The following is a 57,671-nucleotide window of genomic DNA, read 5'->3' as shown; positions in this document are numbered from 1 at the left end:
TTTTCTTTTTCTAGGTGAAAATTTATTATGCCATCTCATTATTACACCACCATATTTGATAATAATTGCTTCATATTAATATATGAATAAAACAGCATATCCAATGTTTTATTTATTTAAGATTGACTTAGAACTATTTTTAAATATATTCGTCAAATACCTAAATAGAAGCCTTATTTGATAAGATTTCATCAATATGGTATAATTGGTCTGTTAAAATCTCTTACCGTTCTTTTTAATCTACTGAGGAGGTATAAAATGAGTACCGAGGAAACTAAACCGAATTCAAATAAACCATCAAAAAAGAAAAAAAAGAAATCTTTAAATAAAGTTTTAAAGATGATTGTTATCCTTTTATTATTGATTGTATTCACTGGTGCCAGTGTTGCATTAGGTATCGCTTATAGCTGGATTAGCAGCGCTGAACCCTTGGATACACAAGAGGTTTTTAATCTTGATCAAACAACTTACATCGTTGATGAAAATGACAATGTTATTGATAAACTCCATGCTAATGAAAATAGGAGCATAGTATCTTTAGATCAAATTCCGAAAAATTTACAAAATGCTTTTATCGCTATTGAGGATAAAAGGTTTTATAAACACAACGGAATTGACCCTCAGCGTATAGTAGGCTCCCTTATTGAGGATATAAAGCAGAGAAGACTAGCACATGGAGCCAGTACCATTACACAGCAATTAATCAAAAATGTATACCTTACTAAAGATAAGAAGTGGAAACGTAAAGTAGTAGAAATGTATTATGCTCTGCAGTTGGAAAGACAATTTACTAAAGAACAAATTTTAGAAGCCTACCTAAACACCATTGGGTTAGGAGGCAATAATATTTCAGGTGTTCAGGAAGCTGCTTTATATTATTTCGGCAAAGATGTGAGTGAATTAACACTAGCTGAATCGGCTGTTATCGCAGGTATTACAAATCTTCCTTCTGCGTATTCGCCTTACTTGAATTACGAAAGGTCTATGCAAAGAAAGAACTTGATATTAAGTGAAATGTTAAAGCAGAACATGATTTCTCAAGCTGAGTATGATGAAGCTATTGCTCAGGAGATAAAACTGGCAAAGGTTGAAAAAGAAGTTGAAACCACATACTTTGCAGATATGGTTATAAAAGATGTTATATCTGCACTTCAAGAGAAACTGGGTTATGATAAAAATGAGGCCGAAAGAAAATTATTTAATGGTGGATTAAAAATAGTTGCAACCATTGATACTCAAATGCAAAATATTTTAGAAGAAGCTTTTAGTAACCCTGAATTATTTCCAAAATCAACTGAAGATGAGACTGGGGCATTACAACCAGAAGCTGCTATGGTTATAATTGATAATAGCACTGGACATATAAAAGCAGTTATGGGTGGAAGAAGTTCAAAGGTAAGAAGAGGACTGAACAGAGCTACTCAGTCACCTAGGCAACCTGGTTCAGCTATAAAGCCTCTGGCTGTTTATGCACCTGCACTGGATAATGGATATACTGCCGGTACAGTAATTGATGACTCCCCGGTAACATTCGGAAATTACTCGCCTAATAATTATAGCAGAAACTTCAATGGTTTGGTTACAGTTAGGGAAGCAATACAAAGTTCATTGAATGTAGTAGCAGTTAGAATTGTTCAAGATGTTGGGATTCAACGCTCTGCAGAATATCTCCAGAATTTTGGAATTTCTACTGTTGTAACTTCAGGAAGTAGAAATGATATGAACCTTCCTGCTTTAGCTTTAGGTGGAATGACAAAAGGTATAAAACCTGTTGAATTGGCTGCCGCATACACTACATTCCCTAATAAAGGTATATACACACAGCCTGTATCCTTTACTAAAGTACTCGACAGGCATGGAAATGTAATACTTGATAATACTCCAGAAAAACGCAGAGTTATTAGTGAACAAGTAGCTTATATGATGGTAGATATCATGAAGGGTGTTATAAGAGGCGGTACTGGGGGTAATGCCGCTTTATCAAATATGCCTGTGGCAGGTAAAACAGGGACCACTTCTGATTTGAAGGATGCCTGGTTTGCTGGATATACTCCTTACTATACTGCTGCTGTATGGATTGGTCATGATGAACCAAAACCTATGAGCTTCACGGGCGGATCATATCCCGCAAGACTCTGGAAAGCAGTTATGCAAGAGATACACAAGGATTTAAAGAGAAAAGAATTTGAAAAACCTGATGGTTTGGTAGCTGTATCCATATGTACAGAGTCTGGTAAAAGGCCTTCTGAATTGTGTGCTCTTGATCAAAGAGGGGGAACAATTCGTTCAGAACTATTTGTAAAAGGTACTGAACCTCCTGTTGATAGCATATGCGATGTACATGTTATCAAAGATGTTTGCAAGGAATCAAACAAACTGGCATCAGAATATTGCCCGATAGAAAGCATAGAGTCAAAAGTGTTTACACAGAGAAGCGAGCCATTAGATCCAACAAAAAAACTGCCTGCAGATTATATCTATGAAGCTCCAACTGAAATATGCGATATGCATCAAAATTACCTACCCGATGAAGGCGATTATTTTGATGAAGATATAATAGATGATGAACGCTTAGATGAAGAGATTGATAATCATGAAAATAACAGTAATAATAAAGACAAAAATGATATAACTAATCTTTTCAACTATTAACTAAAAACAATAGGAAAGGCTCCATTGGTTGTTAAAGGCTTCCAATGAAGCCTTTTTTATCTTATAAATCAATCATGCTTCTGCATAATATTTCTGTTTATCTTGTCTTCTATATCAGACCTTATTTCATTTTCACCCTCTTGCTCCATATTCAAAAAATTTTTATTGATTCTGTAATAGTCTTTCTGTTTCATAATACTCACCTCTAACAATTTCTAGCTTTATTCTACTGAATAAACTAGCTTAGCTTTTTCAGGTATATGATCTAAAGGTTTGCTTCTTGAACTCATCCATGAAAAAAATGAAATTAAAGCAATTATCAATATTATTATTAAATATCTGAGTTTAAGCATATACTACACCTCAAACCACTTATAAACTTAGTATTGATAATTTACCTGTAATAATTCAAAAAAAAGAAAAATCTCATAAAAACATATTTGAGATTCTTCTTGCCAACTATGTTAATCTTTTTCTCAGTTTATCAAGAATTTTCTTTTCTATTCTAGATACTTGTACTTGTGAAATACCTAATGTGTCTGCAACTTGGCATTGGGTCTTTTCATTGAAATACCTTAGTATAATAATCTGGCGCTCTCTTGGTTCTAATGTTGCAAGCATCTCTCTTAATGCTATCTTATCAACCAAACCACTATCCTCTAGATTATCATTTTGAATCTTGTCAATAAGTAAAACCGGAGAACCATCATCTTGATGGATAACATCATATAAGGATTGGATAGAATTCAAAGAATCCATAGCCATAATTAAATCTTCAGTCGGAATATCAAGCTCAGCAGCTAATTCCGATATAGTTGGTTCTCTCCCATAGTTTTTTTCTATATTCTCTTTGCAAGCATTAGCTTTTATTGCAATCTCCTTTAAACTTCTGCTTACTTTTATTATTCCGTCATCTCTTAAAAATCTCTTAATCTCACCTATAATCATTGGTATAGCATATGTAGAAAATCTAACATTATATGAAGTATCAAATTTCTTTATAGCCTTTAGTAGACCTATACTTCCTATCTGCACTAAATCTTCATATTCACAACCCCTGTTAAGAAATCTTTTTACGACACTGCGAACTAGACCTAAATTCTGAGACACAATGTAGTTCTCTGCTTCTGTATCTCCACTCTGGGCTTTCTTAATATAATCAACTATTTCTTCTTGAGAAAGCTCTAACCAGTCCATAGAATACCTCTTAATCTCTTTTAAAAGATTTTTTCATTATTACGGTTGTTCCCTTGCCCAGCTCAGAAATAATACTTACATGATCCATAAAAGTTTCCATAACAGTAAAACCCATGCCCGACCTCTCCAGTTCAGGTCTGCTCGTATATAGAGGTTGTCTTGCTTTTTCAATATCTTCTATACCTTTACCTTTATCCGTGATTTCAACCTCTACCGTATTATCTATTATTCTACAAACAATAGTAACATAGCCCTGTTCATATTCATAACCATGGATGATAGCATTTGTTACAGCTTCTGAAACAGCAGTTTTTATTTCTGATATTTCCTCAATAGTAGGATCTAACTGAGCTGCAAAGGCAGCTACTACTGATCTTGCAAAACTTTCGTTTTGTGATTTACTAAGAAACTCCAGTTTCATTTCATTGTCAATTTTCATTAACTTACGCTCCTTTACAGTTTTTCTATAGCCGTTTTTTTATTGTCAAAACTCGGTATAATCCTCTTTAAGCCACATATTTCATATATCCTTTTAATTTGCGGCTTCATAGATACGATTCCTACTTTGCCTCCATTTGAAGCAATGAATTTGTATCTACCTATTATAACTCCAATTCCAGAACTGTCCATGAAGTTCAACCTACTCATATCAAAGATTATATTCTTAGGATTTTTAGCTAAAATCTCATCATCAATAGAATCCCTGACATAACTTGAACTATGGTGATCTAGTTCACCATTGAGTTTTATGATAAGAGTATTATTACACGTCTCAAAGCTAACTTGCATCCCTTTCCCTCCATTACCATAGTAGTATTATTATTCTTTATTAACTTATTTTTTCCTTCATCGAAAAATGTAATGTTTTGTTCAAATTGGCAGATTTGCTAATTTTTTTACTATCATATAACAGTAAAGGCATTTAACAAAATTATGAAACTTTTTATATCTTTTATCGTATAAATACATTGAACATAAGATGTATTATTTTTTAACTAAGGTGTTATACTTGTTTTAAATGAGGAGTGATATTTTTGAATATTCTTATATTTTCAGTATCTATAGGTAATGGACATGATCAGGTTGCCCATACTATAAGAAATGAGTTTTTATCAGCAGATCCTGAAAATAATGTAAAGATTATTAACACTATAAGCTTGATAAGCCCTTTATTGGATAAGGTGATTCTTGATAGCTACTTGAATATCTTGAAATTCTATCCAAAAGCTTGGGGGAAAATATATGAGAAGACAAACAAACTGGATCCCATAATCGATATAAATGAAATAACCAATAAACTGCTAGCTACAGTTTGGTTAAGAAAACCCATGGTTAGCTTTGAACCAGATATTGTTTTCTGCACTCATAGCTTTCCTGCTTCAATTGTTTCTAACCTTAAAGAAAAAGGCAGGATCAATTGTCCACTGATTTCTATAATTACAGATTTTAATATACATTCATCTTACATAAATGATTATACGAATTACTATGTAATTCCACATGAAAATCTTATTTATGTAATGGAGAACTTTGGAGTTGATAAAAAAAAGGTTCTACCCTACGGTATACCTATAAGGAAAGAATTTTCTCTTAATATAGATAGAAAAAGTATTATAGAGAATCTTAAACTTGAGGATAAAAGAACTATTCTGGTAATGGGAGGAGGTTTAGGCTTAGGGTCTATAAATAGAATAGTTAAGGAATTAGATAGAAAATTTAAGGATATCCAAATAATTGCTGTTGCGGGGCGTAACAAGAAGCTAGAGCATAAGCTAAAAAATCTAAGTACAAAGAACAGTCTCATTGTTTATGGCTTTATTAACAACATTCATGAATTAATAGAAATATCTGATATTGTAATTACTAAACCTGGAGGAGTTACTATAGCAGAAGTATTATCAAGAGAAAAACCCTTTATAATCTTTTCACCAATTCCAGGTCAGGAATCGGACAATGCTGAATTTTTATTAAATAATGGAGTTGCTGCAACTACATCTGATATTGAAAAAATACCACTGTTGATTAATCAAATATTAAACAATGAGATTAGAATAGAGAGTATGAAAAAGTTATCAGCCTATTTAAAGAAGCCTTTTTCTGCAAAAAAGATTGTTGATTTTACATCTAAAACTTTTGGCTAAAAGTGTATATAATTTTTTATTGCATTTTGAATATATTTCCCCTATAATGTTTATTGAATTTAATAGGTCTAATGAAATCGCTCTGCAAAAGCCTCTACTTATTGCATCGAAGTTAGGCTTTTTTTTTATTAAAATAGCTTGGAAGGAAGTGTAAAAAAAGTTGTATCAACTAGATCAAACAAAAACACCTTTATTTGATGCACTTATGGAATATGTAAACAACAAAACAATCCCTTTTCATGTCCCTGGTCATAAGAAAGGCCAAGGTATGTGGAATGATTTCAAGAATTTTGTTGGAATAAATGTATTATCAATGGATGTGACTGTATTTAAACAGGTAGATAGCCTTCATAAACCTACAGGCGCAATAAAAGCTGCCCAAGAGCTTGCTGCAGATGCCTATAATGCAGATTATACATTCTTTTCGATTCATGGCACTTCAGGTGCTATACAAGCTATGATTATGAGCGTTGTTGGACCGGGAGATAAGATTATAATACCAAGAAATGTCCATAAGTCCGTAACAGCAGGTATAATCTTAAGTGGTGCAGCCCCAGTGTACATGCAACCAGAAATTGATAATGCTGTAGGTGTTGCTTTAAATGTTACACCAGAAACAGTAGAAAACACCTTGGAATCGAACCCAGATGCAAAGGCTGTTTTAATTGTAAATCCCACATATTATGGTGTCTCTACAGATATAGAAAAAATTGTTAGAATCGTTCATAGTTATGGAATTCCATTGATTGTAGATGAAGCTCATGGACCCCATCTGCATTTTAACAGTAAACTTCCAATTTCTGCAGTAGATGCAGGAGCGGATATCTGTTCTCAAAGTACCCATAAAATTATAGGATCCATGACTCAAAGTTCATTGCTGCATGTAAGAAAAGGCTTTGTAGATGTTAATAGGGTAAAAACTGTAATGAGCTTGTTGCAGACAACCAGTCCTTCCTATATTTTATTAGCTTCCTTAGATGCTGCTAGAAAACAAATGGTGATGGAAGGAGAAAAACTTTTAGATCAAACCATTGAATTAGCTAGTTACGCTAGAGAGAGCATTAATAAGATTGAAGGTTACTACTGCTTTGGTGATGAGGTATTAAATAAAAAAGGCGCATATGCCTTTGATCCTACAAAAATAACTATAACATGCAAAGATTTAGGCTTAAGCGGCTATGAGTTAGAAAGAATTTTGGCTGAGAAATACTTTATCCAACCTGAAATGTCAGATTTATATAATGTGTTATGTGTATTTTCCCTTGGAGATACTAAAGAAACAATCGATAAACTTATTTATGCATTAAAGGAAATAAGTGATGTTCAGTGCTGTTCCTTGAGAAGAAAAATTGAAATACTAGATGTTCCAAATATACCAGAACAGATGTTAACACCAAGGGATGCTTTCAATAGCATGACAGTTTCAATACCTTTATCCGATAGTATGGGACAGATAAGTGCTGAATTTCTGATGGCTTATCCTCCAGGCATACCAATATTGTGCCCTGGCGAAATGATCACCAAAGAAATTATTGATTATGTAAAAGCATTGAAAGAAGCTAATCTTTATGTGCAAGGAACAGAAGATCCTGAAGTAAACAATATTAAAGTAGTAAGTGATTTAAGTATTTTCTGATAAAAAAGAGTAGAGAAAACCTCTACTCTTTTTTTATCTCTTTTTTAATTTTATCCCATACTTTTTCCCATATTTCTTCATGTACAGATTTGCGTTCACGTTCTCCATTTACAACGATGTATTTGAACTTATCTGCCAAATGAAGATATGATTTTTTCACTCTTTCCAAATAACTATAATCTCTCTCATATACATCTCTTCTTTCTTCCTGCTTTCTACTGCTTGAAGTTTCAGTGCTTATATCAATTAATACAACTATATCAGGCTGAGGAAGCTTGTTCTCCAAGCCAACCATCCAATCAAGGTCAAGTCCATTAGCCAGTCCGTAGGCAAGACCTGAAGGGATATATCTATCTATTACTAAAAAATCTTTTTCCTTCAGCATAGACTCAATATATTCTGCTTTTTCATAGCGATTGGCCGTATATAGCAGCTGCCTTACAGCGGTACTGTAACTTCTTTTTCCTTCTAAAAAAAGTTGTATCTCTCTCCCCAAAGGAGTTTCGGTATCATGAAAATGCATGTACTCTGTTTCATAGCCTAATTCTTTCAATCTATTAACAAATAGTCTTGATTGAGTCCCTTTTCCTGATTGGTCCATTCCTTCGAAAACTATTAAGATCCCCTTTTTACTCAATTTAACCTCCATAATTTCTACACTTCTAATCTTTCAATTATATTAAAAATCAAATCTTTTACTCTATTATTGTTTTCACTGAATACTTTTAATACTTCTTCCTCAGTAACAGGCTTAATATCTTCATTTCCTTCTAATCCTACATCGTAATCAGTTATCAAGGCAATATTTACATATGGAATCCCTAATTCCTTTGCCAATATGCATTCTGGATATTGAGTCATGTTTATTACATCCCAACCCATTTTACTGAACCATCTACTTTCTGCCTTAGTCGAAAATCTAGGTCCTTGAATTACAACCACCGTTCCTCTTTTATGTACTTTAATACCCATTTTCTCGCAAGTTTCAATGGCAACTGCTCTCAGTTTCGGGTCATAGGGGTCTACACCTACTATATGCTTTGTTTCAGGACCATCGTAATAGGTATCACCTCTTCCCCAGGTTCTATCTACAAAATCATCACATATTACAAAATCCCCTGGTTCAATCTCAGCCTTCAAACTACCTGAAGCAGTAGGGGCAATTATATATTTTACACCAAGCAACTTCATTGCATAAAGATTTGCTTTATAAGGTATTTTATGTGGGGGAAAAGAATGTTTCTTTCCGTGCCTTGGTAAAAAAGCTACTTTCTTATTAGCTATAGTTCCTAAAGATATTTTATCACTAGGTTTCCCATAGGGTGTTTCTATATCAATTTCTTCTACATCGGAAAAAAGAGAGTATAAGCCAGAACCTCCAAACACGCCTACATCTGCTTTGTAATTCATATAATCCCTCCAAAAACTTTATTTACATAAATATTACTATAATGAAAAAATAAGAGCAACAATAATAAACTAGCTGCCCAAAAACTTTGGCCCTAAGTATCTTTTTATAAGTTCCTCATCACTTTCATTTGAAAGCTCAATAGGCTCCCTATCCAGATCCTCAAATACAACTCTTATGGTTGCATCTCCTTTTATAAACTGTTCAGCAGCTGTTTTTTCGTCTACTTCCCTTATCTTTTTTGCTTTTCTGGATTTAGCGCTTTTTTCAAATTCCCTTGCAAAATAGCTGCCGGAAACTCTAATAACTTTGATATATTTCATACTTTACACCTCAATAAATAAAATAACATCATATCATTTAAGGCTTATTATCTTGTTTTTTATTAAAACATCTAAGTTCAGTTTCTTGAGACCATTTTTAAATTCAACAATAATAGTATATTCATCTGATTTATTATAAATTTCTTTTATTATCCCTTCTCCAAAATACTTATGATTTATCATATCTCCACATCTAAAGGAATCTCTATAGTCTTTAAGCCAACCATCAATTTCTCCAATAAATCTCGATGGAGAAACCTTTTTAGAAAACCTTTGTTTGGGTACAAAAATATGTAAAACTGCTTTTGCTCTTGTCATAGCCACATAAAACAGCCTTCTTTCATCTTCTAGATCTGCTGATGTTATGTTTTCTTCTTTTAAATATGGTATGATTCCATCTACCGCCCCAGATATAAAAACTTGCTCAAACTCTAAACCTTTTGCCTTATGCATTGTCATAAGCGATACAGCATTATTATTGCTCTTGTCTTTATACCTATTCCCAACTGACTCAAGTATATTATTAACATGTTGAATATAATCCGAAATATTTGCAAACTTCTCTGCTGAGCTGCTTATTTCTTCCATTAAATCCTTGAATAATCTAAAATCTATTGATTTAGCATGAGCATATTCTCTAACATATTCTTCATAACCTATAAAGCTTCGTATATATTTTGCTGCCTTGCTGGTTTGCATATCCTTAATTCTCAGCAAGCTATCCTTCAACTGATAGAGACCTCTCACTTGAAGCTCATTCAGCAATCCTGATTTAATTATATTTTCAATCAAATCTCCATCTTTATTTAAGGATTCTTCGATAACATGCCTGGCGATATAACGATTCGGCTTATTAATTATCCTTAGCAAGCTATTGTTTGTATCAATTCCTAATGAGGCTTTAAAATAGCTTAATATATCCTTTAATAACCAATGATTATAAATAGATGCTAAACCATCATAAGATACATAAGGTATATTGGCTATTGTAAAAGCATCTACAAATGCTCTGGATTGAAGATTAGTCCTATATATTACAGCGAAATCCGAATATTTTGCCCCTTGCTTAACCATATTTTTAATTTTTTCGCTGATTACTTTAGCTTCCTCTTCAAAGTCTTCAACCCTTACAACATATGGATTAATACCCATGCTTTTTGTGGTTACAAAATTTTTTTCATATCTATTTTTATTATTGCCTATTAAAGACATAGCTGAGTTAATTATTGCTCTGTGGCTTCTATAATTATATCTAAGTATTATCTTTGGCACAGCTTTATATGTTCTGGAAAATTGAAACATTATGTCAGCATCTGCTCCTCTAAAACTATATATGGATTGGTCATCATCTCCTACGATAAAAATATTGTTTCTAGGATATGCTATCATCCTCATAATCTCATACTGTATTTTGTTGATATCCTGAAATTCATCAATGAGTATGTGTTTGTACTTTTCCCTTATAGAATCTAATATTTTTTCATTATTGAGTAGCAGCTTATAACAGTGAGAAAGCATATCATCATAGTCATACTTTCGGTTAATATTTTTGTATTTCTCATATTCTCTTCTTATATCCTTAAAAATATTATTATCAACTGAAGATGATTTAAAATCCTCAATATCTATAAGGGTATTCTGAATGTATGACATCTCACTAATTATTGATTCAATGGTTTGCTCATCTTCATAAAAGTTATGCCCTAAGCCTTTTATAATAGATTTTACTACAAAATGTTTTTCCTTCTCATCTATCAGATCTTCAAGCCTATAATCATTATAGGCTCTGAGTATTTTAAAAAAAATAGAATGGAATGTCCCAAAGGTTACACCCTTACATTCATTTTGGTAATTAGATAACATAAAAAATCTATTTTCCATTTCCTTTGCAGCTGCTTTCGTAAAAGTAACTACCAATATTTCATGGGGCTTTACCCGATATTCTTTTATGAGATACAAGACTCTATGAGTAATAATTGTAGTCTTACCAGTTCCTGGTCCTGCTATTACCAAGCAAGGTCCATTAAAGTGTCTTACTGCTTCTAATTGTTCCTTATTCAATCTTTGTAATTTTGATTTCATATGCAACACCTTAAAAAAGGGGAGAAATTAATCCCCCCAGCTTTTTACTTAATACATTTTCTTACAGTGCTAAAAAGCATTTGTTATAGCTCCATACCTTTATTGAAGGCTTTGATGTTTATATCTATCATTTTTGCAGGTATTATTTCCTTTAATACTTCTATCCAATCTACCTCTGTTAGTTCGAAAGCTTTAACCAATGCACCAAGCAATACTATATTCTGAGTTTTTATGTTTCCTAACTCTGTTGCTACTTTGGCAGCATCTATCTCTATAGTTTTAAAACTATTTTTTAAAGCCTCCATAATTCCTTGGGGATATTCAGCTTTTCCAATTGCAATGGGTAAAGATGGAATTTCATAGTTATTAACCACAACTATTCCATCAGGTTTAAGATATTCTATCCATCTTACTGCTTCCATTTTTTCAAAAGCAACTAGTATATCAGCCATACCTTTACCTATTAGGGGTGAATAGACTTTATCACCGTATCTTACTTGAGTAGTAACGCTTCCCCCTCTTTGAGCCATTCCGTGAACTTCTGACATCTTAACATCATATCCAGCCTTCATCAACCCTGCAGTTAAAACTTTGCTCACTAAAATTGTTCCTTGTCCTCCGACTCCTACCAGAAGAATATTCTTTACGGTTTTCATCCTATTCACCAACCCTTCCAATGGCATCAAATTTGCACACTTGAAGACATACATCGCAACCTACACACATTGATTGCTCAATATAGGCCTTTCCATCTTTGAAGAAGATCGCAGGGCAGCCTACCTTCAAGCACATCTTGCATTCTTTACATTTATCTCTATCAACAATGCACTTTGTCTTTGGCGCAGGAAGCCCCTTTATCAGCACACAGGGTCTCTTAGTAACAATTGCATAGGACTCAGTTGCTTCTTCTGCTTCTTTCACAGTATCCTCCATAGCTTTTAAATCACAGGGATCTACAACCTTGACTGTCTTATAGCCTATGGCCTTTAGAACTCCCACAACATCTATCTCAGTTGTAGGTTCTCCCATTAGTGTCTTTCCTGTGCCAGGATTCTCTTGGTGTCCAGTCATTCCTGTAATTCTGTTATCCAATACTACAGGAACCATGTTACCTTTATTGTACACAATGTCTATAGCACCGGTGATACCTGAGTGGAAGAAGGTGGAATCTCCTACTACACCAAATACTTTACCTGGTCTTCCTGATACTTCAAAAGCTTTTGAAATTCCCATTCCTGCACTGAAGCCTGCACCCATGCAAATACATGTGTCAAGTGCTTCAAGGGGTTGACTGGCTCCTAAGGTATAACATCCAATATCTCCTGTAACAACCCTATTTTTCTTTTTTGATATGGTATAGAAGAACCCTCTATGTGGGCAGCCTGGACACAATACAGGAGGTCTTGGAACAGGATTTACATCCAATTTCTTTGTTTCATATACTTTATCTAGCAATGCGTTTGCAATTATTTCTGGATTTAGCTCATATAGTCTTGGTATGAGTTCCTTACCCGTACATTTTATTCCTGCTGCCTTTATCTGCTCTTCCATATATGGTTCTAACTCTTCTATTACATAAAGTTCTTCCACATTTTGAGAAAATTCCTTAATCAAATTCATAGGAAGAGGATAAGTAAAGCCAATTTTTAGGTAAGAAGCATCTTCGCCAAATATTTCTTTTGCATATTGATAAGCTACACCAGAACTGATGATACCGATTTTCTTATTGTTGTATTCAATTTTATTAAGTGGTGATTTATTCGAATACTCTTCTAATGCTTCCAGCCTTTTTTCAACTCTTGCATGAGCAAGCTTTGCATTAGCTGGAGCTGCCACATATTTTGGAATATTCTTTACATAAGGCTTAAAGGATACTTCCTCTCTTTCGCCTAATTCAACGATGCTTTTACTATGGCATATTCTAGTAGTAACCCTAAACAACACGGGGGTGTCATACTCTTCACTTACTCTATAGGCTTCCTTCATAAAATCTTTGCATTCCTGGCTGTCAGAGGGTTCAATCATCGCCATTTTTGCAAATTTAGCGTAATATCTATTGTCTTGTTCATTTTGAGAACTATGCATGCTCGGGTCGTCAGCTGTAACTAAAACAAAACCCCCATTTACTCCAAGATATGCATATGTGAAAATTGGATCTGCAGCAACATTGACACCTACATGCTTCATTGCTGCTAAACTTCTAGCTCCACCTATAGAAGCTCCTATTGCAACCTCTGTTGCAACCTTTTCATTTGGTGCCCATTCAGAATAAATATAATCCTTATATTCTATTATATTTTCTAAGATTTCTGTGCTTGGAGTTCCAGGATATGCAGCTGCTACTGTAACTCCCGCTTCGTAGGCACCTCTGGCAATTGCTTCATTGCCTGACATTAAACGCCTCACATAATCTCCCCCTTTTATTATTTATAGTTTGCAATAATACTTCCTAAAGCAATAGATAACAATTTGGTTTCAGATGTATCTGCTCTTGATACCAAAACAATAGGAACTTTAGCTCCCATTATAATTCCCGCTGATTTTGAATCTGCAAAGTATGTCAGTGATTTACCAAGAGCATTTCCTACTTCATAATAAGGAACTAGCAATATATCTGCCTTTCCACCGCCTTCTCCTTTATAGCCTTTGTGTTCACATGCCTGTTTGCTTATAGCCAAATCTAGTGCTACAGGTCCTTCAACAATAGTGTTCATTGCCTCCCATTTATCTTTCATGTTAGCAAGAGCCTCGGCATCAACGGTAGCAGGTATTTTGGGATTTACAGTTTCTGCCCCAGCTAAAACAGCGGCATATATCCTGTCTAAGCCCATAGCTTTACATACAGTAATTGCATTTTCAAGAATTTTAACCTTCTGTTCCAGACTAGGTGCTACATTAATTCCTCCATCGGTCAAAAACAGAAGCTTGTCATAGGAAGGTGCTTGATAAACCATAACGTGGCTTATAAGACTATCGGTTCTCAATCCAGTTTCTTTGTCCAAGACAGCTCTCATAATATCAGCAGTCTGCAATAATCCCTTCATAAGAAAATCTGCTTCTCCTACTCTAACAAGAGATACAGCAGTTTTTGCAGATTGTACTGTATCAGGTTCATTAACAATCTTAAAATCATACGGAGCATCAATATCTTTCAGTATATCCTTAATTGCTGCCTCGTCACCAACAAGTATCGGCTCTACTAGATTTAGTTTAGCAGCAGAAGCAACAGCTTCAATTACATCCTTATCCTGGGCGGCGGCTACAGCAAGCCGCATAGTCTTGTTATTCTTTACAACTGACAGCATTTCATCAAAGTTCTTTATCACATTTTCACCCCCTATCGTAAATGTTTAATAACCTAAGGATTCACCTATTATTACTATCTCAATATCTATTTTTGTTGGTTTCTTTTCTATTATCGTTGTGACATTGCACATCCTTTGTGGGCTGTCACAATCGTTACATTTGCCTGTTATTGCACAAGGTGTCTTCAAATTTAGTCTTCTTGCGTTTTTGTAAGTGTTTTCCTTAATCCTTTTCATGGCACCATCAATATCATCAACTAGCTTGTTTATGCCACATACTACATACACCTTTTTAGGTCCAAACACCATAGCAGTAACTCTATTTCCAGTTCCATCAATGTTGACTAGCTGTCCCTTCTCTGTCAATGCATTAGTGCTTGTCAAGTATACATCAGCTTTTGAAGCATTTTCCCTGGCTCTATCCATACCTTCCGGAGTAGACTCAAGCCAATGAAAGTGTACCTCATTACCTCTCTCTACTAGTGCTTTTGGGAGACCTAGTTCTGTAATCGTCATACTTCCCCCAATACCCACTTTATCCGTCACTTTTATCTCTTCCAGCAGTGTATTGGCAGCTGTCTTTGAGTCTTGGAAATACCTAGCTTTAAAATGGTTTTTTTCAAGAGCTTTGATTGTATTCTCAATTCTCTTATCCATGAAAACACTCCTCTCTTCCCTACATATTCTCATTTTATCATAAGATTATATGCTGTCCAAGCATGAAAAAAACCTCTTTAAATGAAGTAATTAACATCACAAAAGAGGTTTTTATTATAGTTATTCATCTATAGCGGTTTCTTCAGTTATTGCATATATTTGTTCCTTGAGTTTTTCTTTATCAATTACAAAGAAGGATAGACCTTCCATAGTTTTCGACTTGCCTGGAACAGTATGAAAATGTATATTTTCAGAAGATACATTCTTGGCTTTATTAGCAAAATACATCATCTCATTAGGAGACATATTTGTTTTTACATATTCTTTTATTGGTCCTTGAAGTTTGATAAAATTAGCAACTATATTACCTTTCATAATCTTTTCTATACCCAATTTGACAATCTGCTGCTGCATTTTAATTCTGCCCAAGTCTCCGTCTTTATAACCTCCACCTTTGTTATTCTTTCTCCACCGTAAAAGCTTTATTATATCTTCACCGCTTTTTACTACTTGTCCTTTCTCAAAATGGATATGAAGATCATCGGCAGGATCGTCATAATTCATATTATTTGGTACCTCGACTTCTATACCACCAATTCCATCTACTACGGCTTTTACTGCCTCATAATCAAACTGAACATAATAGTTAATGTCCAAGGAGGTGATATCCTCCACAGCCTTAACAACTCCGTCTGCACCATCGCTTCCGTATGCTGCATTAATTTTCTTTTGTGCTGCATGTTTAAATCCTTTTCTTGGATAATAAGTATCCCTAGGGATTGAAAATATATCAACCTTATCTTTTTCCATGTCATAGCTAGCCAGCATAATAGTGTCTGATAAGTTCTTTGCAACTCCCACAACCAGTACATTAACTCTTTTTTCAGGTATTTCGAATCCTGCAAAACCGGAACTTAGGCTTATGCTGTTTAAAAACATATACAAAATACCATATAGAACCCCTATGCTTAATATAAAACTAGTAATAAATATTTTAAAAAATTTCTTTTTTTTATTCAAAATCTTACCCCCTGATGTTTAGAAAGCTCTCTATATAAGAACATACCCTTATATCATGACATAGTCTTTTTTACCATCTTTATCTTCTATACTATAGAGCCCTGCATAATTTAAGTTTTTTTCATTAATTAGTTTTTCAATATTCTCTAAGTAACTGTGACTGAATTTAACAGCAAGACCACAGCTTGCAGCTATACTTCTAGGTACAGGCATTATTGTAATTTTTATACCATTTTCCTTTGCATACTTTTCAAAAGATAATGCATGATGGGTAGAATTAAATGTCGCAATATATTCTTTTTCATCCAATTTCATCACCTCTTGCCGAATATATATTATACTCTTATTTGATATCATAAGCAAACTATAGTTTTTGTTCTTAAATTGACTAAATTAAGCGATAGTTGTATTATTTGAGTAATGATAAGTTAGTATATTGGAGGTCACATAAATGGATTTTAAGCAGATAGAAGCTTTTGTATATGTGGTTCGTCATAAGAGTTTCTCCAAGGCAGCGGATGCTATTTATTTAACCCAGCCCACAGTAAGTGCTCATATAAGCTCTTTAGAAAAAGAAATCGGTACCAAACTCATTGACAGATCTTCGAAAGAGATTGTACCCACAAAAGCTGGAAAAATTTTTTTTGAATATGCTTTAACTCTTATGAATACAAGAGATGAAGCTATATTCTCCTTAAGTGATTTCACAAAAGGCTTGTCTGGAAGAATTGATATAGCAGGATCTACTGTACCTAGTCAATATATAATGCCTCAGCTAATACTGGAGTATCAAAAAATATATAAAAATATTTTTTTTAATCTGATACAACTAGATACAAACCAAGTTATAGAGGAATTATTGGACAACAGTTATGAAATAGGAATCGTAGGTTCTAGAATCAATACTGACAAATTAAGTTTTGAAAGATTGCTAGAAGACAAAATTGTCCTGATAACCCCTAATAATGAAAAATATAATAAGATACATAGTAATTCTGTTTCATTAGAAGAGTTGAAAAATGAAAGCTTTATTTTCAGGGAAATAGGCTCGGGAACAAGAAAAGAGTTTGAGAAAAGATTATTAAAAGCAGGAAAGGATCCTAAATCCATAAATGTTGTGGCACAAATGAACAGTACTGAAGCTATAAAGCAGGCAGTAAGTTCAGGCCTTGGAGTTTCCATAGTATCCTATATCAGTGCAAAGGATTATATCAGGTTTGGGATGATTAAAGCATTCGAAATAAAGGAATTTGATATAAACAGAGAATTCTACATAGTTTATCATAAAAATAGGCCTATTTCTCCTCTCGTCAATATGTTTAAAGAGTTTGCCATAGAGTACTATAATAAAAATTCATCTTCCTCTGTATAGACCTTAATGCCGTTTTCTGTTAATAGCCTGGCAAAAACACCGACACCAGGTATAAGTTTGCCAGTAAAGGTGCCATCATAAATAAGTCCATAACCACAGGAGGGGCTTTTAGATTTCAATATAGCATACTTACAGTTATTTAAAAGTGCTATCCTAAAAGCTTCTTGTGCTCCTTTTTTAAAATACATAGTTACATCTTCGCCAATGGAATTCTTTATTATATCTATTCCCTGCTCTAATTCTGCAGGAAGCCTGGGGGTACTAAGCCCCCCAAGCTGTTCAGGGCATACGGCTATAAGGTTATGATGCTTAAGCAATTTTACTACTTTCTCATTGTAACTATTACCACCATTATATTTGCTATTTATACCAAGAAGACACGCACTTACAATAATATTCATTTTATCTCAACGATGGTAGCTCCAAGTCCACCTTCGTTATACCCTCCTGTTCTAAAAGATTTTACATGAGCATGGTTTTTTAGAAACTCTTTAATTCCAGACCTTAAGACACCGGTACCCTTTCCATGAATAATAGTAACCGTTGGGATTCCGGCAAGATAAACATCGTCAAGATATTTATCTATATCCATGAGAGTTTCATCTAATGTTTTGCCCCTAAGATCTATTTGATGAGGTACATGAGCAGCTTTTGCTCTTCCTATTTTTGAATATCTTTCAGTTATTACTTCCGTCTTTTCATCTTTCATAAGTTGAAGATCCTTTATATTTACATTTATTTTCATGATACCAGCCTGTACCACTAGATTTCCATTTTCATCAGGTAAAGTTATTACATTCCCTTTCTGATTCAATGTCAGAATTTTTACAGTATCACCTAATTTTAATTTTTCAGGGGGCTTTATGTTAATTTTAGACATTGCTCTAATCCCTAATGACTTTTCTGTCTCATCTTCAATAGATTTTAAACTCTTTCTTGCTATTTCTATAGCTTTTGCCTTTTCTTCGCTTTCTTTATCCATGGCATCTCTAAGCTGCTTTATTATATCGTTTATTTCTTCTTTATGCTTTTCTACCAATGCTCTTGCAGTTCTATTGGCTTCTTCAATGATTCTATCTTTTTGAGCAATAATCTTTTCTAGCCTTCTGTCGGCCTCTTCTTTTGTTTTTTGAATTTCATTTCTTAATCTTTGAGCAATGTATTTTTCTTCGTCTGCTTTTTTTCTGCTTTCCTCCAGGGAAGAAATAACATCTTCAAACTTGATCTTATCCTTAGTTATGAACTCTTTTGCTTTTTCAATAATAGAATCGTCCAACCCCAGCTTCTTTGATATCTCAAAAGCATTAGATTTTCCAGGTACCCCTATTGACAATCTATAGGTAGGCTGCAGTGTCTCAACATCAAACTCAACACTTGCATTACAAACTCCAGCTGTTGTCAATGCATAAATCTTTAGTTCACTATAGTGAGTTGTTGCAACAGTCCTCACATCCTTATCATGCAGTAAGTCCAAAATCGCCATAGCTAAAGCAGCACCTTCTGTTGGATCTGTACCTGCACCTAGCTCATCTAATAATACTAAAGAGTTTTTAGATACATTATTCAAAATCGATACTATATTCTTCATATGTGATGAAAATGTGCTAAGGCTTTGCTCTATACTTTGTTCATCCCCTATGTCTGCGTAAATCTGATCAAATATGGGTACTTCACTGTAATCTCCGGCAGGTATATGCAAACCAGATTGAGCCATCAAGTTCAAAAGGCCTGTGGTTTTCAATGTGACAGTTTTTCCTCCTGTGTTTGGCCCTGTAATTACTAAGGTATTAAAATCCTCCCCAACCCTAATATCTATAGGAACAACAACCTTTGGATCAAGTAAAGGATGTCTTGCCTTTTTAATATTTATCCTACCCTCAGTATTTATAACAGGCTCTGAACATCTATAGGCTAGAGAGAATTTAGCTTTAGCAAAAATAAAATCTAAAGTAGATAGTATCTCCACATTTGTTTTTATACCATCGTGGTTTTCTGCTATCAATGCTGATAGTTGTATCAATATCCTTTCAATTTCTTCCTTTTCCTTAAGCTTCAATTGCCTTAAATCATTGTTCATTTCTACCACTGCCATGGGTTCAATAAAAAGTGTGGCACCGCTTGAGGATTGGTCATGGACTATACCAGGTATATTGGACCTATATTCTTGCTTAACCGGTAATACATACCTATCTCCTCTCATGGTAACTATTTGTTCTTGCAAATATTTCTGATATGTGGCAGAGGTAACCATATTGTTAAGTTTGTCTTTTATCTGTCCATGCTTATCTCTTATTTTTCGCCTTATTGTACTTAATTCAGGACTGGCATTGTCAGATATCTCGTCTTCATTCAATATTGCTTTATTAATACTGTTTTCTATATGCCTATATTCATTGAGCAGATTAACTAAATCATCTATTATAGGGTATTCTTTTTCACTGCGCTCTTCTCTCATGAAGTTCTTTATTTTCCTAGCAGATGCTAGGGCATAGGAAGTTAACAGCAGTTCCTCTATTGTGAGCATAGATCCTATTTCAGCTTTTTTTAATGCTGTTCTAATATCATGTAGACCTTCCAGGGGAAATGCGCCTCTTTTCAGTATAATATCCGCTGCTTCTGTAGTTTCCTGCAGCCACTCCTTTACTTCATAAACATTATTGCTGGGCTTTAATGCCAAAGCTATCTCACGACCAAGGTTTGACACTGTTTCATCTGCTACTATCTTAACTATTTTATTATATTCCAAAACTCTTAATGTTTTATCATTCATTCTATCACCCCGTCAACTGCTTCTAGCTCTCATTGTATGAAGGTAACCAGAAACAAAATTCTGTACCCTCTCCTTTTACACTATTTACTGTAATATCACAGCCATGTGCATTTATTATGCTTTTTATTATGGACAATCCTAGACCAATCCCTTCAGAACTTTTATCCTTAGATTTACCTGCGGTATAGAATCTATCCCAAATAAAAGGCAAATCTTCTTCAGAAATACCTTCCCCATTGTCTCTTACACAAACATATATCCTATCGTTTAATCTGTAGGAACTTACTAATATATTGCTGTGATTATATGAGTGTTTTACTGCATTGGCTAAAAGATTTATTAATATTTGCTTGATTCTGTTCTCATCCGCTAAACATAATAACAGATCATCATCTATTTTGCTATATTTTATTGAGATATCTTTTTTTACGGCTAAAGGCAAGATTTTGTCTATAGTGCGCTTTATAACCGCGTCCACGCTGAAAGAAGAAAGCTTTAGCTGTATTGACCCCGCCTCTATTTGAGAAAGGTGCAATATCTCATCCACCATCTTTTCTAGTCTTTCAGATTCCTCCAAAATAATATTGAGGTATTTCTCTCGATCACTTTCTGAATCAACCAGTCCATCAATCAGGATTTCTGTATAACCCTTCAGATAACTGAGAGGAGTTCTGAGTTCATGGGATACATTGGCTATAAACTCTCTTCTAATTTGCTCTACTCTGGATAGTTGTTTAGCTAAGTTATTTATGGTCTCTCCTAATGTAATAATCTCATTGCTGGATTTCAAATGTATCTTAGTATCATAGTTGCCTTTTGCAATCTCTTTTGCTGCATTATTTATTTTAATCAAAGGTTCTGTAAAACTATGAGATAGAAAGAGAGCTATTATAGAAGCAATTATTACAGCCCCTAAGAATATATATAGAAACTGTATTCTAATAGCTTGAGTTGTAATTTCCAAAGGTTCTAAGGGCGTAACGATATATACAGCTCCAATAACTTCCTGGAGCTCTTTGCCTTCAATATAGTGTTCATATAACTGCTTCTGCTTTGCGTCCCACAGCGATATTTTAGTTCTATTTATTGGCACACCTATAATAAGACAGTCCAAATTTCTCAACATCTTGTTTTCATCTTGAATTAACTCACCATTTAATATGCTGCCTAAATATTTAAGACCAAAAAACCATCCTTGTTTATATTCTAAACTACCTGTTATATATGTTATCCTTCCACTGCTATCGGTAACTACAATGACATCGTTCACATTTCTTATAGCGTCTATATATGGAACATTAAAACTATATTCATTTCTGCCCAAAGCTCTAGCAATATCGCGGGCATCCTCCACTACCTCTTTTACTTTTTCATCATAGTAAAAGGAGGAAAGAAAGCTTGTCTGGAATACCATACTCATAAAAAGTATGCATAGAATTGTTAATATTATTGCACTCCACAGTTTAACTCTAATACTGTTGTACTTCATCTCTTTACCTCAAATTTATATCCTACTCCCCAAATTGTAGTAATGCAGCTACTTTTACTCCCTAATTTTTCTCTGATTCTTTTAATATGGGTATCAACGGTTCTCGGGTCTCCATATTGATCATATCCCCATACTTTCAATAGCAATTGCTCTCGGGTAAAAACAATATTCTGGTTAGTAGATAAGAAAAGCAAGAGCTCATATTCTTTATTGGTAAAGGATATTGATTTGCCATCAACCTTAACTTCTCTTGATAATGTATTTATGGTTATATCACCCAAATCAATTATACTTGTTGTTTCAACACTTCTATTCTCTGCCCTTCTCAATAGTGCTTTTACTCGTGCCACAAGTTCTCTCGGGCTAAAAGGTTTAACAATATAATCATCCGCCCCAAGTTCAAATCCAAAGAGCTTATCGAATTCTTCTCCCCTTGCTGTTAGAAGTATGATAGGTATATCAGAACCTTTTCTTATCTCCCGACATACTGTCCAACCGTCGATTTCTGGCAACATAATATCTAGTATTACTATATCAAAATGAAAATTCTTTATTATGTTAAGTGCTTGCTTACCATCAACAGCTTCGTAGGTTTCAAAATTCTCTTTTTTGAAAGCTATTCTTATTAGCTCCCTCATCTTGGCTTCATCTTCAACGAGCAAAATCTTTTTTATTTTATCCAAGTACAGCTACCCCCTTTAATCCACACCTCTGAAGTAGTGACCTTTAGTATGTCCAGCATTTTTTATTCTTTTAATAATGTCTATATATTTCCCCTGGTCTAAATTATTATAGTTTTTATACAGTTCTACGATTTCTTTAACGGTTTTCTCGCTTTCTCTGTAAAAATCTAACCTTATTCTTTTCACACCTGTATCAACTATTTTATCCATTTCTTCTGCGACAAATAGAACATCGCTGTTAAGCAATTGGGTTTTATACTCATTGCAGAATATAGGAAATACAGCCCCCTTGGCATCCTTCAATCCATATCTTCTCTGATTCTTGCATCCTTTGCAACCCAATTCAGATGATATTGGACAATACTCCATAGTCATCAAGGGTAACTGACCATAAGCAACCAATTCCATAGAAGACCCATATGTATGGGCAATAGTTTTCAATTGCTTAAGATTCAGTTCTATAGAAGGGCATATTATCTGTGTTCCTAGCTTTAAATATACATCCATGCTTCTCATATTAAAAACATTTAGGTTATAGTTACCTACTATCTTTAGGTCAGGCTTTATATCAGCTAAACTCAACTGACTTATATTTGAAATTACTATACCATCAAGCTCGTTTTCCTCTATTACTCTAGCATATTTATTTTTTTCAATATCCTTTATGATATTGGGAAGAAAAAAATAAATATCTATATTGTTATTATGGCATAATTCTACAGCTTCATGGATTTTATCAGTAGTACCATAATATATATAATCAATACCTGCTTCTAGAGCAGGGCTTACATTATCGTAGGACATAACTGTGGCTCCAAAACAGAGTTTATTATCGTCACTTTGTTTTTTCGGTTTAAAATCTAACATAAAATCTGTTTTGCTTAAACTAGTGAATACTCTTTTATTCCTTGAGGACAATATCTCATCCATTTCCTTTAATGCTTCTCTTCTTATTTCGTTAAGAGCGCTCATGGAAACAAAAATATTATCATCCATATACACATTAATATTATTTAAAATATAGGGGGTATCTCCGGTCTTTTTTAACTGTGAAACAACTCTTTCCTCTGTTACAGCTATTTTTTCTGCTTCTTCAACTGTATACGCACTTTCAAGTTCTAAATTATGACCTTCATAATCCCATAGCTTAATAAAAATCCTTTTCCCCTTACGAATGAATATTTCTGCTTCTAAATAAATCTTTCGTCTGTTTTCATAAAAATACTCTCTATGGGCCTTTTCATGGAGAGCTTTATCATAAGTCTTATATACTGTTAAGCCTGGCACCAATTTATGGTTTATGTTAACGATTACCACATCATTACTATATTTTTCATAGGATGAAATATAAGTACCTATGCTAGTACCATCTGCAAGTATTATTTCTATGCCATCCCCTTTATCGAGGACTCCTCTTTCAACAGATATCGCAGTATTTTTTCCCTTTTGCCATAGCACTTTACCTATGAGCACTCCTCTGTTGTTAGGCTTATCTTTATTAACAAATTCATGCTTTTTTTCGTTGAATAAAAAGCCACGGGTGAAGCCTCTGTTAAATGCACTTTCCAACTCAGTCTTAACATCTTCGCTTATGTGTAGGTATTTATCTTCTTCTGCCTGATTTAGCATATCTTTATAGTGTTTTACAACTATTGCTACATATTCCGGCTTTTTCATTCTTCCTTCAATTTTCAACGACTTTACACCAGATTTGACTATTTGATCTAAGTTTTCAATAGTATTCAAATCCTTTGGGCTCAACATATAACCCCTTTTTCTTGAATCGTTTGGTTTGCCACTTTCTAAGTTAACTAGATCATATGCTTTCCTGCAAGGCTGAGCACATCTGCCTCTGTTGCCGCTTCTCCCTCCTATAAAGCTGCTCATGAGGCACTGTCCTGAATAACATACACATAACGCACCGTGAACAAATATTTCTATCTCTGCATCTGTATCTTCAATTAGTCTGCTCACTTCTTCAATATTCATTTCTCTGGCAAGTACAAACCTATCTACCCCTAGTCGTCCCAAAATGACTACTCCATCTTTATTATGTATTGTCATTTGGGTACTGCAGTGAACGGGTAAGTCTGGAAAATACCTTTTTATCCAATATAATAAACCTATATCTTGTACGATTATTCCATCAACATCATTGTTATATAGGAATTTTACATACTCTAATGCATCTATTAACTCTTCATCGGTTAATAAAATGTTAATTGTCACATATACCTTTACATTTCTTATATGACAATATTTAACTGCTTTAACAATGCTGTCTTCATCAAAATTATCTGCGGAAGCTCTTGCGCTATATTTAGTACCTCCAATATAAACAGCATCTGCTCCACTCTCAACTGCTGCCATCAGAGATTCAAAGTTGCCTGCCGGGGCAAGTAGCTCTGTTTTCATGCATAACACATCCCAATAACTATCATTTGATATTAGTATTATTTTTACTTTTATTACTTTTATTATGTCTTAAAGCTTTAAGTTCATCTAATTCTTTTTTGGTCTTTAATAATTCTATCTGATTTTCAAAAACCTTATTCTGCATCTCCTTTAGAGCAGTTCTTGAAACATCTAACTCAATCTTTAAATCTTTATTCTCCTTCAGTAAAGATTTATTCTCCTTACTCATTACCCCTAGTTCAATCTGCGCTTTAGTAAGAGCATCCTGGGTAATGGTATATTTTTCTTTTAGTGCTTCCATCTCCTTTTTCAGCTTTTCCAATTCTTCTATTGGTGCAGCAATTTCCTCTTTCAGCTTATTATTTTCATCAAGCAGCATACTGGCCTCTTCTTGTGATTTATAAAGAAAATCAGCCATGTTTAAAGCAGTAAGAACCCCTATCATAGTAGTGCTGTATTTGTTATTCTTACTTCCAATCTCCCTCATGGTTTCATCCACTTTTTCGGCAATATATTTTATATAATCTTCAGATCTTTCTCCAACAATTGTATACTCGCTGCCGTAGATATTCACTACAACTTTTTTCTTGGTATTCATATAACACAACTCCTGTCTTTTAAGAGTCATTGCAGTTTTTATATATATTCTTTATAAAAAATCTATTTCCTTCAAATTAAAGATATTTAATATACATCAAAGTTTTTAAGCTTCCTAAAACTTATTACAACAGCCAGAGTTATGAATAGCATTTCATAGCTGAAAATAATGATTATATATTTAAATGACAAAAGGGGTTTTATAAATATATAGTTACCTAATACCAATGCAAAGATATAACCTATTAGTAAGCCCAAAACCAATGGTATAATCTCAAAAAGACATAGTCTATTAAATAATCTTATTTTGATTTTGTCATCACTTATACCGAAGGTTTTCAATATCACCAATCTGTCCCTTGACATATCTAAATAATTATCAAGTCCAAAAACCAAAGTAGCAGTTCCTAACAAAGTAGCTATAAGTATTATTGCACATACAGTAAAAAGATTATCATCTAACCAATTGTCTATAAATGTAAGCTGTTTATACTCAGAGATTTCTTTTATGTTATTTTTATGTTTATCATACATTATTTTTATCGCTTTTTCTTTTACATCATTTTTTAAGTGTTGTGGTACAACTATTGATAAAAATTTTTCCTTATAATTGCTGGCAGAAAATAAATTATAAGGTATAAAACATTGAGATTCTTGGTTATAAAAAGGATCTTTCACAACTCCTATAATAGTAAAACTCCTCAAATTGTCCTTAACATATACATCTACCCTTTTATTAAGAACATCTCTTGTATTATAAAGATCAAGAGCTGCTTTTTCGTTTATAACCATAACCGGATTAGCATGCTCAATATCCTCTTCATCTACTAAACGCCCGTAAAGTATCGTTTTGTTTTCAATACTCCAATATAAACTGTTTATACCTATAGCTTTGATATATATGGTTTTCATGTCTGTTGATAATGAAACATCCATTTCAGAAGAAACTATTATATCGTCATCAAGCATGAGCTTCTCCTTTAATTCTGTTAGTTCACCCCAGTCAGCCATGGCATAAGATGATACTGATATGATGCTCTTATCCCTTGAAACATAATTTGAAGTAGCACATTCGGCTCCTCCTTGATATATGGATAAACCCAATGTCATCAACCCAACAGTAAGTATTAATCCTATTGAAGATAAAAGCAAAGGAATTATATGATATATATTTCTTTTCATATGCATACCTCTCATAGATTAACAATTCTACCAACAAAAGATATATTATCTAATTCATTTGCTAGTATAATAATTGTTGTATTATCATGAGCAAGCTTCATCATTAATTTATATACTTCAACAACCTCATAGGGCCTTAAATACGTAAAAATATCATCAATCAGTAATAGCAAAGGTTTATTTATCAAGGCTCTACCGAAAGATACTAATACCTTTTCCAAATTATTAAGCTGTTCTATTCTAAAATGGCTCTTTTCCTCCATACCTAATTCCTTTAATATTTTCATACCCATTTTGTAAGCTTTCTTACGCGAATGTATATAATCCGCCCATAGGGTTACATTTTTTAAAACACATAAATTATCAAATAGCCTGGGACTATTAAATACATAGCCTATCTTATCTCTTCTTATAGCTTCCAATCTGCTTGTTTCTAATAAGCTTGTGTCTTCATAATCAAAAATGTACCTGCCTTTTGCCGGCTTCTTTATACAACCAAATATCTTAAATAATTCCTGCTCCTCTTCTGTGCTCAATCCGGTTATACCAACTATCTCATTTCTTTTTACAATAATATTAAAATTCTCCGGCCGTTGTCCCATGTTGAGATTTTCAGCCCAGATCATGATGTTTTCTACTTCTTTCATCTGATTTCATACCTCCACAAGCGGAAGGAATTCTTATCCCGCATCTTTTCGGAAGGATTAACTATGTATTGATCACCTTGTATAAGGCCTTTAGTTATTTCTACATCAAAATCATTTTTTATACCGGTTTCAACATATGTTCTGGTTGCAATACCGTCCTTTACCACATATACAAATTCATTGTCCTTCCTATCTGTAACGATAGCCCTATAATCAACACTGACAGCATTTTCTCTGATATTAAATATGAGTTTTACATTAGCCCTGTATCCAACTTTGATATTTTTATCAGGTTTATCAATTTTTACTTTGATACTAACCCCAGGTGCTTCATTTATTGACTGACTCGAAACCACCTTATCTATGCTATAAATGCTTCCATATATTTCTTCTTCAATTAATCCAGGAATTATAATTTCTGCCGCATCTCCAACTTTAAGATATGAAGCATACCTTTGTTCAACTATAATATCAATATATAATTCCGATAAATCGTATATTATTATATGAGGACCTGCTGTATTTACCTTTTCCCCTTCTCTTAAATCCAAACTGACTATTTCCCCGTTTATTCCAGCTGTATTGGTCTCTTTTCCCTTTTTATATAGTTCACTTAGTTCTAACTTCAACAACTCAATTCTTTTGGAGAGCATATCTATTTTTTGACTTTTTTTCTTGTCATAATTATCCACAAATTCTTCAACCTTATCTTTCTCAAGTTCATATCTATTCTCCAAAAGTTCTAGCTCCGTCAAAGCTTTATTATATTTATATTCTTCCGTTTCTAAATCTTTTTTGGATATAAAGCCCATTTCATAAAGTTCCTTATTCACATTATAATTTTCTTCAAGATCCTTCAGGTTTTCTCTTTCTGCCATGATATCAAATTCTAGTTCTTTCACAGCTTGTTCGTTATCTCTATTTTCTTTTTCCAAGTTCATATCTTTAATATTTTCTAACTCTAGCTGTGCATCAGTTAGTTCAAGCTCTTTTCTTTTTATATCTAATATCAAATCGCTTTCATCTGTTTCAAACAATATATCACCTTTATTTACAATGCTATTCTCTTCTATAAATAATCTTTTTACGGTTTTCCCTTTTTCAACTGCTATTTCTTCCTTATTCTTGGCTGTAACAATTCCATTAACCATAATAGATTGGGCTAAGTTTTTTTTAGCTGCATAGGAAACCTGAGCTCTGTCATCTCCTATGGCCGGATTGATGGCATATAAGATAAAAGAGAGAAATAATATGCTTATTATTGTCAATACATACTTTAAATAAGTATTAAACTTCATTATACATAACCTCCGTTCAGTATCATCGAATCACTGATATAGCCAACATCTAACTTTTCTAGCATCATTGATGTTTATTATATCTGGCATTTTCTCTCTACAAATTGGTTTTGCTTTGGAGCAACGATTATGAAATCTGCAGCCTAAAGGATAGTCATATATGCTTGGTACATATCCGGGTATGGAAAATAATTGTTCCTGGGTTGTGTCAATCCTAGGTATACAATTGATAAGCCCAACGGTATATGGATGAAGAGGCTCTTCAAAAAGCATATCTACGGGAGATTCCTCCATAACCTTGCCGCAATACATTACCACCACATTGTCTGCATACTGAGCTACTAAACCTAAGTCATGTGTAATGAGTAAAATTGACATTCCCATTCTGTTTTTCATTTCTTGCAGAGTGTTCATTATATCTGCCTGTAAAGATACATCTAATGAAGTAGTAGGCTCATCTGCTATCAGCAGCCTTGGCTGACAGCTTAATGCCATAGCAATCATTATCCTTTGTCTCATTCCGCCACTGAAAGAAGCAGGTAGATTCCCATACCTTCGATCCGCATCCGGTATCTCAACTTCCCTCATTAGATTTAATGCTATTTGTTTACTCTCTTTTCGTGAAGCTATTTTATGAATTAACAGACTCTCCCTGATTTGTTCTCCAACAGAGATGCCGGGATTTAAAGATGTTATAGGATCCTGATAAATCATAGCAATATCTTTCCCTCTAATTCTTGAAAGTCTTTTCTCTTTCATTTTTAATATTTCTTGTCCATCGAATAATATTTCTCCTCCCTCAACCCTTCCTCCTTCATATGCTATTAACCCCATTATAGAAAGAGCGGTAACGCTCTTCCCACTGCCCGACTCACCAACTAAAGCAATTATTTTTTTATGAGAAACCTCAAAACTAACACCATCAACAGCTTTTATAGATTTGTTTTTCCAAGGAAAAGAAACTTGTAAGTTCTCGACTTTAAGTAAAGGATTCATTTGTTACTTCCTCCTGCAAAAGAATCTATTAAGGTATCTAAGAGCATTTGACCCACTTGCTTAAGCCTATGAGTATCTATTTTTTCAATAGTGTCTTTGGGTGTAAATGCAATTTCGTCAGATATAAAGCTATCTATTAACAAGGGTTGACTATCAGAGCTTGTAAAATCTATTGCAGCAGGACTATACAAAGTACCATAAACTAAATCTAAATCATTTCTTTTTGCGTTCTTCTTTAATAGTTTTATAAAATCCTGCTCTTCCTTGCTCTTAGGAAAAACCTTCGAATTGTCTATCATCAGCTTGTCCGAGTCTTTATATCCTAGATTCATCAAATCGATATAAAAAATATTATAATTACTATTTATTAGATACTTATAAAAGAATGATTTGGACCCTCTATCATCAGTCATATTACCATCCCAAAAAACAAAGATGATATCTCTGTCAGGTTTTATTCCACTTTGGGTCATAGTCCTTGCTATTTCCAGTGATATTGCTGCGCTTGAAGCTCTTCCTGCAGAAGGATACTTTTCATCTAAGTCGTAACCTATACCATCTAAATTGCTACCAATTATTACAAAATCATTTTTTCTGGTTTTATCTGTTCCAGGGATATATGCCATAACGCTTCTGCCTATTACATCATTCATTTTCTCAGTATTTACAGATATTCTCAATTTACACTTACCCATACGCAGCAATTCATCCCCTGCTTCTGATGATAAGGAAATAGTTACTGTATCTTCAAGGTATTTATTTATTATATCATTCTTGTATCTTTCTTCCTTTGGCTCCCACTGTTCTATATAAATAACTGCTTTAGGTTTCACAAAATTATTTATGTACCCGTTAAGGGAAGTAAAGTCATAGTTTCTCATTGTTCTTGCATCTATAACAAGAGCCTTTTCTCTATAATAATCAGGTTCAATAATTATCTCTCTCCATGCTTTTCTATCTGTTTCAATAACTTCAACATCTAGCATTCCGTCATAGTTAAAACTAGAAGTAATCAAATAATCTTCTCTAAATTTCAGCTGCTTTTCTGAAGATGTTCTTGTATCAATCATGCTTAATTCAGCATATTTGATATTAAAAACTTCTTGTATAACATTTTCTAGAATATAATCTCCTTCGTAAGCTTTAACTCCATATTCCTTAAGCTTGCCGGCTATGTATTGTGATGGATTATAGTCTTCATCTTGAAAACCTGTCAAACGTCCCTGGAATCTATCATCAGTTAGTTCTTCAGCTATTTTGAGAGCGTTATTTTCATTAAAACCATAGGAGCTTTCATATTTAGGATAAAATATTATCATCAATACTAGTCCATAAAATCCAGCTTTATAGAGTAAACTTTTTTTATAATTCTTGTAATTCTTTATCTCATGAATAAATCTAAATGGCGATAAAAATGAAGGTATGGCTCGAATTAATGTTATTACTCTTGAATTTTCTTTTTCAAATTCTATTTTTAGACCTTCTCCTAATGTATTAAAACCGATTATAGAAAGGGCGAAGGCTATTGCAGGGTATATAGCAAGATAACTATAGTCACCCCTGTAGAAATATTTTGATAAGGAAAGCATGGAAGACCAGTCAAATTCTATTGGTACTCTTATTTCTCCAGACGGGCTCTCATATCCGCCACTTAAAAGTAAGCCAAAAACTCCTAGCTGAGAAAGAGATAAAAGCACCATTGCAGTTTCTAGACAGAATAACACAATCATGGATGGAATAAGATGGGGCAAAATGTTCTGTACTGTTATTTCTAACTTATTTTTCCCAATAGCAATTTCACCTTCAATGAAGTCTTGTATGAGTATTTCATCTATTTTTGCCTTCAACATATGTGCTAATCTACTCCATCCAAGAGCTGAAAGCAGGAATATATTTACATATGTCGCATCTTCAAATATATCTTGAAAGAGAGCAATCTTTGATAATACAATTACTGCAATTATCAATGGAAAGGCACTGAACATGGTGTTAAAAAAGTTAATAAATCCATTAGTAAACTTGACCTTATATGCAGCGGCAATGGATAAGGGCAATGCAATTATGAGTCTTATTATGGCTACAGTCAGCGAGGAAAAAATAGTAAGCTTACTACCATATATTATTAGGCTCTTTAAATCCCTTCCCCTATGATCTGTCCCCAAAGGATATTCATCATTAGGCGGTATAGGCGGTATAATTAAAGTACTATTTCCATTTTCATATACATATTGGGTTCTTTCTCTTCCATAAGGATCTGCTTCTGAAAAATATTCAGGATACAAGCACATTCCAAAAATGAATATTAATATAATACTTCCAATGAGAAGGGGCATATTGATTTTTTTCATATTGCCTCCCTCCTGTTAGATTTATTAACAACAGCACTTACAACATGAAACAACCCATTTAAAATGAAATAAAAGCTTCCTATAAAAACAATAATAATTGCAGAACTTCTCCCATCACCCATTGTAATATGATTCATTAAGGATGTTGTGAGACCAGGATAGGAAAACATATATTCAACTATTAGAGTATTGCTTATAATTATTGATGTAATACTGGGTAATCCTTCAACAATACCTCTTATTGCATTTCTCATTACATGATTCCATAGTATTCTCGCAGAAGAGCAGCCCTTACCCAGTGCTGTTAGTACATATGCTTTTTTATAGCAGTCGTTAACTGCCAATGATGTAATTCTTGCAATGTAAAAAGCAGGAAGAATAGATAATGCTATGATGGGTAAAAATGAATGCGCCAGAGTACCAGTCCCTGCAACTCTAAACATATATATGTCTTTTTTGTTTAGCCATATTGCAAAACTCTGCATTATAGCAGCGATTAATACATCTGGTATAGATATGGGTATCACCGAAATTAGAACCTTAGTAGATGCACAGTTTTTATTCCCTTTATTGCTGTCTGATATGCCTTTAAAGACTCCTAACACAAAAGCTAGAACAATAGAAGAAGAAATCAACAAAGCTGTTCTTTTAAAAGATGTAAAAAGTATTTCATTTAATGCTTTTCCCATCATACTATGGCCAAGATTTAATTCAAGAAGTGAAATAAAGATGTTATTACATCTCTTAACTATCATGTATAAAGGATATGTTGATACAAATCTTCCATCAATTATCTTCCAACTATAGCCTTGAGGAATGCTAAATATAAAAATACTTATATATGTAAAAGCGAATAAAACTAATACCCTGGAAAATATCTTTCTTATAATGTTTCTATGAGTTATCAATTTGACCCCACCTTTTTTTTACATCAAATAAGATGGCAAGCTGCCATATGGTCCCCAGTCACCTTCCTAAGAAAAGGTTTTTTATTTTTACATATTTCAATAGCATCTTTACATCTTGGATGGAAAGGACATCCTTCAGGTATATTTATAGGACTTGGTATCTCTCCCTTTAATACAATATTATTATTCTTCCTCTTAGGATCAGGTATGGGTGCCGAAGAAACCAATGCTTTAGTATAAGGATGAGCACAATCATCAAATACAGATTTTGTATCGCCATATTCTACAATCTTTCCTAAATACATTACGGCAACTTTATCCGATACATGTCTGATAACATTCAAACCATGAGCTATAAACAGGTAGGATATTTTCAAATCTCTTTGTAAATCGCAGAGAAGATTCAGTATTTGAGATTGAACAGAAACATCCAAAGCTGAGACTGGTTCGTCACATATAATAAATTTTGGCCTAACCGCTATAGCTTTTGCAATTCCAATCCTCTGCCTTTGACCTCCACTAAACTCATGGGGAAACTTATTCATATCCTTTTCGCTTAAGCCTACTATACTCAAAAGCCTTCTAACTTCATTGTTGTATTCATACTTGGATACGATTTTATGAATGCTCAATGGTTCAATAAGTATATCTCTTATAGTCATCTTAGGGTCCAATGCAGCATAAGGATTTTGAAATACAACTTGAATATCTTTTCTAAATTTTTTCATGTTTTTTTTATTAAAACTCTTTAAGCTCTTTCCTTCCAGAAATATATCTCCTGAAGTAGGCTTAATCAGATTTAGAATCAGTTTACCAGTAGTTGTCTTACCTGAACCGCTTTCACCAACCAAACCTAAAGTTTCCCCTTCGTTGATTGAAAAAGAAATTCCATCAACTGCTTTTACATATTTCTTTTCTGAATTTTTAACATCATGGATTTCAAAATATTTTTTCAGGTTTAATACCTTTATTATTTCATTCAAACCAATCACTCCATAACCCTTATAAGTGGCATGAATACATAGTATTCATGCCACTTATAGGAACTAGCTTCTCAATATTGCTCCTACTTGGTTTGCTAAGGAATTCAATATTTTATTATGAACCTTTGTAATATCATCTTCGGAAAGAGTTTTTTCATCTGAACGGTATACTATGCTATAAGCCATACTCTTATACCCTTCCTCTATTTGAGAGCCCCTGTATATGTCGAAAAGTTTCACATCTGAAACAAGCTTTCCTCCCTTGTTTCTTATAATCTCTTCCACTTGAGCTGCTGTGATCTCCTCTGCTACCACTACTGCAATATCTCTTTCAATGGAAGGATATTTAGGAAGCGGTTTGTATTTTATATCCAAATTAGACTGAATAGCTATCTCTTCAAAATCCAACTCTGCTATATATACCCTAGTTGGAATATCATAATTATCTAAAACATCAGGATGTATCTCTCCCAGATACCCTATTCTTTTATTATTTATCAATAATTCTGCGGTTCTTCCAGGGTGGAAAGTTTCATGATTTGATGGAAGCACTCTATAACTACTAATATTTAGTTCAGCCATCACATTCTCAATTATACCCTTCAAATCATAAAAATCCACATCTCCGTAAATTCCTATTATCAGAGTATCTCTTTCATAAGCTAAATCTTTTAAAGGCAACTCTTCTGCTAAATACACTTTAGATAGCTCATAAAACATTGCCTCGCTTATTTTCCTATTATAGTTTCTGCTTATTACTTCAAGCATATTAGGAATTATAGTAGTTCTCATTATACTCTGGTCCTCTCCTAGAGGGTTAATGATCTTAATTGCCTTTCTTAAAGGGTTATTCGCTTTGTAATTTATCTGATTGAACACGCTAGGGCTTACAAAGGAGTACGTATATGTCTCATATAAACCTTGGGCTGCTAAATTAGCTCTAACCATTTCTCTTATTTTTTGCTTAGTGTTTCTGCCCCCTTGGGTGAATGTTGTATCCATCAGTTTTCCAGGTATATTCTCATATCCATATATTCTGGCGATTTCTTCTATCAAATCTGCTTCTATGGTTACATCATCTCTGAAAGTAGGCACAATAACTTTCAATATTTCATCTCCTGTAACTTCAAATTCAAGAGATTCTAAAACCTGTTTAATTCTGCTTACAGGAATATCAGTTCCCAGAAGCTGATTGACTCTGTCAGGCCTTAATTCCATGACTCTTTTTTCCTTCCTGACAGGGTATATGTCAATCATTCCCTCAACTACTTCTCCTGCCTGTAACAGCTCAACCAGATGGCAAGCCCTATCTATTGCAAATTGTACAGTTTCTACATCCAAACCTTTCTCGAATCTTGAAGAAGCTTCAGTTCTCAATCCCAATTTTTTAGAAGATAATCTAACATTGATTGAGTTAAAAACCGCGCTTTCCAAGGCAATAGTTTTTGTGTCATCTTTTATTTCGCTATTGTATCCACCCATTATTCCTGCTATGCCAATTGCTTTATTAGCATCTGCAATTACCAATGTTTCATTGTCCAATGTTCTTTCTGCTTCATCAAGAGTTACAATTTTTTCATTTTCCTTAGCTCTTCTAACGATTATCTTTTTACCTTCCAGCATGTTTAAATCGTAAGCATGCATAGGTTGGCCTGTTTCCAACATAACGTAATTTGTTATGTCAACTATGTTGTTTATCGGTCTTATACCTGCTTTTAGAAGCCTATCCTGCATCCATGCAGGAGAATCCTTAACCTCAACATTTTTTATTATTCTTACTGCAAATCTGGGACAGAGATCAGTATCCTGAACACTTACAGAAATATAATCTGATATATACCCTTCTTTTCCTGATACTTCAATACTAGGATACTTCATTTTAAGCCCAAAGGTTGCTGCTGCTTCCCTGGCTATACCTAGTATACTTAGACAATCAGGTCTGTTATTGGTTATTTCAAATTCCACAATTTTATCATCAAAACCTAATACTTCTTTGATGTCTTGACCTAAAGGATATTCATGAGGCAGTATATATATACCATCCACCATATCTACTCCCTCTGGAAGACTTTCTGCATCCAATCCTAATTCATCTGGTGAACATAACATTCCATTGGACTCAAGACCTCTAAGTTTTCCCCTTTTTATTTTTGTCCCGTTAGGTAGCGTAGAACCATGCAATGCTACTGGAACAAAATCATTCACCCTTATGTTTGTAGCCCCGGTTATTATCTGCAGTACTTCCTCACCTACATCTACTTTAGTAACCAATAAGCTATCTGCATTGGGGTGGGTCACTATCTCTAATATCTTTCCTACAACAATTTTATTAATGTTTTGCCCCATTTCTTCAACAGATTCTACCTTTGAGCCTGACATAGTCATTGCATCAACGAATTCTTTTATATCTATATCCATATCAACATAATCTTTCAACCATTTAATCGGTACAAGCATCTTTATTCCTCCTCCCTAGAACTGTTCCAAAAATCTTTTATCATTTTCGAACATGAGTCTTAAGTCTGTAATATCATATTTTAACATGGCTATTCTATCCAAGCCCATACCAAATGCAAATCCTGAGTAAACTTCCGGATCTATACCACAATTTGCAAGCACATTGGGATGAACCATGCCTGCACCTAAAATTTCAATCCAGCCTGTATTCTTGCATATGCGGCATCCTTCCCCACCACAGGCAGAACATGTACAATCCATCTCTGCGCTTGGCTCTGTGAATGGAAAATGGTGAGGTCTAAATTTAGTTTGGGTCTGCTCTCCATAGAGTTTCTTAGCAAACACATCTAATGTTCCTTTCAGATTTGCCATTGTAATACCTTTGTCAACTACCAAACCTTCTATTTGATGGAACATAGGGGAGTGGGTTGCATCAATTTCATCTGCTCTATATACTCGCCCTGGCACAATAACTCTTATTGGAGGCTTCTGTCTTTCCATTGTCCTTACTTGATTTGGCGAAGTCTGAGTCCTCAATAACAATTCTTCAGTTATATAGAATGTATCCTGCATATCCCTTGCAGGATGATATTTACTATGGTTTAATGCATCAAAATTATAATATGCTTTTTCAATTTCAGGTCCCTCAACTATGCTAAAGCCCATTCCAATAAAAATATCTTCAATTTCGTTTAATACTTTAGTCAGTGGATGCTTATTCCCCAGCTTCTTTTTCCTTCCCGGCATGGTGACATCAATAAATTCACTTCTCAGTCTTTTTTCTAAGTCTTTTCTTTTTAGGCAATATGCTGTCTGTTCAATCTTTTCTGTTATTAAATCCCTAATTTCGTTTGCAAATTGTCCAATTATCGGCCTCTCTTGAGGACTCAATTGACCCATACCGCGTAGTAACTGAGTTAGTTGACCTTTTTTCCCAAGATACTTAACTCTGATTTCTTCAAGTTGCTGCGCTGATTCAACATTATCAATTTCTATAATTGATTCACTTTTTATCTTTTCTAGCTTCTCCCTCATTTATAAAACTCCTTTCGCTGGATTATTCATATAAATAAAAAAACCTCCATTCCAAAAAAAGGGACGAAGGTTTCCGCGGTACCACCCTAGTTGCCATAAAGGCCTCTCTAAAATTTAACGGTTATGCCGTCAGAACCTACTGTTTTCAGCTCTGAATCTCCAGAATGAACTTCAGATATATCACAGTAAATGGTGCTTTCAGCCACGACACCATATCTCTTATACTTGATATATCCTACTCTTTCCTTCATAGATAGTATTGTATAGTTAATATAAACTTATTCTGAATTATAACACATGATACTCATTATTACAATATTTATAAGTCATTTTTAGCTGTTAACAGCTTATATCTCATTAATTCATACATAATAGTAGATGCGGCTACACTGGCATTCAAAGATTCTGCTTTTCCCAACATAGGAATATTAGCTTTGATTTTCACCTTATCCATTACTGCGTCAGAAAGCCCCTTCGATTCGTTGCCTATAACAATAGCATTCTTATTCTTATAATCAATATCATAACAGGCAATACCGCCACGAGGTGTTGTCGCTAAAGTGAGGACTTCAACCTGGTTGAGGGTGGATATTACATCTACAAGGTCTACATTATCTATAACGGGAATATGGAACAATGAACCCATAGTGGATCTAATGGTTTTCCCTGAATAAATATCAGCACAGCCTTTTGACAATATAACAAAATCAAATCCGAAAGCATCTGCAGTCCTTATAATAGTGCCAACATTTCCAGGATCCTGAACTTCTTCTAAAATCACCACATTATATCTATCTCTCTTAATAAGTAAATTAATATCATAAGTCCTCTTGTGTCCAATACATATTATGCCTTGAGGTGTCTTTGTTTCGCTGATATCTAAATAAGGTTTTTCTTCTAACTCGTATACAGATACACCCCTTCCCAAGCATATATTGATGATCTCCTGAATATCAGGATTATTAGAAACTTTATTATGATATAACAGGGTATTTATAGAAACATCGTAGGTCAGAGCTTCTCTTATGAGCTTGATTCCCTCTATTAGAAATTGTTCATTGGAATCCCTGTATTTCTTCATATGTAAAGACTTTGCATGTTTGATAATTTTATTTTGACTACTGGTTATGGCTTGTATCATATGTTCACCTTCAATCAATCTTCTTTTCCATCTTTCTTGGCTTTTCAGCTCCACTTATTAAAATCCAGCCGAGTATAATTAATATTTCCCTTTGTTTATTATCTTCATCCTAACCTCTTTTAAAACTAAATGCAATGTGGAAGTGGAAAGAAATAAAATAAAAAAGACCTTTCGGTCTTTTATGCGTTTAATTTTTGTTTAGCAATATCAACTAACTTAGCAAATCCAGCCTCATCATTGATAGCCATTTCTGACAACATTTTTCTATTTATTTCTATTCCTGATTGCTTAAGCCCATTTATAAACTTGCTATAGGATAATCCATGAATTCTTGCAGCTGCATTTATTCTTGAAATCCATAGCTTTCTGAAATCCCTTTTTCTTAGCTTTCTTCCAATGTAAGCAAATCTTAATGCTCTAATAACTGTTTCATTTGCTACTCTATATTTCTTGCTCCTGGCTCCTACATAGCCTTTAGCTAATTTTAATATCTTTCTACGCTTTTTATGGGCGTTTAGTGCTCTTTTTACTCTTGCCATCTTTTATGCTGCCTCCTTATGGAAATTATTTATATGGTACCAACTGTCTAATAATCTTTGTCTCTGATGTGCTGGCATAACCTGTTTTTCTAAGGTTTCTTTTTCTTTTTGAAGTTTTCTTAGTTAAAATATGCTGTTTGAAAGCTTTAGCTCTTTTTACTTTTCCTGATTTAGTAAAGCTGAATCTTTTTGCTGAAGCTCTATGGGTTTTCATTTTAGGCATTACAAAGTCCTCCCTTTTTTACTATTGTCTAGGCGCTAAAGTCAAGGAAAGATTCTTCCCTTCTAACTTCGCCGGTTTTTCAATTACACAGACATCCTTCAAGATATCATAAAATCGTCCTAGGGCTTTCTCACCATATGCAACATGGTCTATTTCTCTACCTCTGAATCTTATGGTAACCTTAACCTTGTTACCATCGTTTAAAAATTTTTGAGCGTTTTTAGCTTTCACATTCAGGTCATGCTCCTCAATTTTGGGAGAAAATCTTATTTCCTTTACATTAATAACCTTTTGGTTTTTACGTGCTTCTTTCTCCCTTTTACTCTGTTCAAAAGTAAATTTACCATAGTCCATTATTTTACACACTGGTGGTTTTGCTTGTGGAGCTATTTTAACGAGGTCTAATTCTCGTTCCATTGCAATTTCCAAAGCTTGCTTGGAAGACATTATACCAAGTTGTTCTCCATTGATATCTATTACCCTAACCTCTTTATCCCTAATATCTTCATTAATTTGAACTTCCTTATTGCTACTTATAGTCAATCACCTCCATATTAAAACTGGGCAGGTAGAAAAATCCACCTGCCCGTTATATTTATACGAACTATATATTTACCTTACTAGCGAAGCTGTAAGGTGAGAAGTGGACCTTCTACTTGTGCTTAAAGATATAGCAATATTTTATTATATATTGACTAATATATATTATCATTATACATTGGTGTTGTCAATATTAAATTATATTATTTGCTTGTTTTCTCAGCTATTTCATTCATTATTTGATTAATAAATTCCTCTAGTTTCACTGCACCTTTATCTCCTTCTTTTCTATCTCTTACTGAAACACTTGAGCTTTCAACTTCTTTGTCTCCTACAATCAGCATATAGGGAACTTTTTTCAGCTGTGCTTCTCTGATCTTATAACCGACTTTCTCGCTTCTTAGGTCAGACTCAACTCGAATATCTAATTCATTTAGCTTTTGTTCAATCTCTTTTGCATAATCATATTGCCTTTCTGACACAGGTATAACAACCACTTGTACTGGTGCTATCCAAACGGGGAATGCTCCTGCAAAATGCTCTGTTAATATTGCAATAAACCTTTCAATGCTGCCAAAAATTACTCTGTGTATCATCACAGGCCTGTGTTTTTCTCCATCTGCTCCGATATATGTCAAATCAAACCTCTCAGGCATCTGGAAATCCAATTGTATTGTACCGCATTGCCATGTACGGCCGATGCAATCCTGCAGATGAAAATCTATTTTGGGGCCATAGAAGGCTCCATCACCTTCATTTACTTTGTATTCAATGCCTCTTGATTCCAATGCATCTCTAAGTGCATTAGTAGCCAACTCCCAATCTTCATCAGACCCCATAGAATTTTCAGGTCTAGTGGATAATTCTACATGGTACTTAAATCCAAATAAATTATAGAAATAATCTACCATCTCAATTACACCTATTATTTCATCTTTTATTTGAGAAGGCATCATAAAGATATGAGCATCATCCTGTGTAAAGCATCTAACTCTCATCAACCCATGAAGGGCTCCTGATAATTCATGCCTGTGTACTAAACCTAATTCTCCCATTCTTATAGGCAAATCTCTATAGCTATGGAGTTCTCTCTTATACATCAGCATACCACCAGGACAATTCATAGGTTTAACGGCAAAATCCTGTTCATCAATCTGTGTAAAATACATGTTCTCTTTGTAGTGATCCCAGTGTCCTGATCTATGCCAAAGATCAGCATTCAAAATTATAGGAGTCTTGATTTCTTCATACCCTCTCTTTTTATGTTCCTTTCTCCAGAAGTCCTCAAGAATATTTCTCAATACCATCCCCTTAGGATGAAAGAATGGGAAACCAGGGCCTTCTTCCTGTATGCTAAATAAATCTAGCTCTTTTCCTAATTTTCTGTGGTCTCTTTTCTTTGCTTCTTCAAGCATGTTGAGATATTCATCCAATTGGCTTTTCTTAATAAAAGATGTTCCGTATATTCTTTGGAGCATTTTATTCTTTTCATTTCCTCGCCAATAAGCACCCGCCACATTAAGCAACTTAAAGGCTTTAACCTTGCCGGTTGAAGGAACATGAGGTCCTGCACAGAGGTCTACAAACTCTCCCTGTTTATAAAAGGAAATTGCCTCATCTTCAGGTAACTCTTTGATCAGTTCAACCTTATAACTTTCACCTTTTTCTTCCATCAGCTTTATTGCCTCTTCTCTTGGAAGTACAAACCTTTCAATATTATAATCTTCTTTAACGATTTTTGCCATTTCCTTTTCTATTAGTTCTAAATCTGCTTCACTAAAAGCTTTATCTGTATCAAAATCGTAATAGAAGCCATTTTCTATGGCAGGCCCGATTGCAAGTTTAACATCAGGATATAATCTTTTTACAGCCTGAGCTAATATGTGAGAGGATGTATGTCTTAAGGGCAGTCTCCCTTCTTCATTATCAAAAGTTAAAACTTCCAGTGTAGCATCTTCTTCAACTGTATCACTCAGTTCCCTAATCTCTCCATTAACCTTTGCTGCTAAAGCAGCCTTAAGCAATCCGCTTCCTATAGAGGCAACAATGTCTTCTACCTTTATTCCTTTTTCGTATTCTCTGACTGAACCGTCCTTTAGTGTTATCCTTATCATGTTTGCTTCATCCTCCTATAATAAATTTTCAAAAATTAAAAAACTCTCGTCCCCAAAGGGGCGAGAGTAAATCGCGGTTCCACCCTATTTTTAACTCTAAGATTATAACGTAATCAACGGATAAGCCTACTCAATTCAACTCTCTGCTCCGAGGTGGTTTTCAAACACTATTTCCAAGAAGTGCTTGCAGCCTATGACACTTCCTCTCTTATGGTATAAGTTGTTTTACTCGTCCTCATCAATGCATTTAATTATTTATATCATTTTAATTCCTAAATATAATTATGTCAATACTAAATATATAAAAGTAGTAATAATCCTTGTAATAATCCAATTATTGCCCCCAATACTCCCCCAAGAATTTCAATATGCTTCAGTTCTTTTTGTGCAATTTTTAATGTTATTTCTTCTATTTTTATTAAATCGAAGGAATTTATTCTTTCCTCTATTATCTTTCCTATTTTTACTTCCTTCGAAGCCTTATCATATATATTTTTAATCAAATCTTCTATCATTTGAGGTGCTTCCTTATCTATCTGTTCCTCAACATATTGAATAACTGCATTTTTTATAATATGAGGTACTAATGAAGGTAATTTTTCATATATATTTTGTGAAATCTTTCTCTTTACTAATTCAATTATCCTATCACTGCTTCCTTCATCAATAATTCTTTCAAATATATCTTTAAAATCTATTAGCTCCATTTCCACAGTCTGTCCTATGCTAACAGCCATCTCAGCTTTACGTTTAGGAATCAGACCTTGGATTTCCAAAGCCAGAATTTTTACCGGCTTTATAGGCCTAAAAAGCATCTTTATAGCAATAATATTAGTCAACCAACCAATTATACCACCTATAATAGTTGAAATAAGAACTTTATACATATATAATTCACCTGTCTATACAAATAATTAATAATAATTATAACATATAAACAGGTGACATAATTCATCAATTTAATTCCTTATTTACCTTTAATATGCCGCAAAGATCACACCCTCTGCATAGCTCTATCCTATCGTAGAATATATTGGTGATAGTTCTGAAAAGTTCTTTATTTTTGAAATTCTGGCAATCATGAATGATAACCTTATTTGGAGCTATAGTGATTAGTGTGCTTATGAGAAGATCATCTAGACTTATATCATTGTCTCCAATTTCAGCTCTCAGTTCTTCAAAGCATTCACAATTAATAGGACTATTCTTGCTATCAATCAATATATAACCGCCTTTATCTATAGGAACAACATTTACAATATCTACTTTGCATTCTTGAATCTCCACAAAATATCTTAGAAGTTTTATAAATTCATTATATTCCCTCTCGGCAATATATTCTTCCACTGATCTTTCCACCAAATCTGCCAGCTCTTTTATATAGTCATTCAATCTGAAATTTACAAAGCCATCTATAATTATGAAGTTCTCTGACTTCAGATAGTTCAATATTTTTCTTATAATTCTAGTTCGTCTGGTTTGACCATAAAAACCATCTCTATATCCATCTTCTGCAGCAAGAAGTTTTATGGTTGACTCATAGATTAATTCTCTCTCATATTCTGTCAAATATAGATAATACTCTTTTATTATCTTTCTCAATATTTTAGTTTCATAATTATCTATAATAACATCACACAACACTTGAGCAAGCGAATATTTAAAGTCTTCACTGGATCTGTTTTCTATTAATTTTGACATAAAGCCTTCCTTTAATCCGCATCTTATAAAAACTGTATCTCCTGCTGTATATTCTTCATGTGTGATGCGCATATCTTCATTACTAATGGATTCAAGGCCTGAAAAGATATGATTCTTAATCTTTTCATCATTATTTCTAACAGCAATGGTTGTTAAGTACATCTGCTCAACTCCTTCCTGTTAAGTATTATTTGTGTTACTAAAACAATTATTCAATGGCCTAATCAGCCCAAAAGCTTTGAACTTCAATAGCTTATAGGCATTATTGAACCAATGTCCATGATTTTCTTATTGCTGAGTATTTTGATATCAATACCTTTTAAAGCTATATACTCCACAATTTTATTATAGCTTTTCATTTCCTTCATGCTTCCTGTAAAAGCTATAACATTTCTTGAAATCAAACCTGAAGAACCGCCAATAAAGCCATAATCTAATCCAACTATATCAATATCACCAGGCTCTATAATAAGCACTTCTATCCCATACTTTTCTAATACTCTAGCTACTCCTATATCATGAGTTATTACAGAATGTTCATCTACGATGCAAACAGAACATTTAGTATAACCCTGATTAACATGAATCAATTCTACTTCGTATTTCTCATACAGCTTAATGATTTCTGGATCTGTGTACTTTGTATTATGGAAAGCAAATTTGCCCATTCTTAATACATTATATGCTATATTTTCTGGATAGTTTCTTTGTAGCCATGTAGCACCTTTTGTCAATGCAAATCCTTTTTTAAAAAACCTCCCGGCAACTTTATCATATATGTTTGGTGCAATGACCAAAGAGTTTCCTCCTATATGATGAATCAATATATCAGGATGTCCATTTATCGCCTCGTATAATTCATTGCATCTTTCTGTCTTTATTATATCTATATCCATATATAATAATTTTGATAAAATTTCACCATCTACCCTATAATCCAATATAACAGTTTTTACTTTATCTATAGGAAGGTTGGGGTTTTCAATAAATATGCTCATTTTCGCTCCACCTTGTAAAACATAATAATTTTATTGTTTCATTATTTTAAACTTATAATAGCATTTTCATATAAAGATGGTTTCTAATTGGAATATTATAGGAATCAAGGAAGTCTTTCTTTAAATTCATAAGGTTAAGTTAACACTAATTTAGACTCACCTTTGAATTATTATAAAAAAATACTTCTCCTAGGAGAAGTATTTCAATAATATTATCTAATTATGGAGGCGACACCCGGATTTGAACCGGGGATAAAGGATTTGCAGTCCTCTGCCTTACCACTTGGCTATGTCGCCTTATATGGAGCGGGTGACGAGATTCGAACTCGCGACTTTCACCTTGGCAAGGTGACACTCTACCACTGAGTTACACCCGCATTTAGTTAAATGGTGCCTTGGGGCGGAATCGAACCACCGACACGAGGATTTTCAGTCCTCTGCTCTACCGACTGAGCTACCAAGGCTCAAATGGCGACCCAGAACGGGCTCGAACCGTCGACCTCCAGCGTGACAGGCTGGCATTCTAACCAACTGAACTACTGGGCCATTTGATGGTGGGCACAATAGGGCTCGAACCTATGACCCTCTGCTTGTAAGGCAGATGCTCTCCCAGCTGAGCTATGCGCCCATCGTCTCTAACGACAAGATTTAGTATACAGCATAGTTGCTTCAAAGTCAAGTTAAAAAATTTATAAATTAGCTAAATGGCTTAAACTTGTATTGCTTTTTTCAATATATCTTGAAGTTCCTCTTTATTAAATAAGTATTTTTTATTGCAGAAGTGGCATATCAATTCTGCTTGACCTTGTTCCTCGATTAATTCTTTTAAATCTTCTACTCCTATAGCAACTAGCGCTTTTTCCAACCTGGCTCTATTACAATTACACCTATATCTTATCTCTTTTCTTTCATGAATTGTATATTCAATATCCTTCATTATAATCTGTACTAGACCTTCAATTCCCTCATCAGCAATAATATCAGTTACTGAATTGATGCTTGTAACATTTTTTTCTAATAGATCTATTGTATTATCATCAGCTTGTGGCATTACTTGCACAATAAAACCACCTGCTGAATCTACATTGCCGTTAATAGCGATTCTGACACCCAATGCCACAGCTGTAGGTGTTTGCTCAGAAGAGGCAAAATAAGAAGCTATATCCTCTCCAATCTCACCATTTACAATTGGTACCTGACCAATATAAGGCTCCTTTAAGCCTAAATCCTTTATGACAGTAAAAATGCCGTTTCTACCTACAGCTCCTCCAACATCTAGCTTTCCTTTATCATTTAATGGCAAATCTACAAATGGATTAGCTATATAACCTCTAACATCACCTGTTATATCTGATACAACAATAATGCTCCCGGCAGGTCCTTTTCCATTTATTTGTAATGTTATCTTATCTTTTTCAGATTTCAACATGGTTCCCATCATGCTACCAGCAGTTAACATACGCCCTAAAGCTGCGGTTGTAACAGGGTAGGTGTTGTGTATCAATCTAGCTTCTTCAACAATGTTTATTGTTGTACAGCACAATAATCTTATACTCCCATCTGCACTGGTACATCTTAATAATATGTCTTTCATTTTACCTCCTATTTTGTCCTATTGACACTTTTTAGCTATAAAAAATATTCTTTCACTTTTTTCATTGGCTTGAGTATATTTGAATTCATCCAAAGCTTCAATTTCGTTGAAATCTGTCTCTTTTAAAATTTCATATATTTCCTCAATTTTATAAGCTTTTTGAATATGAATCTCCTCTATTCTTCTATATAGTGTGCCATCAGGTACGAAAAAATTCAACCTCATGGTTACAATTGAAGAATTGACATCGAACTCATTCTCCCAGCTATAAAAGACCCCATTTTTCTCTTCAATAAAAGTGTTATCACCTATTATTCTCTTAAGTTTATGGAAGCTACTTATATCAAATATAAAAATTCCGCCAGGATTCAAGATTTTGTTAACTCCTTGAAAAACTTTAGTGAGTTCATTTTTGTCAGTTATATAATTTATTCCATCACAAGCGCAAAGGGCTGCGTCAAATTTCCTTGTTAATGTCAGATTTCTCATGTCTTGTCTCAAAAATCTGATTTTTTCTCCATACATTCTAGCTTTATTCTCAGCTATTGAAAGCATTTGCTCTGATGCATCTATTCCCCATAGATTATAACCAAGCCTGGACATAGGTATTGTTATATTACCGGTTCCACATGCCAAATCTAAGACATAATTTGGAGTTATACCTTTAGATTTAATTATATGATGTAAGTATTCTGCCCATTTCTCATAGTCCACTTCATCCATCAATGTGTCATATATTTGGGCAAAGTTCTCATAACAAGTCATAAGACATTACTTCCTTATCTGTGAAATTTATAGTATGAAATAGTGTTCTTTCTTTTCTTTTTTCTTCTGCCTAACAAGTATCCCGTTATAAAAGAAATTACAATAAAGATAATTGAAAGATATTTAAAACCTTTAATTTTCTCCATCAAGCTCTCCAGCTTAAATAATGCAATAGTCTTATCTATAATACTCTCTTTTTCAACATTTTGCTCAGGTCTTTCCTGTTCAATAATTTCAACAACTTCTATATAATTCTTTCCGGCTGTCTCCATCCATTTGTTGATATATTCATTATCTTCTTTTGCTTGAGTTTGTAAAGTTTTCATAATATCCAACAGCTCTAAATCTGATACATCCTTTTCTATGGTCTGATCTAAATCATATAATATCTTATATTTTAGTCTGCTTGGATACAACATATTATAATTCAAGTCCTTAATATACTCCACATATTTAGAGAAATCTGCCTGTTTTCTATAAGCTTCGGCTTTTATATATTTAATCTGGTTTGAATTAAAAGTTGGATCTGTTGGATTGTTAAGATATTCATCACATAGAGTATTTACAGATTCGTAGTCTTTCTTTCTAAAAGAAGCTGCAATATTTTTGAGCTTCTTATCGGAACTGAAATCAAATCTATCAACGGACAGCTTATCAACCAGTTCATAATCTAAACCAAGTATCTCGCTGCCTTTATTTACTTCCATTGTAAGTCTTTTATTGCCACTTAATACTGTCTTCTCTTCTGTAATTCCAATTGTATCTAAAACATTGTATGGATAAAAATCATATAGTGAAAGTACAATAGTAGATGCATCTGAGTACACAAGATCTTTATTCTTATGATATCTGATGCTATACATTCCCTTGCTGTCGTTTTTAAGCTTGCTTTCATACCTTACATTAATAACTTTAGTTTCATTAGCTTTGAACCATAGGCTGGCTGTATGCCATTTCGAAGCATTAGGTAAAGTATCTGAAGGATATCTATCCTGGATATAGCTTTTATTTCTGTTATAGTATTTAACTGGGTTACCCTTTTCAGTTATTTGTATATTCTCCAGATTATTTGAAGGTAGACCCAGTATTGCCTCCAAAGTATTTTGAGTCAAGTTTTTTATAACATACTCCCCATTATAAATCAGCTTGTCCTCATTAATTTCAATTGCCGAGTTCTGTCCTACCAACTGAATGTCGTAGGTGTTAAGTATTTGCACATCGTAGCCATTCCAAATATTTTCTTCATCCGCCAGCGTAGTCGAAAAAGTGCAAATCATAATAATAGCCAATAGTATTGATATTCCAGTGATAGGTTTTCCTCTCAAAAATGCCACCTCCCTAACAAAGATATTACTATAATTGATTTTACAATAATAAGCTTAAATATACAATTGACTATAAGACTTATTTGTAATAAATATTTGGTAACTAATATTGACATGAGTTTTTATCCATGTTAATATAAATGAAATTAATTATAGTATGTAATTCACGAGATAGAGGTGCGCTTTTAATTATTAAACAACATGAGGTAGTGTTTGCCTATGAGTGCTGTTGAAAGGTAAAAGCGCCGAAGGGAGAAAAATAACACTGTTTTTCTTGCCTGGTTCATGCATAAATAATGCCTGGACTGTCATCTTTATAGATGGAGAGCTATCCATGAATGATGTTATAAATACATTTTATAGAATGTGTTTTGTCATTTTTCATGTCAGCTTTCGGGCTGACTTTTTATTTATTCTAAATATGGCAAGAGTGATATTAATATCATATAATTAATTAAATAATTTTATTTAGGGGGTAATTAAATGAAGAAATATAATATTGCAGTTGTTGGTGCTACAGGAATGGTTGGTAGAACAATCCTTAGGATACTAGAGGAAAGAAATTTCCCAATAAATAATTTATATGTTTTTTCCTCCATGAAGTCTGCTGGAACAAGTATCCAATTCAAAGATAAAACTTATATAGTGGAAGAATTATGCGAAACATCCTTTGATAGAGATATAGATATTGCTCTATTCTCTGCTGGTGGCTCTATCAGCACTAAATTTGCACCTATTGCAGCAGCTAAGGGTGTAGTAGTTATTGATAACAGCAGTGCATTTAGGATGCATAAAGAAGTGCCTCTAGTTGTTCCTGAGGTAAATGAATCTGATATTATCAATCATAATGGTATAATTGCAAACCCTAACTGTTCTACTATCCAAGCCGTTATTGCATTAAAACCTCTCCATGATAATTATAATATAAAGAGAATTGTTTACTCAACTTACCAAGCCGTATCCGGTTCTGGTGTAAAAGGAGTTACTGACTTGGAGAATGGTTTGGCAAATAAACCCCACGCTTTCTACCCTCATCCTATTGCCAACAATTGCCTTCCTCATATAGATGTTTTTACTGAAAATGGCTATACAAAGGAAGAAATGAAAATGATTGATGAAACTAAGAAAATTTTAAATAACTTTGATTTGAAGATAACCGCCACAACAGTGAGGGTGCCTGTTTTCAACTGTCACTCAGAGTCAGTAAATGTTGAATTCTACAAAGACTTTAAGTTAGAAGAATTAAAGGAAATACTGAAAAATTCTCCCGGCATAGTGCTAGCCGATGAACCTGAAAATAATATATATCCTTTAGCTTCCCTAGCCAATGGCAGAGATGAGGTTTTTGTCGGCAGAATCAGAAGGGATGAATCAGTAGATAGCGGAATAAACATGTGGATCGTAGCTGACAACATCAGAAAAGGTGCTGCGACAAATGCTGTACAGATTGCAGAATCTTTAATAAAGTTAATAAAATAAAGGAGGTACTGATATGGCTTTGTTCAAAGGCTCTGGAGTCGCAATTGTGACCCCATTTACAAATGAAGGCGTTGATTTTGATAAACTAGGTGAATTGATAGAATGGCACATAAGTAGCGGTACTGACGCAATCATAATTTGCGGTACTACAGGAGAAGCCTCGACTATGACAGATGATGAGAAAAAGGCTGCTTACAGGTTTACAGTAAAAAAAGTGGCAAAGAGAATACCTGTCATAGCTGGAACAGGCAGTAATAATACCAAGCACAGTATAGAGCTATCAAAGTATGCAGAAAGTGTAGGGTGTGATGGCTTGCTATGTGTTACTCCTTACTACAACAAAACAACTCAGAAGGGATTGATTGAACATTATACTGCCATAGCAGATTCAGTCAATATTCCAATTATAATCTATAATGTACCTGGAAGAACTGGACTGAATGTACTGCCAGATACTTTAAAAAAGTTATCCTTCCATAAAAACATTGCTGGAGTTAAAGAAGCAAGTGGAAATATCAGTCAGGTTGTAGAGATTGGAACCTTCTGCAATGAGAATTTTGCAATGTATTCAGGAAATGATGATCAGGTAGTTCCTCTTCTCTCTGTAGGTGGTATAGGAGTTATATCTGTTGTTGCTAACATTGCACCAAAGGAAATGCACGATATGGTTATGAGTTATCTTGATGGTGATATAAAGCATGCTATGGAACTCCAATTAAAAATTAAACCTTTAAATGATGCTCTATTTTGCGAAGTTAATCCGATACCAGTAAAGACTGCTATGAATCTTTTGGGCCACGAAGTTGGAGAGTTAAGGCTCCCCTTGACTTCCATGTCAGATAAGAACTTAGATTTTTTAAAAAATGCGCTTTTATCCTATGGTCTTCTTTAAGGGGGTAAAGTTTTGATAAACATATTGTTAAACGGCTGCAATGGCAAAATGGGACAAACGATAACTCAATTACTTAAAGAAAATCCCAATATGAAAATTGCTGCCGGCATAGATACAAATCCTGAAAAGTTTAATAATGAATATAAAGTATATAAAGAAATAATGGATGTAGAAGAAACTGCAGACCTGGTTTTAGATTTTTCTCATCCTAACAGTATTGATAAAATTATTGAGTACTGTATAAGTAAAGGTATAGCTTTAGTAGTTGCTACTACAGGTTTATCTCAGTCTCAGTACGAGCTTTTAGCAAAAACCTCCAACAAGATACCGGTATTTCAATCCGCAAATATGTCCTATGGTGTCGCTGTAACTGTTGAATTATGCAAGAATGCAGCAAAGACTCTAGGTAAGGATTTCGATATAGAAATAATTGAAAAGCATCATAATGAGAAAAAGGATGCTCCTAGCGGCACAGCACTAATGATAGCCAAAGAAATCAATTCTACATTGAATAACAACTTAGAGTTCATATATGATAGACACCAAAAAGGTGCTAGAAAACCAATTGAAATGGGTATATATTCTCTCAGAGGTGGTACTATTCCTGGAGAACATATAATAACTTTTGCTGGCAAGGATGAGATAATAGAAATAAAACACACAGCATTATCTAGAAAGATTTTTGCAGAGGGTGCAATAAAGGCAGTAGAATTTACTGTTGGGAAAAAACCCGGCTATTACAATATGAAAGATTTACTTAAGGAGATAGTTAAAAATGAATGATATTGATTTTACTAATCCATATAAGATTGCTGAATTTATAAAAAATGCAAGGAAAAGTACACCGGTTAAAGCCTATATAAATGGTAGGCTAGACATTACAGATTTCGGTTCCATTGATTTTTATGGTTTAGGTAGTTTTTGGATATTAATTGGTGAAAGCGAAGAAATTGAAAAATATATAGAGAACAATTCTGATAAAATTCAAAAATATCATATTGAATATGATAGGAGAAATTCTGCTATACCACTATTAGATACTAGAAAGATAAATGCCAGAATAGAACCTGGAGCCATTATAAGGGATAGAGTATCCATTGGCAATAATGCTGTCATAATGATGGGAGCGATAATCAATATAGGTGCAGAAATAGGCAGCGGCACAATGATAGATATGAATGCAGTATTGGGTGCCAGAGCAACTGTAGGTAATAACTGTCATGTAGGTGCTGGTGCTGTATTGGCGGGCGTCTTGGAACCACCAAGTGCAAAACCTGTTGTGATTGAAGATGATGTATTAATCGGTGCTAATGCTGTAATACTTGAAGGTGTTACTGTTGGAAAAGGTGCTGTTGTAGCTGCTGGTTCAGTGGTAACCAAAGATGTGCCGGCAGGAACTGTTGTTGCTGGTACTCCTGCCAAAGTTATCAAAAACACCAGCGATTTGGATAAAAATAAGAATGAACTACTAGATGATTTGAGAAAATAGGATGTGATTTTATGCCGATAGTTGTACAAAAATATGGTGGAAGTTCAATTGAAAGTATTGAAAAAATAAGAAATGTTGCAAATAGAATTGCACAACGCAGAAGTGAAGGTTTTGATTTGGTAGTAGTGGTATCGGCAATGGGTAAAACCACAGACTATCTCATAGATATGGCACATCAAATAAGTAATACACCAAAAAAGAGAGAAATGGATGTTTTAATGGCAACAGGGGAGCAAGTTTCAATATCTCTTCTATCCATCGCATTAAATGATATTGGAGTTGCTGCAGTATCTTTTACAGGTCCCCAGCTAGGCATCAAAACAGAGGGATATCATACAAAGTCAAGAATTGCTGAAATTAATGAAGGTATTATACTAGATGCTATAGGCAAAGGTAAAGTAGTAATAGTTGCAGGTTTTCAAGGAGTCAATGAGAAAAACGAAATAACTACCTTAGGTCGAGGAGGTTCTGATACTACTGCAGTAGCAATAGCCGCCAAGCTTGGCTGCCCTTGTGAGATATATACGGATGTGGATGGAATATATACCGTTGACCCAAGGCTGTTTCCATCTGCAAGAAAGCTAGAAACCATAAGTTATGAAGAAATGTTGGAGCTGGCAAGCTCAGGTGCAGGAGTAATGCATACCCGTTCAATAGAATTGGCTGAAATATACAATGTGCCTATAACTGTTGCACTGAACACAGGCAATATTAAAGGAACTATTATTAAGGAGTTGGATGAAACTATGGAAAAAACAGCAATTACAGGTCTTGCGGTTGATAACAATGAAGCTATGATAACATTGAATGGAGTGCCTCATGATATAAAAATCATAGCAGACATCTTTGCTAAAATTGCTAAGCTGGATATAAATATTGATATGATAAGCCAGACAACTCCTGTAAACAAACTTGTTAGCATATCATTTACTATACCTAAAAATGATCTGTCTCAGGCAACGAGTATACTTGAGCAGTATAAAAAAGATATCTTTACTTTTAGTTATGAAACATTTGATAACATAACAAAGCTTTCTGTCATAGGAATAGGAATGAAAAGCCAATCAGGAGTAGCTTCAAAAATGTTTAATATACTAGCTGAAAACGATATAGCTGTACACATCATAACAACATCAGAAATAAAAATATCTTATGTAATAAATCCTGAAGATCAGAAAAAAGCTATTGAAGCAGTAGCAAGAGAATATAATCTATAAGAAAGTCTTCCTAAGGGTTAAAAAAATGGAATGGATATTTACCATTCCATTTTTATTTATACACCTCTCTTGCTGAAACCTCTGCCTAATACTTCTGCAGTGTCGCTTACCGCCATAAAGGCATTTGGATCAATCTCTCTCACAATCTGCTTTAATTTTGCAAGTTGGTTTAATGTCACTATACAATATACAACTTTTTTCTTGCTTCCAGTAAATGCTCCTTCTCCCTCTAGATATGTTACACCCCTATGTAGTCTTTTAATTATTTCTTTTACAACCTCATTTTCTTTCTCTGATATAATAATAACTTGTTTTCTTATATCAAAACCTTGCAGTACCTTATCCAAAACCTGAGAGGCTACATAAATTGCTATCAAGGTATATAGAGCAGGTTTTAATCCATATATGAAGGAAGCTGTTGTTATTATTATAAGATTAATGATAAGTGAAATACTACCAAGGTTAAAGGACATATATTTTTTTATTATTACGGCTATTATATCAACTCCACCCTGAGATGCTCTATTTCTAAATACTATTCCCATTCCAATACCGTTTAATATACCTCCATATATGCTAGACAGCATTATATCATCTACAAGATAAAGTTCTCTAAGAAAACTAAAATAATCAATGAAAAATGAAAATGATGTCATACCTATCAAGCTCAGTATAATAAATTCCTTATCTATAAATCTATAACCTAATATAAATATAGGTACATTTAAAGCAAAAATAAGGATACCTGGACTTATCCCTGTAAGGTAGTTAGTAATAAGTGCTATTCCGCTTATACCTCCGCTTAGCAGTTTATGAGGCATTATAAAAGCATTAAAAGAAATGCCGCTAATGATGCCGCCTAAAAGTATAACAAATATCATTACTGGATATTTAAATTTACTGTTATATAATTTTTCAATAAAACTCATTCTAGAACCCCCATTATTATATAATACATAAATTGCAACACTGTTTCAACGAAGTTGGATATTTATTACTCTGCATAGGTTTAGAGCATCTTAGCCTCGCTATTTACATTATATATAGATTTGTAAAAGGCAACAATAGCTAAACCATATATATGCAAAGAAAAAAGGAACTTTACGCTCCTTTTTACTAATCCTGATCACTTTCCGTTTCATCAAAATCCGTACTATCATCAGATGATTTATTTTCAAGATTATCTTTATTGACTACTTCCATCTTTGAGATAGATACTTCGTAAGCAACCCTTGTAATAATCTCTTCTTCAGAAATCTTCTTCTGGTACTCTCTACTTTGTATTCTGCCCCATATTTTAATTCTATCCCCTACCTGCAGCTTTTCTGAATACCTAGCATTTCTACCCCAAGCTATACATGGAATATAATCAGATTTGTTATAAGGACGATTTACAGCAATAAGCATATCTGTTATTTCTCTGCCAAAAGGTGTGGTGCGATATATAGGTTTTTTGCATATGTAACCATCTAGGAAAATCTGATTTGGGTTTTTTAATTCTTCATCAGATAAGCTTACATTTCTGGCGAAAACCGTCAATATTAATTTATTACTTCCATCAATAAATTTATTATAAGACCGAAGTTGCCCCTCTATTAATAATTGAGTGCCTTTTTCGATATTTATGCCTACCATTAATCTTTCAGATATGGTAACGGGCAATTCATCTGAAACATCACTCAATCTGGGCACTATTAAATTAACATTATAAAAATCCTCACCAAACATTTCATGGCTAAAAACAGGATTATCTTTTACAACCCCTGAAACTGTAACAACATTATTTGATATAATCTTGTCAACCATTTTTGACCCCCACTCCTTCCTTGTTCTTGCGTTTTACGATAATCTACACTATTAATATTCACATGTCTAAAATAATATGAATAGAATTATCATTAATATTTACTTTGAAGAAGTAATTCTATTATAAACTGAGATGAATATATCTCATCACCGCCAAGTATTAAAAGAACATCTCTGTCAGACAAGTGTCCTATAATGCTCATCAAAGCTTTTGATAATTGTTCAAAACATTTTATCTGTAAATTATCAGGTAATTGTTGGTAATCTTCTATTATATTTGATTTTTCATCTAATACTATAGTCAACTCTTTAATATCCAAACTTATACTCCATTCATTTGCCAAGCTAAAAACGAACCTTCTAAAATCTTTATGATACAGTTTCGAGTCTGAAATTATGATATATAGATCTTTGTAATCCAGCATTTGCATCTTTTCAAAAGTTTCTTTGTAATCGTTTTCTGTTATACAATAGCTGTTTATGAGTATAAAACTGTCATGTTTAACTATTGAAAAATCTCTTCCTTTGTCATCATACTCATATAGAGCTTCTCTAATACACTCTAATCTGATATCATAATATAAAGCACAGCTAATGGCAGCCAAAGCCGAATATACCTTGTTGATACCCAATCCCTTTATTGACACGGGTAATTCAAAAGGCTCTATCATTGTTCCTGATTTACTGCAAAATGTTCTCTGAAGACAGTAATTGAATTTTGTTATCTCTCCATGTTCAATGCTAGTAGCAGTGACTGCAGCCTTTTTATTTAATCCAAATGTTATCACTATATTTTTGTTTTCTCCGTCAATGGCTTTTAATATATATGGATTATCAATATTTATAAATAACGGCTTCTCTGAGTTGGTACTATATATTTCCCTCTCTTCCATAGGACATTCATCTATTAATATATTGCAGTCATATCTAGGTTTTAACACTAACTCATATCTCTTTATATCACTGCAATAGTTTATAGGAATTATTCTTATATTATTGGAAATGCACAGCAATATATAATAAAAGAGTTTTTCAGCTGTTGATTTAAACTTATCTGATACAACAGCATACGTAAAATCTGTTAATTCGATTTTCGCCACAGAGCTTGTAAAATGTTTAGCGAATATTCCATCTAGAAGATTGACAACAAGGTCTCCTTTTCCTCCACCATAAACCCCTACAAGATTGATATTATCTATAGGTCTTCCGTATAAAAGATTTAATAATGTGAAATATGTTTCCTCAATATCTTTCACTTTAATTATAGGGATTTGAGGATCTGAAACAGACTTATCTGTAATAATTAGAGATGCTCCATTTTTATATGCTTTATATATACCTTTTCTACTTTTTTGATACATATCTATATAAATCATTCCTGGAGCTGAATTTTCTGAATCAGTTGTCATTCTCTTATTTCCAAGTATTTGTCCCCAATGTCTAAACATATTATCAACTCCTATATACATAGTATAATATATAGTTCGCCGATAATATATTTTTATGTATTTCTAAAAATTTGGACTTTAGTATGATTATAACATTTATCATATACTTATCAAATATTGAACATTTATCTTTTCCATATTGATTATAAATGGTCCACAGCTCCTGTACACTATAGATCCCTATTCATCAATTCTAAACAGCTAATAAACAGAGATATGAAGCTAATTTTACTTTTTTCTAATAAAGGGATACTGTCTGAAGTTGTTACAACGCTTACTTTTACCTAAACTTCGCTCTATTTCCTCTATTCCATCTGATAAATCATTAATCTCATTAGATATTCTAATAACTTTTTCTATTGCAAAAGCCATTTTTATAGCCTTTTTTATTGTTCTATTTATATCATTTTTCCCCATAGTGACACCTGCCTTTGAAAACATTTATCCTTTGTACATTATATTAAGCCAGCCCAATTGTTTATACTATTTATGCTTTATCTGTTTTCCTGTATGGTCAATGTAGTAGTTGTCTTTATATATCAATTGAGATATAGGAACAATTTCGTAGCCCATCTGCTGCAGTTTATCAAGTATTATAGGAAGGGCCTTTGTTATGTAGGTAGCATTGTTATGAAACAAAACAATAGATCCATTTTTAACCTTAGAAATTACTCTATCAACGATGGCATTTACGCCATAGTCCTTATAATCAAGAGAATCTACATCCCATTGAATAACATAATAGCCTAACTCTTTGCAAACTCTTATTACTTTATTGTTATAATCACCAAATGGTGGC

The 57,671-nt window shown here is 33.7% G+C and carries 54 protein-coding genes, 5 tRNA genes, 1 pseudogene, 1 riboswitch and 3 other annotated features (1 of these 64 running past the window's edge); of the genes and pseudogenes, 9 read left to right on the top strand and 51 right to left on the bottom strand.

Features of this window, described 5'->3' with window-relative positions:
• Positions 1-39 carry the beginning of a sporulation protein YunB gene (gene yunB, locus ACESM9_RS02625; protein WP_372995000.1) on the bottom strand. 627 nt of this gene lie to the left of the window's left edge, so only the first 39 of its 666 coding nucleotides appear in the window; it begins with the start codon at positions 37-39; its stop codon lies beyond the left edge, outside the window.
• Positions 40-258: 219 nt separating this feature from the next.
• Between yunB and ACESM9_RS02620 the strand changes: the two genes are divergently transcribed.
• Entirely contained in the window at positions 259-2,652 is a 2,394-nt protein-coding gene (locus tag ACESM9_RS02620; RefSeq protein ID WP_372994998.1) for a transglycosylase domain-containing protein, read from the top strand.
• Positions 2,653-2,720: 68 nt separating this feature from the next.
• On the opposite strand, the gene ACESM9_RS02615 is transcribed toward ACESM9_RS02620, so the two are convergent.
• The 4 genes from ACESM9_RS02615 to spoIIAA all read right to left on the bottom strand — a co-directional run bounded on the left by ACESM9_RS02615 (position 2,721) and on the right by spoIIAA (position 4,638).
• On the bottom strand, positions 2,721-2,846 hold the full coding sequence (locus ACESM9_RS02615; RefSeq protein ID WP_372994996.1) for a hypothetical protein: 126 nt from the start codon (positions 2,844-2,846) through the stop codon (positions 2,721-2,723).
• Between the two features lie 265 nt (positions 2,847-3,111).
• Complete coding sequence (gene sigF / locus ACESM9_RS02610) at positions 3,112-3,849, bottom strand: RNA polymerase sporulation sigma factor SigF (protein WP_372994994.1); 738 nt, start codon at positions 3,847-3,849, stop codon at positions 3,112-3,114.
• A 10-nt stretch (positions 3,850-3,859) separates the two neighbouring features.
• The gene (gene spoIIAB / locus ACESM9_RS02605; protein ID WP_372994992.1) at positions 3,860-4,288 is read right to left on the bottom strand and encodes an anti-sigma F factor; all 429 of its coding nucleotides are present in this window, start codon (positions 4,286-4,288) and stop codon (positions 3,860-3,862) included.
• A gap of 14 nt (positions 4,289-4,302) precedes the next feature.
• Positions 4,303-4,638: an anti-sigma F factor antagonist gene (gene spoIIAA, locus ACESM9_RS02600; RefSeq protein WP_372994990.1), complete on the bottom strand. Its 336-nt coding sequence runs from the start codon at positions 4,636-4,638 to the stop codon at positions 4,303-4,305.
• Positions 4,639-4,883: 245 nt separating this feature from the next.
• Between spoIIAA and ACESM9_RS02595 the strand changes: the two genes are divergently transcribed.
• Both ACESM9_RS02595 and ACESM9_RS02590 read left to right on the top strand, forming a co-directional pair.
• Positions 4,884-5,990, top strand: a complete 1,107-nt coding sequence (locus ACESM9_RS02595; RefSeq protein WP_372994988.1) for an MGDG synthase family glycosyltransferase — start codon at positions 4,884-4,886, stop codon at positions 5,988-5,990.
• Between the two features lie 160 nt (positions 5,991-6,150).
• Positions 6,151-7,626, top strand: a complete 1,476-nt coding sequence (locus ACESM9_RS02590; RefSeq protein WP_372994986.1) for an aminotransferase class I/II-fold pyridoxal phosphate-dependent enzyme — start codon at positions 6,151-6,153, stop codon at positions 7,624-7,626.
• Between the two features lie 22 nt (positions 7,627-7,648).
• Here the strand turns inward: ACESM9_RS02590 and tmk are convergent, their stop codons facing one another.
• The 10 genes from tmk to ACESM9_RS02540 form a co-directional block, all read right to left on the bottom strand.
• A complete protein-coding gene (gene tmk, locus ACESM9_RS02585) occupies positions 7,649-8,263 on the bottom strand; it encodes a dTMP kinase (protein WP_372994984.1) in 615 nt (204 codons plus the stop codon).
• Positions 8,264-8,280: 17 nt separating this feature from the next.
• Positions 8,281-9,036, bottom strand: coding sequence for an S-methyl-5'-thioadenosine phosphorylase (locus tag ACESM9_RS02580; protein WP_372994982.1), 756 nt, complete (start codon positions 9,034-9,036; stop codon positions 8,281-8,283).
• A 69-nt stretch (positions 9,037-9,105) separates the two neighbouring features.
• On the bottom strand, positions 9,106-9,357 hold the full coding sequence (locus tag ACESM9_RS02575) for a hypothetical protein (RefSeq protein WP_372994980.1): 252 nt from the start codon (positions 9,355-9,357) through the stop codon (positions 9,106-9,108).
• A gap of 33 nt (positions 9,358-9,390) precedes the next feature.
• Positions 9,391-11,439 (bottom strand): ATP-dependent helicase, encoded by a 2,049-nt coding sequence (locus tag ACESM9_RS02570; RefSeq protein WP_372994978.1) that lies wholly within the window; start codon positions 11,437-11,439, stop codon positions 9,391-9,393.
• An 83-nt stretch (positions 11,440-11,522) separates the two neighbouring features.
• Positions 11,523-12,095: an indolepyruvate oxidoreductase subunit beta gene (locus ACESM9_RS02565; RefSeq protein ID WP_372995002.1), complete on the bottom strand. Its 573-nt coding sequence runs from the start codon at positions 12,093-12,095 to the stop codon at positions 11,523-11,525.
• Position 12,096: 1 nt separating this feature from the next.
• Entirely contained in the window at positions 12,097-13,845 is a 1,749-nt protein-coding gene (iorA, locus tag ACESM9_RS02560) for an indolepyruvate ferredoxin oxidoreductase subunit alpha (protein ID WP_372994976.1), read from the bottom strand.
• 17 nt (positions 13,846-13,862) lie between these two features.
• Positions 13,863-14,765: a bifunctional enoyl-CoA hydratase/phosphate acetyltransferase gene (locus tag ACESM9_RS02555; RefSeq protein ID WP_372994974.1), complete on the bottom strand. Its 903-nt coding sequence runs from the start codon at positions 14,763-14,765 to the stop codon at positions 13,863-13,865.
• Positions 14,766-14,789: 24 nt separating this feature from the next.
• A complete protein-coding gene (locus tag ACESM9_RS02550) occupies positions 14,790-15,401 on the bottom strand; it encodes a lactate utilization protein (protein ID WP_372994972.1) in 612 nt (203 codons plus the stop codon).
• 120 nt (positions 15,402-15,521) lie between these two features.
• Positions 15,522-16,421, bottom strand: coding sequence for an LCP family protein (locus tag ACESM9_RS02545; protein ID WP_372994970.1), 900 nt, complete (start codon positions 16,419-16,421; stop codon positions 15,522-15,524).
• A 48-nt stretch (positions 16,422-16,469) separates the two neighbouring features.
• Positions 16,470-16,730 carry a DUF3343 domain-containing protein gene (locus ACESM9_RS02540; protein ID WP_372994968.1) on the bottom strand — a complete coding sequence of 87 codons (261 nt, stop codon included), beginning with the start codon at positions 16,728-16,730 and terminating at the stop codon, positions 16,470-16,472.
• A gap of 142 nt (positions 16,731-16,872) precedes the next feature.
• Between ACESM9_RS02540 and ACESM9_RS02535 the strand changes: the two genes are divergently transcribed.
• Complete coding sequence (locus tag ACESM9_RS02535; protein WP_372994966.1) at positions 16,873-17,793, top strand: selenium metabolism-associated LysR family transcriptional regulator; 921 nt, start codon at positions 16,873-16,875, stop codon at positions 17,791-17,793.
• Here the strand turns inward: ACESM9_RS02535 and ACESM9_RS02530 are convergent.
• The 31 genes from ACESM9_RS02530 to ACESM9_RS02380 all read right to left on the bottom strand — a co-directional run bounded on the left by ACESM9_RS02530 (position 17,763) and on the right by ACESM9_RS02380 (position 48,541).
• Entirely contained in the window at positions 17,763-18,194 is a 432-nt protein-coding gene (locus tag ACESM9_RS02530; protein WP_372994964.1) for a DUF523 domain-containing protein, read from the bottom strand. The genes ACESM9_RS02535 and ACESM9_RS02530 overlap by 31 nt on opposite strands.
• Positions 18,191-20,563, bottom strand: a complete 2,373-nt coding sequence (locus ACESM9_RS02525) for an endonuclease MutS2 (RefSeq protein ID WP_372994962.1) — start codon at positions 20,561-20,563, stop codon at positions 18,191-18,193. The genes ACESM9_RS02530 and ACESM9_RS02525 overlap by 4 nt, the downstream gene beginning before the upstream one ends.
• Positions 20,564-20,585: 22 nt before the next feature.
• Positions 20,586-22,052 (bottom strand): ATP-binding protein, encoded by a 1,467-nt coding sequence (locus ACESM9_RS02520; RefSeq protein WP_372994960.1) that lies wholly within the window; start codon positions 22,050-22,052, stop codon positions 20,586-20,588.
• Entirely contained in the window at positions 22,049-22,735 is a 687-nt protein-coding gene (locus tag ACESM9_RS02515; RefSeq protein WP_372994958.1) for a response regulator transcription factor, read from the bottom strand. Before ACESM9_RS02515 ends, ACESM9_RS02520 begins: the two co-directional genes overlap by 4 nt.
• 15 nt (positions 22,736-22,750) lie before the next feature.
• The gene (locus ACESM9_RS02510) at positions 22,751-25,150 is read right to left on the bottom strand and encodes a DUF3656 domain-containing U32 family peptidase (protein ID WP_372994956.1); all 2,400 of its coding nucleotides are present in this window, start codon (positions 25,148-25,150) and stop codon (positions 22,751-22,753) included.
• Positions 25,151-25,172: 22 nt separating this feature from the next.
• On the bottom strand, positions 25,173-25,748 hold the full coding sequence (gene zapA / locus ACESM9_RS02505; RefSeq protein ID WP_372994954.1) for a cell division protein ZapA: 576 nt from the start codon (positions 25,746-25,748) through the stop codon (positions 25,173-25,175).
• Between the two features lie 86 nt (positions 25,749-25,834).
• A complete protein-coding gene (locus ACESM9_RS02500; RefSeq protein ID WP_372994952.1) occupies positions 25,835-26,929 on the bottom strand; it encodes an ABC transporter permease in 1,095 nt (364 codons plus the stop codon).
• A gap of 11 nt (positions 26,930-26,940) precedes the next feature.
• Positions 26,941-27,576 (bottom strand): ATP-binding cassette domain-containing protein, encoded by a 636-nt coding sequence (locus tag ACESM9_RS02495; RefSeq protein ID WP_372994950.1) that lies wholly within the window; start codon positions 27,574-27,576, stop codon positions 26,941-26,943.
• Positions 27,573-28,874, bottom strand: a complete 1,302-nt coding sequence (locus tag ACESM9_RS02490) for an efflux RND transporter periplasmic adaptor subunit (protein WP_372994948.1) — start codon at positions 28,872-28,874, stop codon at positions 27,573-27,575. The genes ACESM9_RS02495 and ACESM9_RS02490 overlap by 4 nt, the downstream gene beginning before the upstream one ends.
• Before the next feature lie 30 nt (positions 28,875-28,904).
• A complete protein-coding gene (locus ACESM9_RS02485) occupies positions 28,905-29,870 on the bottom strand; it encodes an ABC transporter ATP-binding protein (protein WP_372994946.1) in 966 nt (321 codons plus the stop codon).
• Positions 29,867-32,218 carry an ABC transporter permease subunit gene (locus tag ACESM9_RS02480; protein WP_372994944.1) on the bottom strand — a complete coding sequence of 784 codons (2,352 nt, stop codon included), beginning with the start codon at positions 32,216-32,218 and terminating at the stop codon, positions 29,867-29,869. Before ACESM9_RS02480 ends, ACESM9_RS02485 begins: the two co-directional genes overlap by 4 nt.
• Positions 32,215-33,126 (bottom strand): ABC transporter permease subunit, encoded by a 912-nt coding sequence (locus ACESM9_RS02475; protein ID WP_372994942.1) that lies wholly within the window; start codon positions 33,124-33,126, stop codon positions 32,215-32,217. Before ACESM9_RS02475 ends, ACESM9_RS02480 begins: the two co-directional genes overlap by 4 nt.
• Before the next feature lie 23 nt (positions 33,127-33,149).
• Positions 33,150-34,109: an ABC transporter ATP-binding protein gene (locus ACESM9_RS02470; RefSeq protein ID WP_372994940.1), complete on the bottom strand. Its 960-nt coding sequence runs from the start codon at positions 34,107-34,109 to the stop codon at positions 33,150-33,152.
• A 63-nt stretch (positions 34,110-34,172) separates the two neighbouring features.
• Entirely contained in the window at positions 34,173-36,566 is a 2,394-nt protein-coding gene (pheT, locus tag ACESM9_RS02465) for a phenylalanine--tRNA ligase subunit beta (RefSeq protein WP_372994938.1), read from the bottom strand.
• 15 nt (positions 36,567-36,581) lie between these two features.
• On the bottom strand, positions 36,582-37,601 hold the full coding sequence (gene pheS, locus ACESM9_RS02460) for a phenylalanine--tRNA ligase subunit alpha (protein ID WP_372994936.1): 1,020 nt from the start codon (positions 37,599-37,601) through the stop codon (positions 36,582-36,584).
• A 56-nt stretch (positions 37,602-37,657) separates the two neighbouring features.
• Positions 37,658-37,861 (bottom strand) — a binding site (T-box leader).
• 59 nt (positions 37,862-37,920) lie between these two features.
• Positions 37,921-38,796, bottom strand: a complete 876-nt coding sequence (locus ACESM9_RS02455; RefSeq protein ID WP_372994934.1) for a TrmH family RNA methyltransferase — start codon at positions 38,794-38,796, stop codon at positions 37,921-37,923.
• Between the two features lie 125 nt (positions 38,797-38,921).
• Positions 38,922-39,281, bottom strand: a complete 360-nt coding sequence (gene rplT, locus ACESM9_RS02450) for a 50S ribosomal protein L20 (protein WP_372994932.1) — start codon at positions 39,279-39,281, stop codon at positions 38,922-38,924.
• Between the two features lie 25 nt (positions 39,282-39,306).
• Entirely contained in the window at positions 39,307-39,504 is a 198-nt protein-coding gene (gene rpmI, locus ACESM9_RS02445) for a 50S ribosomal protein L35 (protein WP_372994930.1), read from the bottom strand.
• Between the two features lie 21 nt (positions 39,505-39,525).
• Positions 39,526-40,047, bottom strand: coding sequence for a translation initiation factor IF-3 (gene infC, locus ACESM9_RS02440; protein ID WP_372994928.1), 522 nt, complete (start codon positions 40,045-40,047; stop codon positions 39,526-39,528).
• 7 nt (positions 40,048-40,054) lie between these two features.
• Positions 40,055-40,168 (bottom strand) — a sequence feature (ribosomal protein L20 leader region).
• A gap of 79 nt (positions 40,169-40,247) precedes the next feature.
• Positions 40,248-42,158 (bottom strand): threonine--tRNA ligase, encoded by a 1,911-nt coding sequence (gene thrS, locus ACESM9_RS02435; protein WP_372994926.1) that lies wholly within the window; start codon positions 42,156-42,158, stop codon positions 40,248-40,250.
• Positions 42,159-42,211: 53 nt separating this feature from the next.
• Positions 42,212-42,409, bottom strand: a binding site (T-box leader).
• Between the two features lie 42 nt (positions 42,410-42,451).
• Entirely contained in the window at positions 42,452-43,045 is a 594-nt protein-coding gene (locus ACESM9_RS02430; RefSeq protein ID WP_372994924.1) for a DUF445 domain-containing protein, read from the bottom strand.
• 67 nt (positions 43,046-43,112) lie between these two features.
• The gene (gene ytxC / locus ACESM9_RS02425) at positions 43,113-44,021 is read right to left on the bottom strand and encodes a putative sporulation protein YtxC (protein ID WP_372994922.1); all 909 of its coding nucleotides are present in this window, start codon (positions 44,019-44,021) and stop codon (positions 43,113-43,115) included.
• An 83-nt stretch (positions 44,022-44,104) separates the two neighbouring features.
• On the bottom strand, positions 44,105-44,857 hold the full coding sequence (locus ACESM9_RS02420; RefSeq protein ID WP_372994920.1) for a DUF6873 family GME fold protein: 753 nt from the start codon (positions 44,855-44,857) through the stop codon (positions 44,105-44,107).
• Between the two features lie 223 nt (positions 44,858-45,080).
• Positions 45,081-45,154 (bottom strand) — tRNA-Cys (locus ACESM9_RS02415).
• Positions 45,155-45,159: 5 nt separating this feature from the next.
• Positions 45,160-45,234 (bottom strand) — tRNA-Gly (locus ACESM9_RS02410).
• Positions 45,235-45,245: 11 nt separating this feature from the next.
• Positions 45,246-45,321: transfer RNA gene (locus ACESM9_RS02405), tRNA-Phe, on the bottom strand.
• 5 nt (positions 45,322-45,326) lie between these two features.
• Positions 45,327-45,403 (bottom strand) — tRNA-Asp (locus tag ACESM9_RS02400).
• A gap of 6 nt (positions 45,404-45,409) precedes the next feature.
• A tRNA-Val gene (locus ACESM9_RS02395) sits at positions 45,410-45,485 on the bottom strand.
• Between the two features lie 81 nt (positions 45,486-45,566).
• Positions 45,567-46,451 (bottom strand): Hsp33 family molecular chaperone HslO, encoded by an 885-nt coding sequence (gene hslO, locus ACESM9_RS02390; protein ID WP_372994918.1) that lies wholly within the window; start codon positions 46,449-46,451, stop codon positions 45,567-45,569.
• A gap of 18 nt (positions 46,452-46,469) precedes the next feature.
• Positions 46,470-47,216, bottom strand: coding sequence for a class I SAM-dependent DNA methyltransferase (locus ACESM9_RS02385; RefSeq protein ID WP_372994916.1), 747 nt, complete (start codon positions 47,214-47,216; stop codon positions 46,470-46,472).
• 14 nt (positions 47,217-47,230) lie between these two features.
• On the bottom strand, positions 47,231-48,541 hold the full coding sequence (locus ACESM9_RS02380; protein WP_372994914.1) for a hypothetical protein: 1,311 nt from the start codon (positions 48,539-48,541) through the stop codon (positions 47,231-47,233).
• A gap of 164 nt (positions 48,542-48,705) precedes the next feature.
• A riboswitch (Lysine riboswitch) is annotated at positions 48,706-48,880 on the top strand.
• A 144-nt stretch (positions 48,881-49,024) separates the two neighbouring features.
• Here ACESM9_RS02380 and ACESM9_RS02375 point away from each other — a divergent pair.
• Genes ACESM9_RS02375 through ACESM9_RS02355 form a run of 5 tightly spaced genes read left to right on the top strand, consistent with a single transcriptional unit; the run spans position 49,025 to position 53,618 of the window.
• A complete protein-coding gene (locus tag ACESM9_RS02375) occupies positions 49,025-50,020 on the top strand; it encodes an aspartate-semialdehyde dehydrogenase (RefSeq protein WP_372994912.1) in 996 nt (331 codons plus the stop codon).
• Between the two features lie 13 nt (positions 50,021-50,033).
• Positions 50,034-50,912 (top strand): 4-hydroxy-tetrahydrodipicolinate synthase, encoded by an 879-nt coding sequence (gene dapA / locus ACESM9_RS02370; protein ID WP_372994910.1) that lies wholly within the window; start codon positions 50,034-50,036, stop codon positions 50,910-50,912.
• Between the two features lie 12 nt (positions 50,913-50,924).
• Positions 50,925-51,695: a 4-hydroxy-tetrahydrodipicolinate reductase gene (gene dapB / locus ACESM9_RS02365; RefSeq protein ID WP_372994908.1), complete on the top strand. Its 771-nt coding sequence runs from the start codon at positions 50,925-50,927 to the stop codon at positions 51,693-51,695.
• The gene (dapD, locus tag ACESM9_RS02360; RefSeq protein ID WP_372994906.1) at positions 51,688-52,401 is read left to right on the top strand and encodes a 2,3,4,5-tetrahydropyridine-2,6-dicarboxylate N-acetyltransferase; all 714 of its coding nucleotides are present in this window, start codon (positions 51,688-51,690) and stop codon (positions 52,399-52,401) included. Before dapB ends, dapD begins: the two co-directional genes overlap by 8 nt.
• Before the next feature lie 11 nt (positions 52,402-52,412).
• On the top strand, positions 52,413-53,618 hold the full coding sequence (locus ACESM9_RS02355; protein WP_372994904.1) for an aspartate kinase: 1,206 nt from the start codon (positions 52,413-52,415) through the stop codon (positions 53,616-53,618).
• Between the two features lie 56 nt (positions 53,619-53,674).
• On the opposite strand, the gene ACESM9_RS02350 is transcribed toward ACESM9_RS02355, so the two are convergent.
• From ACESM9_RS02350 to ACESM9_RS02330, 5 genes and pseudogenes are all read right to left on the bottom strand, one after another.
• The gene (locus ACESM9_RS02350; protein WP_372994902.1) at positions 53,675-54,547 is read right to left on the bottom strand and encodes a YitT family protein; all 873 of its coding nucleotides are present in this window, start codon (positions 54,545-54,547) and stop codon (positions 53,675-53,677) included.
• Positions 54,548-54,734: 187 nt separating this feature from the next.
• Positions 54,735-55,424 (bottom strand): single-stranded DNA-binding protein, encoded by a 690-nt coding sequence (locus tag ACESM9_RS02345; protein ID WP_372994900.1) that lies wholly within the window; start codon positions 55,422-55,424, stop codon positions 54,735-54,737.
• 92 nt (positions 55,425-55,516) lie between these two features.
• Positions 55,517-56,872 (bottom strand): hypothetical protein, encoded by a 1,356-nt coding sequence (locus ACESM9_RS02340; RefSeq protein WP_372994898.1) that lies wholly within the window; start codon positions 56,870-56,872, stop codon positions 55,517-55,519.
• Between the two features lie 228 nt (positions 56,873-57,100).
• Positions 57,101-57,289, bottom strand: a complete 189-nt coding sequence (locus tag ACESM9_RS02335; RefSeq protein ID WP_372994896.1) for a hypothetical protein — start codon at positions 57,287-57,289, stop codon at positions 57,101-57,103.
• A 66-nt stretch (positions 57,290-57,355) separates the two neighbouring features.
• A pseudogene (locus ACESM9_RS02330) lies at positions 57,356-57,671 on the bottom strand (deacetylase); the annotation flags it as partial.

It is taken from the genome of Lutispora sp. (assembly GCF_041687175.1).
Taxonomy (GTDB): Bacteria; Bacillota; Clostridia; order Lutisporales; family Lutisporaceae; genus Lutispora.
This window is presented reverse-complemented; position numbering and strand designations above follow the sequence as displayed.

Coding starts and splice junctions, on each gene's coding strand:
- ACESM9_RS02620 (WP_372994998.1), top strand. CDS start 259: ATGAGTACCGAGGAAACTAAACCGAATTCAAATAAACCATCAAAAAAG.
- ACESM9_RS02615 (WP_372994996.1), bottom strand. CDS start 2,846: ATGAAACAGAAAGACTATTACAGAATCAATAAAAATTTTTTGAATATG.
- sigF (WP_372994994.1), bottom strand. CDS start 3,849: ATGGACTGGTTAGAGCTTTCTCAAGAAGAAATAGTTGATTATATTAAG.
- spoIIAB (WP_372994992.1), bottom strand. CDS start 4,288: ATGAAAATTGACAATGAAATGAAACTGGAGTTTCTTAGTAAATCACAA.
- spoIIAA (WP_372994990.1), bottom strand. CDS start 4,638: ATGCAAGTTAGCTTTGAGACGTGTAATAATACTCTTATCATAAAACTC.
- ACESM9_RS02580 (WP_372994982.1), bottom strand. CDS start 9,036: ATGAATTACAAAGCAGATGTAGGCGTGTTTGGAGGTTCTGGCTTATAC.
- ACESM9_RS02575 (WP_372994980.1), bottom strand. CDS start 9,357: ATGAAATATATCAAAGTTATTAGAGTTTCCGGCAGCTATTTTGCAAGG.
- ACESM9_RS02570 (WP_372994978.1), bottom strand. CDS start 11,439: ATGAAATCAAAATTACAAAGATTGAATAAGGAACAATTAGAAGCAGTA.
- ACESM9_RS02565 (WP_372995002.1), bottom strand. CDS start 12,095: ATGAAAACCGTAAAGAATATTCTTCTGGTAGGAGTCGGAGGACAAGGA.
- ACESM9_RS02550 (WP_372994972.1), bottom strand. CDS start 15,401: ATGGATAAGAGAATTGAGAATACAATCAAAGCTCTTGAAAAAAACCAT.
- ACESM9_RS02535 (WP_372994966.1), top strand. CDS start 16,873: ATGGATTTTAAGCAGATAGAAGCTTTTGTATATGTGGTTCGTCATAAG.
- ACESM9_RS02530 (WP_372994964.1), bottom strand. CDS start 18,194: ATGAATATTATTGTAAGTGCGTGTCTTCTTGGTATAAATAGCAAATAT.
- ACESM9_RS02525 (WP_372994962.1), bottom strand. CDS start 20,563: ATGAATGATAAAACATTAAGAGTTTTGGAATATAATAAAATAGTTAAG.
- ACESM9_RS02520 (WP_372994960.1), bottom strand. CDS start 22,052: ATGAAGTACAACAGTATTAGAGTTAAACTGTGGAGTGCAATAATATTA.
- ACESM9_RS02510 (WP_372994956.1), bottom strand. CDS start 25,150: ATGAAAACAGAGCTACTTGCCCCGGCAGGCAACTTTGAATCTCTGATG.
- zapA (WP_372994954.1), bottom strand. CDS start 25,748: ATGAATACCAAGAAAAAAGTTGTAGTGAATATCTACGGCAGCGAGTAT.
- ACESM9_RS02500 (WP_372994952.1), bottom strand. CDS start 26,929: ATGAAAAGAAATATATATCATATAATTCCTTTGCTTTTATCTTCAATA.
- ACESM9_RS02495 (WP_372994950.1), bottom strand. CDS start 27,576: ATGAAAGAAGTAGAAAACATCATGATCTGGGCTGAAAATCTCAACATG.
- ACESM9_RS02490 (WP_372994948.1), bottom strand. CDS start 28,874: ATGAAGTTTAATACTTATTTAAAGTATGTATTGACAATAATAAGCATA.
- ACESM9_RS02485 (WP_372994946.1), bottom strand. CDS start 29,870: ATGAATCCTTTACTTAAAGTCGAGAACTTACAAGTTTCTTTTCCTTGG.
- ACESM9_RS02480 (WP_372994944.1), bottom strand. CDS start 32,218: ATGAAAAAAATCAATATGCCCCTTCTCATTGGAAGTATTATATTAATA.
- pheT (WP_372994938.1), bottom strand. CDS start 36,566: ATGCTTGTACCGATTAAATGGTTGAAAGATTATGTTGATATGGATATA.
- pheS (WP_372994936.1), bottom strand. CDS start 37,601: ATGAGGGAGAAGCTAGAAAAGATAAAAAGTGAATCAATTATAGAAATT.
- rplT (WP_372994932.1), bottom strand. CDS start 39,281: ATGGCAAGAGTAAAAAGAGCACTAAACGCCCATAAAAAGCGTAGAAAG.
- rpmI (WP_372994930.1), bottom strand. CDS start 39,504: ATGCCTAAAATGAAAACCCATAGAGCTTCAGCAAAAAGATTCAGCTTT.
- thrS (WP_372994926.1), bottom strand. CDS start 42,158: ATGATAAGGATAACACTAAAGGACGGTTCAGTCAGAGAATACGAAAAA.
- ACESM9_RS02430 (WP_372994924.1), bottom strand. CDS start 43,045: ATGTATAAAGTTCTTATTTCAACTATTATAGGTGGTATAATTGGTTGG.
- ytxC (WP_372994922.1), bottom strand. CDS start 44,021: ATGTACTTAACAACCATTGCTGTTAGAAATAATGATGAAAAGATTAAG.
- ACESM9_RS02420 (WP_372994920.1), bottom strand. CDS start 44,857: ATGAGCATATTTATTGAAAACCCCAACCTTCCTATAGATAAAGTAAAA.
- hslO (WP_372994918.1), bottom strand. CDS start 46,451: ATGAAAGACATATTATTAAGATGTACCAGTGCAGATGGGAGTATAAGA.
- ACESM9_RS02385 (WP_372994916.1), bottom strand. CDS start 47,216: ATGACTTGTTATGAGAACTTTGCCCAAATATATGACACATTGATGGAT.
- ACESM9_RS02375 (WP_372994912.1), top strand. CDS start 49,025: ATGAAGAAATATAATATTGCAGTTGTTGGTGCTACAGGAATGGTTGGT.
- dapA (WP_372994910.1), top strand. CDS start 50,034: ATGGCTTTGTTCAAAGGCTCTGGAGTCGCAATTGTGACCCCATTTACA.
- dapD (WP_372994906.1), top strand. CDS start 51,688: ATGAATGATATTGATTTTACTAATCCATATAAGATTGCTGAATTTATA.
- ACESM9_RS02355 (WP_372994904.1), top strand. CDS start 52,413: ATGCCGATAGTTGTACAAAAATATGGTGGAAGTTCAATTGAAAGTATT.
- ACESM9_RS02350 (WP_372994902.1), bottom strand. CDS start 54,547: ATGAGTTTTATTGAAAAATTATATAACAGTAAATTTAAATATCCAGTA.
- ACESM9_RS02345 (WP_372994900.1), bottom strand. CDS start 55,424: ATGGTTGACAAGATTATATCAAATAATGTTGTTACAGTTTCAGGGGTT.
- ACESM9_RS02340 (WP_372994898.1), bottom strand. CDS start 56,872: ATGTTTAGACATTGGGGACAAATACTTGGAAATAAGAGAATGACAACT.
- ACESM9_RS02335 (WP_372994896.1), bottom strand. CDS start 57,289: ATGGGGAAAAATGATATAAATAGAACAATAAAAAAGGCTATAAAAATG.